This window comes from Neorhizobium sp. T6_25, from assembly GCF_002968555.1.
GTDB lineage: Bacteria > Pseudomonadota > Alphaproteobacteria > Rhizobiales > Rhizobiaceae > Neorhizobium.
Genome location: NZ_PVBL01000030.1, coordinates 1 through 54,593, shown reverse-complemented (window position 1 = coordinate 54,593; position 54,593 = coordinate 1). Strand labels below are relative to the sequence as shown.

Annotated in this window: 60 protein-coding genes and 5 pseudogenes (1 of these 65 running past the window's edge); 29 read left to right on the top strand and 36 right to left on the bottom strand. The window is 58.2% G+C overall.

The window, feature by feature from the left end; all coding sequences use genetic code 11:
- On the top strand, positions 1-64 hold the end of the coding sequence (locus C5L10_RS35055) for a hypothetical protein (RefSeq protein WP_371411993.1). The gene continues 137 nt to the left of window position 1, outside the view; the window shows 64 of its 201 coding nt (coding positions 138-201); the start codon falls outside the window, past its left edge; its stop codon occupies positions 62-64.
- A gap of 155 nt (positions 65-219) precedes the next feature.
- On the opposite strand, the gene C5L10_RS28530 is transcribed toward C5L10_RS35055, so the two are convergent.
- From C5L10_RS28530 to C5L10_RS28500, 7 genes are all read right to left on the bottom strand, one after another.
- On the bottom strand, positions 220-513 hold the full coding sequence (locus C5L10_RS28530; RefSeq protein ID WP_105432420.1) for a hypothetical protein: 294 nt from the start codon (positions 511-513) through the stop codon (positions 220-222).
- 9 nt (positions 514-522) lie between these two features.
- On the bottom strand, positions 523-987 hold the full coding sequence (locus C5L10_RS28525; protein WP_105432419.1) for a hypothetical protein: 465 nt from the start codon (positions 985-987) through the stop codon (positions 523-525).
- 140 nt (positions 988-1,127) lie between these two features.
- Complete coding sequence (locus C5L10_RS28520; RefSeq protein WP_245448236.1) at positions 1,128-1,352, bottom strand: SemiSWEET family sugar transporter; 225 nt, start codon at positions 1,350-1,352, stop codon at positions 1,128-1,130.
- Between the two features lie 216 nt (positions 1,353-1,568).
- Positions 1,569-1,817: a 30S ribosomal protein S21 gene (gene rpsU, locus C5L10_RS28515; protein ID WP_172717231.1), complete on the bottom strand. Its 249-nt coding sequence runs from the start codon at positions 1,815-1,817 to the stop codon at positions 1,569-1,571.
- Positions 1,818-2,118: 301 nt separating this feature from the next.
- Positions 2,119-2,373, bottom strand: a complete 255-nt coding sequence (locus C5L10_RS28510) for a hypothetical protein (protein WP_105432418.1) — start codon at positions 2,371-2,373, stop codon at positions 2,119-2,121.
- A 249-nt stretch (positions 2,374-2,622) separates the two neighbouring features.
- Positions 2,623-3,318 carry an anti-sigma factor domain-containing protein gene (locus C5L10_RS28505; protein ID WP_105432417.1) on the bottom strand — a complete coding sequence of 232 codons (696 nt, stop codon included), beginning with the start codon at positions 3,316-3,318 and terminating at the stop codon, positions 2,623-2,625.
- Positions 3,315-3,860, bottom strand: a complete 546-nt coding sequence (locus C5L10_RS28500) for a sigma-70 family RNA polymerase sigma factor (RefSeq protein ID WP_105432447.1) — start codon at positions 3,858-3,860, stop codon at positions 3,315-3,317. Before C5L10_RS28500 ends, C5L10_RS28505 begins: the two co-directional genes overlap by 4 nt.
- A gap of 197 nt (positions 3,861-4,057) precedes the next feature.
- Between C5L10_RS28500 and C5L10_RS28495 the strand changes: the two genes are divergently transcribed.
- The gene (locus C5L10_RS28495; protein ID WP_105432416.1) at positions 4,058-4,846 is read left to right on the top strand and encodes a DUF4394 domain-containing protein; all 789 of its coding nucleotides are present in this window, start codon (positions 4,058-4,060) and stop codon (positions 4,844-4,846) included.
- Positions 4,847-5,060: 214 nt separating this feature from the next.
- Here the strand turns inward: C5L10_RS28495 and C5L10_RS28490 are convergent, their stop codons facing one another.
- From C5L10_RS28490 to C5L10_RS33925, 14 genes are all read right to left on the bottom strand, one after another.
- Complete coding sequence (locus C5L10_RS28490; protein WP_371411992.1) at positions 5,061-5,858, bottom strand: EAL domain-containing protein; 798 nt, start codon at positions 5,856-5,858, stop codon at positions 5,061-5,063.
- A 530-nt stretch (positions 5,859-6,388) separates the two neighbouring features.
- A complete protein-coding gene (locus C5L10_RS28485) occupies positions 6,389-6,667 on the bottom strand; it encodes a hypothetical protein (RefSeq protein WP_105432414.1) in 279 nt (92 codons plus the stop codon).
- Positions 6,628-6,915: an RES family NAD+ phosphorylase gene (locus C5L10_RS35050; protein ID WP_371411991.1), complete on the bottom strand. Its 288-nt coding sequence runs from the start codon at positions 6,913-6,915 to the stop codon at positions 6,628-6,630. Before C5L10_RS35050 ends, C5L10_RS28485 begins: the two co-directional genes overlap by 40 nt.
- A complete protein-coding gene (locus C5L10_RS35045; RefSeq protein ID WP_371411997.1) occupies positions 6,912-7,205 on the bottom strand; it encodes an RES family NAD+ phosphorylase in 294 nt (97 codons plus the stop codon). The genes C5L10_RS35050 and C5L10_RS35045 overlap by 4 nt, the downstream gene beginning before the upstream one ends.
- A gap of 106 nt (positions 7,206-7,311) precedes the next feature.
- A complete protein-coding gene (locus C5L10_RS34555; protein ID WP_245448234.1) occupies positions 7,312-7,749 on the bottom strand; it encodes an MbcA/ParS/Xre antitoxin family protein in 438 nt (145 codons plus the stop codon).
- An 863-nt stretch (positions 7,750-8,612) separates the two neighbouring features.
- Positions 8,613-8,843, bottom strand: coding sequence for a hypothetical protein (locus C5L10_RS28465; protein WP_105432412.1), 231 nt, complete (start codon positions 8,841-8,843; stop codon positions 8,613-8,615).
- Entirely contained in the window at positions 8,843-9,880 is a 1,038-nt protein-coding gene (locus tag C5L10_RS28460; RefSeq protein WP_105432411.1) for a 4-hydroxythreonine-4-phosphate dehydrogenase PdxA, read from the bottom strand. Before C5L10_RS28460 ends, C5L10_RS28465 begins: the two co-directional genes overlap by 1 nt.
- Positions 9,877-10,995, bottom strand: coding sequence for an ABC transporter ATP-binding protein (locus tag C5L10_RS28455; protein WP_105432410.1), 1,119 nt, complete (start codon positions 10,993-10,995; stop codon positions 9,877-9,879). The genes C5L10_RS28460 and C5L10_RS28455 overlap by 4 nt, the downstream gene beginning before the upstream one ends.
- Positions 10,992-12,935: a glycoside hydrolase family 127 protein gene (locus tag C5L10_RS28450; RefSeq protein WP_245448232.1), complete on the bottom strand. Its 1,944-nt coding sequence runs from the start codon at positions 12,933-12,935 to the stop codon at positions 10,992-10,994. The genes C5L10_RS28455 and C5L10_RS28450 overlap by 4 nt, the downstream gene beginning before the upstream one ends.
- Positions 12,936-12,970: 35 nt before the next feature.
- The gene (locus C5L10_RS28445; RefSeq protein ID WP_105432408.1) at positions 12,971-13,831 is read right to left on the bottom strand and encodes a carbohydrate ABC transporter permease; all 861 of its coding nucleotides are present in this window, start codon (positions 13,829-13,831) and stop codon (positions 12,971-12,973) included.
- A complete protein-coding gene (locus tag C5L10_RS28440) occupies positions 13,831-14,757 on the bottom strand; it encodes a carbohydrate ABC transporter permease (protein ID WP_105432407.1) in 927 nt (308 codons plus the stop codon). The genes C5L10_RS28445 and C5L10_RS28440 overlap by 1 nt, the downstream gene beginning before the upstream one ends.
- A gap of 93 nt (positions 14,758-14,850) precedes the next feature.
- Positions 14,851-16,092, bottom strand: coding sequence for a sugar ABC transporter substrate-binding protein (locus C5L10_RS28435; RefSeq protein WP_105432406.1), 1,242 nt, complete (start codon positions 16,090-16,092; stop codon positions 14,851-14,853).
- A gap of 65 nt (positions 16,093-16,157) precedes the next feature.
- Positions 16,158-17,171 carry a LacI family DNA-binding transcriptional regulator gene (locus C5L10_RS28430; protein ID WP_105432405.1) on the bottom strand — a complete coding sequence of 338 codons (1,014 nt, stop codon included), beginning with the start codon at positions 17,169-17,171 and terminating at the stop codon, positions 16,158-16,160.
- A 103-nt stretch (positions 17,172-17,274) separates the two neighbouring features.
- On the bottom strand, positions 17,275-17,439 hold the full coding sequence (locus C5L10_RS33925) for a hypothetical protein (protein ID WP_172717230.1): 165 nt from the start codon (positions 17,437-17,439) through the stop codon (positions 17,275-17,277).
- A gap of 355 nt (positions 17,440-17,794) precedes the next feature.
- Here C5L10_RS33925 and C5L10_RS28425 point away from each other — a divergent pair, with 355 nt between their 5' ends.
- The 4 genes and pseudogenes from C5L10_RS28425 to C5L10_RS28410 form a co-directional block, all read left to right on the top strand.
- Positions 17,795-19,585, top strand: coding sequence for a PAS domain S-box protein (locus tag C5L10_RS28425; RefSeq protein ID WP_371411996.1), 1,791 nt, complete (start codon positions 17,795-17,797; stop codon positions 19,583-19,585).
- Positions 19,586-19,651: 66 nt separating this feature from the next.
- Complete coding sequence (locus C5L10_RS28420) at positions 19,652-20,779, top strand: PAS domain-containing protein (RefSeq protein ID WP_105432403.1); 1,128 nt, start codon at positions 19,652-19,654, stop codon at positions 20,777-20,779.
- Positions 20,776-21,222 (top strand): response regulator, encoded by a 447-nt coding sequence (locus C5L10_RS28415; RefSeq protein ID WP_105432402.1) that lies wholly within the window; start codon positions 20,776-20,778, stop codon positions 21,220-21,222. The genes C5L10_RS28420 and C5L10_RS28415 overlap by 4 nt, the downstream gene beginning before the upstream one ends.
- A gap of 66 nt (positions 21,223-21,288) precedes the next feature.
- Positions 21,289-21,537, top strand: a pseudogene (locus C5L10_RS28410) (transposase); the annotation flags it as partial.
- Positions 21,538-21,820: 283 nt separating this feature from the next.
- On the opposite strand, the pseudogene C5L10_RS28405 reads toward C5L10_RS28410, so the two are convergent.
- The 4 genes and pseudogenes from C5L10_RS28405 to C5L10_RS28390 form a co-directional block, all read right to left on the bottom strand.
- Positions 21,821-22,045: pseudogene (locus C5L10_RS28405) on the bottom strand (IS110 family transposase); the annotation flags it as partial.
- A 130-nt stretch (positions 22,046-22,175) separates the two neighbouring features.
- Positions 22,176-22,727, bottom strand: a complete 552-nt coding sequence (locus tag C5L10_RS28400; RefSeq protein WP_105432400.1) for a hypothetical protein — start codon at positions 22,725-22,727, stop codon at positions 22,176-22,178.
- Positions 22,727-23,770, bottom strand: coding sequence for a cyclopropane-fatty-acyl-phospholipid synthase family protein (locus tag C5L10_RS28395; protein ID WP_105432399.1), 1,044 nt, complete (start codon positions 23,768-23,770; stop codon positions 22,727-22,729). Before C5L10_RS28395 ends, C5L10_RS28400 begins: the two co-directional genes overlap by 1 nt.
- Entirely contained in the window at positions 23,767-24,558 is a 792-nt protein-coding gene (locus C5L10_RS28390) for a DUF1295 domain-containing protein (RefSeq protein WP_105432398.1), read from the bottom strand. The genes C5L10_RS28395 and C5L10_RS28390 overlap by 4 nt, the downstream gene beginning before the upstream one ends.
- 186 nt (positions 24,559-24,744) lie before the next feature.
- On the opposite strand from C5L10_RS28390, the gene C5L10_RS28385 reads away from it, so the two are divergent.
- The 5 genes from C5L10_RS28385 to C5L10_RS28365 are packed head-to-tail and all read left to right on the top strand — an operon-like array spanning position 24,745 to position 29,027.
- Complete coding sequence (locus tag C5L10_RS28385) at positions 24,745-26,118, top strand: NAD(P)/FAD-dependent oxidoreductase (protein WP_105432397.1); 1,374 nt, start codon at positions 24,745-24,747, stop codon at positions 26,116-26,118.
- Entirely contained in the window at positions 26,115-26,945 is an 831-nt protein-coding gene (locus C5L10_RS28380; protein WP_105432396.1) for a DUF1365 domain-containing protein, read from the top strand. Before C5L10_RS28385 ends, C5L10_RS28380 begins: the two co-directional genes overlap by 4 nt.
- Positions 26,932-28,164, top strand: coding sequence for a cyclopropane-fatty-acyl-phospholipid synthase family protein (locus C5L10_RS28375; protein ID WP_105432395.1), 1,233 nt, complete (start codon positions 26,932-26,934; stop codon positions 28,162-28,164). The genes C5L10_RS28380 and C5L10_RS28375 overlap by 14 nt, the downstream gene beginning before the upstream one ends.
- Positions 28,165-28,188: 24 nt before the next feature.
- Positions 28,189-28,560 carry a DUF2147 domain-containing protein gene (locus C5L10_RS28370; protein ID WP_205837104.1) on the top strand — a complete coding sequence of 124 codons (372 nt, stop codon included), beginning with the start codon at positions 28,189-28,191 and terminating at the stop codon, positions 28,558-28,560.
- Between the two features lie 32 nt (positions 28,561-28,592).
- Entirely contained in the window at positions 28,593-29,027 is a 435-nt protein-coding gene (locus tag C5L10_RS28365) for a DUF2177 family protein (protein ID WP_105432444.1), read from the top strand.
- A gap of 20 nt (positions 29,028-29,047) precedes the next feature.
- On the opposite strand, the gene C5L10_RS33920 is transcribed toward C5L10_RS28365, so the two are convergent.
- Positions 29,048-29,347 carry a hypothetical protein gene (locus tag C5L10_RS33920; RefSeq protein ID WP_172717229.1) on the bottom strand — a complete coding sequence of 100 codons (300 nt, stop codon included), beginning with the start codon at positions 29,345-29,347 and terminating at the stop codon, positions 29,048-29,050.
- Positions 29,348-29,480: 133 nt separating this feature from the next.
- On the opposite strand from C5L10_RS33920, the pseudogene C5L10_RS28355 reads away from it, so the two are divergent.
- A pseudogene (locus C5L10_RS28355) lies at positions 29,481-29,999 on the top strand (IS66 family transposase); the annotation flags it as partial.
- 66 nt (positions 30,000-30,065) lie between these two features.
- Here the strand turns inward: C5L10_RS28355 and C5L10_RS28350 are convergent.
- From C5L10_RS28350 to C5L10_RS35040, 3 genes are read right to left on the bottom strand one after another with little or no spacing between them, the layout of a single operon-like run.
- Positions 30,066-32,234, bottom strand: coding sequence for a peptidase domain-containing ABC transporter (locus C5L10_RS28350; protein ID WP_105432394.1), 2,169 nt, complete (start codon positions 32,232-32,234; stop codon positions 30,066-30,068).
- A 3-nt stretch (positions 32,235-32,237) separates the two neighbouring features.
- Positions 32,238-33,557: an HlyD family efflux transporter periplasmic adaptor subunit gene (locus C5L10_RS28345; protein ID WP_245448230.1), complete on the bottom strand. Its 1,320-nt coding sequence runs from the start codon at positions 33,555-33,557 to the stop codon at positions 32,238-32,240.
- On the bottom strand, positions 33,523-33,768 hold the full coding sequence (locus tag C5L10_RS35040) for a hypothetical protein (protein ID WP_105432393.1): 246 nt from the start codon (positions 33,766-33,768) through the stop codon (positions 33,523-33,525). Before C5L10_RS35040 ends, C5L10_RS28345 begins: the two co-directional genes overlap by 35 nt.
- Positions 33,769-34,283: 515 nt before the next feature.
- On the opposite strand from C5L10_RS35040, the gene C5L10_RS28335 reads away from it, so the two are divergent.
- The 3 genes and pseudogenes from C5L10_RS28335 to C5L10_RS34550 form a co-directional block, all read left to right on the top strand.
- On the top strand, positions 34,284-35,072 hold the full coding sequence (locus C5L10_RS28335) for an alpha/beta fold hydrolase (protein ID WP_105432392.1): 789 nt from the start codon (positions 34,284-34,286) through the stop codon (positions 35,070-35,072).
- A 7-nt stretch (positions 35,073-35,079) separates the two neighbouring features.
- Positions 35,080-36,210, top strand: coding sequence for a PAS domain-containing sensor histidine kinase (locus C5L10_RS28330; protein ID WP_105432391.1), 1,131 nt, complete (start codon positions 35,080-35,082; stop codon positions 36,208-36,210).
- Between the two features lie 82 nt (positions 36,211-36,292).
- Positions 36,293-36,607 (top strand): annotated as a pseudogene (locus tag C5L10_RS34550) (TetR/AcrR family transcriptional regulator); the annotation flags it as partial.
- A 312-nt stretch (positions 36,608-36,919) separates the two neighbouring features.
- Here the strand turns inward: C5L10_RS34550 and C5L10_RS28320 are convergent.
- The 3 genes from C5L10_RS28320 to C5L10_RS28310 all read right to left on the bottom strand — a co-directional run bounded on the left by C5L10_RS28320 (position 36,920) and on the right by C5L10_RS28310 (position 41,122).
- On the bottom strand, positions 36,920-37,672 hold the full coding sequence (locus C5L10_RS28320; protein WP_105432390.1) for an SDR family oxidoreductase: 753 nt from the start codon (positions 37,670-37,672) through the stop codon (positions 36,920-36,922).
- A 143-nt stretch (positions 37,673-37,815) separates the two neighbouring features.
- Positions 37,816-38,736: an AraC family transcriptional regulator gene (locus tag C5L10_RS28315; protein WP_105432389.1), complete on the bottom strand. Its 921-nt coding sequence runs from the start codon at positions 38,734-38,736 to the stop codon at positions 37,816-37,818.
- A gap of 181 nt (positions 38,737-38,917) precedes the next feature.
- Positions 38,918-41,122 (bottom strand): methyl-accepting chemotaxis protein, encoded by a 2,205-nt coding sequence (locus tag C5L10_RS28310; RefSeq protein ID WP_245448228.1) that lies wholly within the window; start codon positions 41,120-41,122, stop codon positions 38,918-38,920.
- A gap of 188 nt (positions 41,123-41,310) precedes the next feature.
- Between C5L10_RS28310 and C5L10_RS33915 the strand changes: the two genes are divergently transcribed.
- From C5L10_RS33915 to C5L10_RS28290, 5 genes and pseudogenes are all read left to right on the top strand, one after another.
- Entirely contained in the window at positions 41,311-41,631 is a 321-nt protein-coding gene (locus tag C5L10_RS33915) for a hypothetical protein (protein ID WP_172717228.1), read from the top strand.
- Between the two features lie 309 nt (positions 41,632-41,940).
- Positions 41,941-42,735, top strand: coding sequence for a DUF3667 domain-containing protein (locus C5L10_RS28305; protein WP_105432387.1), 795 nt, complete (start codon positions 41,941-41,943; stop codon positions 42,733-42,735).
- Positions 42,736-42,763: 28 nt separating this feature from the next.
- A complete protein-coding gene (locus tag C5L10_RS28300; RefSeq protein WP_172717227.1) occupies positions 42,764-44,644 on the top strand; it encodes a TPM domain-containing protein in 1,881 nt (626 codons plus the stop codon).
- A 38-nt stretch (positions 44,645-44,682) separates the two neighbouring features.
- Positions 44,683-44,784: pseudogene (locus C5L10_RS35035) on the top strand (type II toxin-antitoxin system antitoxin, RelB/DinJ family); the annotation flags it as partial.
- On the top strand, positions 44,771-44,986 hold the full coding sequence (locus C5L10_RS28290; protein ID WP_245448227.1) for a type II toxin-antitoxin system RelE/ParE family toxin: 216 nt from the start codon (positions 44,771-44,773) through the stop codon (positions 44,984-44,986). The pseudogene C5L10_RS35035 and the gene C5L10_RS28290, both read left to right, overlap by 14 nt.
- Positions 44,987-45,229: 243 nt before the next feature.
- On the opposite strand, the gene C5L10_RS28285 is transcribed toward C5L10_RS28290, so the two are convergent.
- Positions 45,230-45,967, bottom strand: a complete 738-nt coding sequence (locus C5L10_RS28285; RefSeq protein WP_105432385.1) for a PspA/IM30 family protein — start codon at positions 45,965-45,967, stop codon at positions 45,230-45,232.
- A complete protein-coding gene (locus C5L10_RS28280; RefSeq protein WP_105432384.1) occupies positions 45,964-46,410 on the bottom strand; it encodes a YjfI family protein in 447 nt (148 codons plus the stop codon). Before C5L10_RS28280 ends, C5L10_RS28285 begins: the two co-directional genes overlap by 4 nt.
- Before the next feature lie 102 nt (positions 46,411-46,512).
- On the opposite strand from C5L10_RS28280, the gene C5L10_RS28275 reads away from it, so the two are divergent.
- From C5L10_RS28275 to C5L10_RS28255, 5 genes are read left to right on the top strand one after another with little or no spacing between them, the layout of a single operon-like run.
- Complete coding sequence (locus C5L10_RS28275) at positions 46,513-47,565, top strand: potassium channel family protein (RefSeq protein WP_105432383.1); 1,053 nt, start codon at positions 46,513-46,515, stop codon at positions 47,563-47,565.
- Positions 47,562-48,221, top strand: a complete 660-nt coding sequence (locus tag C5L10_RS28270) for a DUF2491 family protein (protein ID WP_105432382.1) — start codon at positions 47,562-47,564, stop codon at positions 48,219-48,221. The genes C5L10_RS28275 and C5L10_RS28270 overlap by 4 nt, the downstream gene beginning before the upstream one ends.
- Before the next feature lie 31 nt (positions 48,222-48,252).
- A complete protein-coding gene (locus tag C5L10_RS28265) occupies positions 48,253-48,654 on the top strand; it encodes a DUF350 domain-containing protein (protein ID WP_105432381.1) in 402 nt (133 codons plus the stop codon).
- An 11-nt stretch (positions 48,655-48,665) separates the two neighbouring features.
- Positions 48,666-49,268 carry a DUF1190 domain-containing protein gene (locus C5L10_RS28260; RefSeq protein ID WP_105432380.1) on the top strand — a complete coding sequence of 201 codons (603 nt, stop codon included), beginning with the start codon at positions 48,666-48,668 and terminating at the stop codon, positions 49,266-49,268.
- Position 49,269: 1 nt separating this feature from the next.
- Positions 49,270-50,427 (top strand): glutathionylspermidine synthase family protein, encoded by a 1,158-nt coding sequence (locus C5L10_RS28255; protein WP_105432379.1) that lies wholly within the window; start codon positions 49,270-49,272, stop codon positions 50,425-50,427.
- A 937-nt stretch (positions 50,428-51,364) separates the two neighbouring features.
- Here the strand turns inward: C5L10_RS28255 and C5L10_RS28245 are convergent.
- Positions 51,365-51,619: a hypothetical protein gene (locus tag C5L10_RS28245; protein WP_105432377.1), complete on the bottom strand. Its 255-nt coding sequence runs from the start codon at positions 51,617-51,619 to the stop codon at positions 51,365-51,367.
- A 403-nt stretch (positions 51,620-52,022) separates the two neighbouring features.
- On the opposite strand from C5L10_RS28245, the gene C5L10_RS28240 reads away from it, so the two are divergent.
- From C5L10_RS28240 to C5L10_RS28230, 3 genes are all read left to right on the top strand, one after another.
- Positions 52,023-52,442: a response regulator gene (locus C5L10_RS28240; protein WP_105432376.1), complete on the top strand. Its 420-nt coding sequence runs from the start codon at positions 52,023-52,025 to the stop codon at positions 52,440-52,442.
- On the top strand, positions 52,423-52,797 hold the full coding sequence (locus C5L10_RS28235) for a response regulator transcription factor (protein ID WP_105432375.1): 375 nt from the start codon (positions 52,423-52,425) through the stop codon (positions 52,795-52,797). The genes C5L10_RS28240 and C5L10_RS28235 overlap by 20 nt, the downstream gene beginning before the upstream one ends.
- Positions 52,798-53,353: 556 nt before the next feature.
- On the top strand, positions 53,354-53,794 hold the full coding sequence (locus tag C5L10_RS28230; RefSeq protein ID WP_105432374.1) for a hypothetical protein: 441 nt from the start codon (positions 53,354-53,356) through the stop codon (positions 53,792-53,794).
- A gap of 45 nt (positions 53,795-53,839) precedes the next feature.
- Here the strand turns inward: C5L10_RS28230 and C5L10_RS35030 are convergent, their stop codons facing one another.
- Complete coding sequence (locus C5L10_RS35030) at positions 53,840-54,073, bottom strand: EAL domain-containing protein (protein ID WP_371411995.1); 234 nt, start codon at positions 54,071-54,073, stop codon at positions 53,840-53,842.
- 211 nt (positions 54,074-54,284) lie between these two features.
- Between C5L10_RS35030 and C5L10_RS33910 the strand changes: the two genes are divergently transcribed.
- Positions 54,285-54,509 (top strand): hypothetical protein, encoded by a 225-nt coding sequence (locus C5L10_RS33910; protein WP_172717226.1) that lies wholly within the window; start codon positions 54,285-54,287, stop codon positions 54,507-54,509.
- The last annotated feature ends 84 nt before the right edge of the window (positions 54,510-54,593 follow it).

Here is a 54,593-nt window from a genome sequence, read left to right as displayed (position 1 = left end):
CGTCGAGGACGATCCCGATGTGCGGGCATATTCTGTAGAGTCTCTGCGAGAGCTGGGTTCATGATCCGCCTCCGGCCCGCCGACGTCGGAGATGTGAGTAACTTTTGTTGCAGCGGCGGCCTACCGTGAGATCGGCAGCCAACCACGGTCATGGATATCGATGCTCTACCGAAGGAAACCCCAGCGCCTGGATCAGAAGCTGCGGGCGTATTGCCAGTTCTAAAGCCGCTCGATTGGCGTTGCTCGGATGACGATCTCTTCCTGCTCGAATGCGGCTTCCAACTCTTGCCGATAACGACGCCACCATTCACGATCGATTTCATCGACCATGACTTCGACAACGATTATCTTGTCTGTCTCGGTCTCCTCGCCATCTTTCCAGAGACCTTCGGCGGGCGCGTTCGCGTGAAACGTGACGCCCCCGAACTTCTCCGTAAGCTGCTTGCGGATGTTCCGATAAGCTGATTCCCGGTTCCCGATAACCGGAAGCAGGATTTCGACGAGGGCAGCCACGGAAGCCCCTCAGCGAACGGCGCCGAACAAGAACCCAGCCAGCATGGCCAAGGCAACTGCTCTTACCGGCTGGGCCTTGATGCGGTCACGAGCATCTTCGAGCATATCTTCGCTCCTGGCACGCAAAATGCGAACCGACGCCGATCCGATTTCGGCGACGCTTTCGCTCAGCCTATTAACCTCGGCGCGGAGAGCCGCTAGTTCTTCGTCCGGTGTCACACTCGCCGCGATATCCGTACGCTCTCGAACGCTCGCCAGCGCGATGTCGACCAAAGGAGCCTCAGTTGCTGCCTCCTGATCGGGCGATGGTGGTAATGCAGCCCCTGTCGGAATCGATGTTACCGTGGAGGAGACCGGATCAGACGCTGGAAAGGTCGCTTCCAAGCCCGCTTCCAATGCGTCAGAATTTTGTGCCTGTTGGCCAGCTCGCTCTTGCTTGAGCGCAATGACGGCTCGGGATTTCGTCGTTTTCATTTGATTCTCCTGGCTCCGTGTCGTGGCAACCGTTTCGCGGTGATCGCCGGAGAACACGCTGCAGGCGCCATAGTTCCGGAAAGATACCGGCAGCTTGCCGCCTCCAGCGAATTTGTCTGCGCTCTAACTTCTGAGCTTCTTCACAAGGATAAACGCAGACAGCAGAAAGCAGGCGGCGTTCCTGAGAATGATGGCCACTCGGACCGCATGATGCCGAAAGCGGTCCAGAGAGCGAAGCCTGTTACGGTGAGACAATACATCCTTGCGGAAATCGCTTCGGTGTCTCCGGTGCGAACGACCTTCCAAACCTGCGGAACGAAGCTGCAGACGGAGGCAAGATATCCAATGATGAGCGCTGCATCCATGCGCCACGCCGGACGCTTCTTGGGGTTGCTTCTGCACCTGGCGAATGTTCAGCACCATGATTTTGAACCGACGCTCGCTATCCACCTGGACATGCGTGCTGAGAATACAGAGCCAACTGCAGCCACTCCACCGGGATCACCGGAGCCCAGTTTGAACCGGTCTTCGAGTTCGTTCCGGGAGCGAATGTGCGGCGCGGCAAACCGCCTGAAGCAGGCCTAGCTAGACATCTCGCCGGAAATCAGCCGGCTGGTTTCGGACGGATGGCCGGCTTCGCCTTCTTCGGGGCAGTTATTCCAAGTGCGCGTCCGGCGGATGCCATCCGTCTTTTCGCAGGCCCGCGTCACGGAAGGCTTTTCATAATTTTCCCGGAGGCGCATCTCCCGAAACACGCCCTCCTGCTGCAACTTCTTCTTCAGAAAGCGCAAAGCCTGATCAAGATTGTTATCCCGCACCAGAACTTGCAAGCCCAGCTACTATGTAATCGTCTGGATCATTCATACGCGGACGGTCGGTCTCTGGCAATATTGCGGCATGCGACGCAGGGATGACCATGCTAGTAGAGGCTGCTAGCAAATGGGTCACCGCGCGGGCCAGCTGTCGGGTTGTTCGCAGCTTGATAGATTGTCCGCCGCTCGGTTGTTGAGGTCATCATAACTCGTCTGAGCCTGTGGATTAGTCTGAAAAGCTGACTTGTCCATTGCGGGGAATGTGCATTTTATGCTCGATGGCTGGGGGAGAACTAGCCGGGGAAGAGCATTGCGTAAATCAGGGAGTGACCGCGTCGAACTTGAGCAGCAGGTTCGAATGTTCAGCGACGTCATCAACGATATGAAAGCCAGGCAGAGTGGGCGAGGGCACTGTCAGCCGATCGCCGACTACGAGCAGATAGTTGCCGAACTGAAAGACGCTCTTGCAATGGTGGCGCCGTCCCGCCTGCACTAGGCCGCCGGATCTTTGGATGCGAATTCTGTTCATTTCCAGGAGCAGATCAAGATGCACCGTAGGTTGCGCTGCCGGCATGAATTTTCCGTAAGGTGACGCCGTCGCTCGATCCGCGGGCCGATCGTTCAAGCGATACATGTCCTCTGTTTTTTAGACCGCCTCTTCGCGTGCAAGGCCTACCGCGGCAATGTCCATCTTGAGCCGCAACCGACCGTCAGGGCTTCTTCGCCGTACGGTCCTTCTATGACCTGATGAAACTATCGTCTGAAAACGGGTTGAGTTGCCCATGCGGCAACCATGCGCCGGTTCAACCCCAGAAACCCAGGATTAATGCGCGGGTCTTGCAAATCCCTTCGCGATGATCGGACCAGTGGGACGCCCGGTCGGCGACCCACCCTGCTGCTCAAGGGTGATCTCGTATAGCTGATCGTTGCGTGGTGCAGGTAGTGACGGGCCCTGCAGCCGCACCGAGCGGGCCCTGTCGATCAGGCCGAGCGAGACGGGTCCCATCTCTTGCGAAGGCAGGGTCCAGACCTGAAACGTCTTGCCCTCCGGCACGTCAAAGTCGCGAAGCAGCCGCACGGTCGCCTTCTCGCTCCCGAAATCCTCCACCACAGCTTGCGCCTCACCAGCCTCGTTGATCAGCACGGCAATGACCACCGGCTCCACCACGCGCGTCAGGCTCCACCCGAGCCCGACGGCCATCAGCAGCGCCGCGGCCAGCGCCGAAAGGGCGGTTGCTCGCCAGCCGTTTCGTCGATTGTCGTTGGCCGGCGGCGTGGAGACCACGGCTTGGCGAGCCGGCAACGCGGCTTCGATCTTCCGCCAAAACTTCTCCTCCACAGTGGCCGGCTCCACACCCATGTCGAGTGGCAGGAAGCGTTCCCGGCTTGTTGCGACGGCAGCTTTCAGTTCGGCATCGCCCTCTATCTGCGCCTCGATTTCCGCTGTTTCCGCAGGCTCCAGCAGGCCCAGCACATATTCGTCGGCGATGCCGGCAAGATTGTTGCGGTCATAGGTCATGCCATGCACTCCCTGAGTGCCAGAAGGCCGCGGCGAATCCAGGATTTCGCCGTGCCAAGCGGGATACCCAGTCGCCCGGCTATCTCGCCATGAGTGTAGCCGCCAACATAAGCCATCAAGATGCCACGGCGCTTGATGTCGTCGAGCGCGCCAAGGCAGTCGCGCAACCGGCTTTCCCGGTCCAGGCGATGCCATGCTGCCATGATTTCATCAACCTGATCGACCTCCCGCAGCGTTTCCACCTCCTCGACCGTCTGTTCGCGGCGGCCGTCGCGCAAGAGGTTGAGTGCCCGATTGCGGACGATTGCATAGATCCAGCCCCGCGCCGAACCCCGCTCGGGGGCGTATTGGTGTGCATGGGTCCAGATGCGGATGAAAGCTTCCTGGACGACCTCTTCGGCAAGATCGCGCCGGCGAACGATCCGCTCGGCGACTGCAATCAATCGCGCCGCCTCCAGGTCGAAGATCTGCCGAAGCGCTGCCCGGTCTCCATTGGCGCAACGGGCAAGCGCCTTGTCGAGTTCGTCTGGCCAGGATCCCATCAACATGTTTCTTCTTCTCCCGGACCAGCGTGTCCTTGCACCCCTATACGCGCAGGAGCCCGCCAAGGATGCATAATCCATAAATATTTCTTTCACCTGCATCCAGAGGCACCCACAGCCGTGTCTTGATTATGGAGGCCATTGAAGGTCGGTTATTCGACCAGCTTCCGAACCGACCAACGCCCGGGAGAATTCATATGACAAACATTCGCTTCGCTTTGATCGCCTCCGCCGCCCTCGGCCTGTCGGCCGCCGCTGTCTCCGCAGCACCCGTTTTGGGACTGACCGGCGACAAGACGCTCATAATCTTCGATACGGCAAAGCCAGCCGTTTCCAAGAAGATGGACGTGACCGGCGTCGACAAACTCATCGGGATCGACTTCCGACCTGGCAACAAGACGGTAATCGGCGTCACGCCGGATCACCGCATCGTTTCGATCAACCTGGAAACCGGTGCCTCCGCCGATGTCTCCAGAATGGACAAGATGGTGACTGTGACGCAGGCGCCAGTAGTGGTGGACTTCAACCCGATGGCCGACCGGCTTCGTTTCATGACGGGCACCACCAACCACCGCGTCCACCCGGATACCGGTGCGGTCACGGTGGATGGGACGCTCGCCTTTGAGGATGGCGATATGCACAAGGGCGAGACACCGAACGTGGTGTCGGCCGCCTACACCAACTCGTTCGGGAAGCCGGAAAAGACCGCGATGTATAATATCGACGCGACGATCGGCGCGCTGATCCAGCAAACCAAGCCGAACGACGGCACGCTGAAGGCAATCGGAAAGCTTGGTCTCAAAGACAAGCCCACGACCTATGCCTTTGATATCCAGGGCATGGCGGACGGAAAGAACATGGCATATCTCGCCGCGGGCAAGACTCTCTACACGGTCAATCTGGAAACGGGTGGTGCGACCGAAGTCGGCACGATCACAGGCGTCGATGACGACGTGCGCGATATCGCGATACTGCCAGCGATGTAAACGGTATCCGGTCCCCAACAAAAAACCAAGGCTGGTCCCGGCCAGCCTTTCGGTCACTTGGCGGCTTCGGCCTTTGGTCAACGAGACCTTAGTCCGAAGCTACATCCTGCCCATGTCCCAGCCGAAGCTCGTTCCCCACGCGTAAGCGTCTTTCCCGTTTTCCCGCCTCGCTCATCCTGCCGCTGTATGGGGCGGGACTGTCTGTCCGGATATGTCAGTGTGACTGGAAGAGAGCTTCAGGGCGCGGCTGTGCCAGAGCCTCAAAAGTCGGCCGGGCAATCCAATATCCCTGCATCAGGTTGACGCCCATGTCTTGAAGCGTCTGAAGCTCTCCCAAGGTCTCGATGCCCTCACATAAGGGGGTCACACCGAGATCGTGAAGCATAGCAATTGTGTGTTTCACAAGCTTCTGTCGGGCATCGTCTGTGTCAATGCCGCGGATCAATGCCATGTCGAGTTTGGCGATATCGGGCTGGAACTCCGCCAAGAGCGCCAGCCCTGCGTATCCGGCACCGAAGTCGTCGATCGCGGTTTTGAAACCGAGATCGCGGTAGGTCCGCAAGATGTTAAACAGATGAGCTGTGTCCAGCTGCTCGTTTTCTGTAAATTCAAAGATGATGTTCTTGGTCGGAAACCTGGCGCGAGTGGCAGCAGCCAACGTCAATCTAATGCAGGCGCGCGGTTCATAAACGGCGTTGGGCATGAAGTTGATCGACAGCGCGACGTCGCCGTTCTCATTGTAGAGGGAGGCGGCGAGCTCGATGGCCTTAACACGGCACTGCTGATCGAACGCATACCGGTTAGACGAATCGATCGCAGATAGGACTGACCCTGCTGCCTCGCCAGCGGGCCCGCGCACCAATGCCTCATGAGCGAACACCTGATGAGTGCGCACATCGACGATAGGCTGGAATGCCATTGAAAAGGGCAGATTGAGGAGTTCGCCACTACGGCATTCGACACAAGACTTTGGCATGACCGTTTCCCCGTTCCACCCTTGAATAACAGCCAACGGTGAACGTTTTCTTGAGATGAATACCCGCTGTCGTGGACTTCGCTCCTTCCTGGGTAGCGTCATTATCATTACCGCTACGTTTCTGGGCGCTGTCGCCGCCTCGAAAACCACTCAGGCCATCGTGTGTGAGCCATCATCTGACGCTTTCCAGCAGGATGCCAGGCGCGTGCGGCTTGGGAATGAACCGTCGGCGAACGGATGTTCGTCCTCTCGGTGGCTCCAGTTGCCGGAGGTCAAGATGATCTGGCTCGGTCGCAGCGATCTTGTACCGGCGCGCGGCTCAAGATGCATATCGGTTAGTTCCATAATGGCGTGTTTCGCGTCAATCTAGTCCTTTCAAGGGGTTAGGTCATCGATTGGGTGCCGCCGGTCCCAATCCCATAAAGGCGACGGAAGCGGCCACGCGGAAAGTGGTCTCTGCAATCCGGCACCAGCTGACGCGCGAAGGCCGTAGGGACCGCCGTGCCGTCGATGGCAAAAAGCCGCGCCCGAATTCGGACGCGGCTCCTGTTGGATCAATGGCGCAGTCAGCACCCGCTCCATATTTCCAGTTTCGACCAACGGAACAGCGACAGGATGTTCTGCGAGTCGGAGTTGGCAATCGAGAGCGACTGGATTGCCAGCTGCTGCTGGGTCTGCAGTGAAGGCGAGGAATTTTCACTAGCTTGTGGGCGGCGCCCAGAAGGCGTGATGCGTTCAACGCGGCTGCCAAAATCCAAGCTAGAAACGGGGATCGCGATACTGAATAGTCGCGTCTCACGATTTTCTACAGCTTGGAGATGTCCGGTTTGGCAGAGCCCTGCCATTCAAGTCTCCACGTTCCACCCGGGCGGAGATTCTGAACCAACGAAGGGTGGAACGCCACAAGGCAGATGCCCCCCGATGATCTCACGGAGGGATAAATCAGGCCCGGACTGTCCTTCTCTTTGCGTAACCATCTGGCCAGTGCTTGTCCCGCCGGGTAAGCGATCGCCGGGTCGTGGTTCAAACTATCGTCATTCGAGAAAGCATCGCCGCGAATGTCGTGGAAGTGCCCTACAAAATCAGAGATCAATTCCGCATAGTCCGTAACGTTCTCGAAACGGTTGATAGCCTCATTTCTCTGGTCAGATGAAAACTGACCTCGGCTAAGGCCGTTTCCGCCAAGAACGCGCAGTAGCAGGCACCGCGCTCGTCATCGTTGAACCGATTTCCGCCGGGACGTGTGTATGTAAACGCCGCATTGATGAAGGTGTGGCCGGGACGGCCGAGGACGAGTTCCCTGGGATTGAGATCTAAGAGGCCACCTTCCTGGGCTTGAAGGCGGCCGCTGGTAGCCCCCTCCAACTCGGCCAAATCCTCCATGGCTCCATGATGTGGCGCGAGCGCCAGCAACACCGGTTCCTTCAGCCTAGCGGTCGATATAAGTCGGACTGCATCTCGCTGGAAAAATCCGTGCGAGACGGCTCGATCACAGCCCACCTCGCAACGCGTCAACATGACGTCGCACGAGAAGCAGTTTCGGGATACCGCCCTCGATCATTACGTCAATTGGCCGCCGCCCTTCGAAAACTGGCCCCTTGTTTGGAAGTTTCACCCATTCGTCGGCCAGTGGTTCAGAGAAAATCAGTCGGAGGGCTTTGAAGATGCCTATCAAGGCACTGACCCTGGTCAACGTGTCTTGCGACAGGCTTCCGCTCCATTCGCCCTTTTTCATTCTGAACCAAGTGCGCTCTGACACGTCACCCATCAGAGCGCAGACCTCGACGCTGGTTAAGCGCCATATTTCTGCCAGTCGAACAACACCTGACACTGCTGCCGGCGTCAACCGTTCGCGAGCTCCTTCATCGCCCAGATTGACCGGCGACTGGGGCACACTACTCTCTCGAACTGCTTGCGCTACGACCATGACGACCTCCATTCTGGCAGTAAACATACTGCCAATTTGGCAGGATTTTCAAGTTTATATCTCGTAATGGCGCCTGCTGCCTCCCTGCCGCACCCGCAGGGAGATCGTGAACTCGCAAAGTCCGGCCCTCGGCTGCGCACTCTCGTCGGTATCCTGCACTACTGCGACAGTGACGATGCGACGGCCGTCTGGATCGGCTATTGAAGGATAAAAAAACTGCATGTCTCACGCGCTTTAGGCGGGCCACGAATCGGAACAACCTAGCGTCGGTTCATTCCACACGGATTCGATGAATACTGGTCTCATGCAACGCCTCCCTTGGTTGGATCTGAAGCGGTAGGTTTTTTTATAGCTCAGCTGTTTGCCATTGCCGACCGGGTGTGGGACACCGCAGGGTAAGTGATGCTGAAACGACACAGCCTGGTTGCGTGGCCCTGTTCATTGCACTCACGATAAGTGGGGCTGCAGGCCGGGCATCTGAATTCTAGGTTGGCAGGCCAGCTTGCGCCGGCTGCAACCCCTGATCTTGAAACCCGTGGAGGCAGTTCATATCTCGGCGGAAACCAGAATGTACAGAGGGCAGCGGATGCGGCGGTTCTTCGACATCACCTTCGGTCCGGCCGAACTAGATATGCTCGAAGCGGCGCTGGCGCGATGGTGTAAAGTCCATTCGCTCTCGAGACAGTCGACAGAGGCTGCATTGGCGGCCGAAGTGTTCATCAATCTCTTTCGAGAAGGCAACAGCACGCTTCCTCAGCTGGAGCAGGCCGCATCGCGCCACAAGTGGCTCTCAGAGAGAACGGCGATTTACCCACCGTCCTCGGACAGTGCGGTTGAGAGCTCGCCTCCAAGACAGTCTCGAGTTACGGCTCATTGAAGTTGATGTCAAAGTCATTCAAACCGGCAATCTGCGAGACGGCCGAGCGCAACGCTGCCGGAGTGGCGTTTTGCCAAGACGCGCCTTGTTGCAATCTTGGGTGCCAAAATTTGTTTTTTGTCAGCTGGCAAGGCGAGGGGGAACTGACGATCTTTAGGAAGAGCGTGTTCATTGCCTCTTTGATCCCCTGAGACGGGCCCACCTCGAAGTACGTCATTAGACACTCTCAACTACCCCGTTATAATCGACCGCGGCCATCCGGACAGCAAGCAGTACCGCTTCCTCGCTTGCCAACGGATTGGCGATGCCCTTGCCAGCAATATCATAGGCAGTGCCATGTGCCGGCGTGCAGACGGGGAAGGCGAGCCCTCCCAGCATGGTAACGCCTCGCTCAAAGCCCAGCAGCTTCATCGCAATCTGCCCCTGATCATGGTACATGGTCAGAACGGCGTGAAATCCGCCCTTCAAAGCGCTCACGAAGACCGTGTCGGCCGGGTATGGACCGGAGACGTCGAATCCATCCTGAGCAGCCGCTGCGACTGCCGGACCGATGATGTCGATCTCTTCCGTCCCAAAGCTGCCGCCGTCGCCGGCATGCGGGTTGAGCCCGGCGACAAGAACACGTGGAGCATCAATCCCGGAACGTTTCAGGCATAGCACCGTGAGCGCAATCTCGTCGCGTATTCCTTGAATGGATAGGTTGGCCGCGACGTCCTTCAACGGGATATGCGAGGTCACCCGTGCGTTCCAGACCGTGTCCAGTACGTTAAACTCCCGAACTCGCTGGGTAAGGTTTAGGTGCTCTGCGATGAAACGGCTTTCATCGTCATAACCTGGATGAGCCAGACGCATCGCCTTCTTGTTGAAGGGCGTATAGCAGACGCCGTCCACCTGACCTCGCTCAGCCAGTGTCAGCGCAGCCTTGAAGCTCTCTACCGCGAACCGACCTCCGACGAGCGTCGCTTCAGCGAATGATATATCTTGCGGAGCGAGATTTTCGAGATCAACGAGAACCGGCAGATCGGCATGCCCGATATCGTTGCCACTCACCGTGTCGATGTGCAATGTGACACCGGCGCTTCGGGCGCCCTGCTCCAGGATGCGGCGGTCTCCAACAACCACCAATCGCGCCGCTGAAGCGATCCTGCTGGACGTGACGATCCTTGCGGCGATCTCTGAACTGATGCCGGCGGGATCGCCCATCGCCAATGCGATCAGAGGGCGGTGGGAAATGGTATCGGGTGTCGAGATCATGCGGTTGTGGCCCTGGTCGCGCTGGCGGTACGCAAACGCTCGCCATTGGTGGAAAAAAGCCTGAGCCTTTCAGGCGCGCAGTGAAGCCAGACCTCTTCGCCGGAAGCCAAATCCCGGCCGTCACGTTGTTCCACGGTGACCGTCTCGCCGCTTGGAAGATAACAATAGAGATACCGCGTGCTGCCGAGATACTCGGCGAAGTCGACCTTTGCCCGGAATGCGGCGCTGGAAGCATCGCGAACCTGCAGATGTTCGGGACGAATACCCAGCTTGATCGTTTCGCCCGTAGCTAGCCCCGCCAGGGGGTGATCCAGCGCAATCACCGTATCAGCGAGTTTGACGCGGCCTTCGCCCCCATACTGTGCATCGACAATGTTCATGCGCGGCGACCCGATGAACCCGGCAACGAACAGGTTGTTGGGATCCTCGTAAACGTCGCGCGGCGTGCCGACCTGCTCGATGCGTCCATCTCGCAGCACCACGATCCGGTCCGCCAACGTCATCGCCTCGGTCTGGTCGTGCGTGACGTAGATCATGGTATTGCCAAGTTCGCGATGCAGGCGGGCGATTTCGATGCGCATGCTGACGCGCAATTCAGCATCAAGATTGCTTAAAGGCTCGTCGAACAGAAAGGCGAGCGGCTTTCTCACGATAGCCCGGCCGATCGCCACGCGTTGTCGCTGCCCGCCGGAAAGCTGTCCCGGGCGCCGTTCCAGAAGCGGGCCGATCTTGAGAATCTGTGCAGCCGCTTGAACCTGGCGCTCGATTTCGGCGGCCGGAGTCCTGGCCATCTCGAGACCAAAAGCGAGGTTTTGGCGCACGCTCATGTGGGGGTAGAGCGCGTAGGACTGGAAGACCATGGCGATCCCGCGCCTGGACGGATCGAGATCGGTAACGTCGCGTCCTGCGATCATGATATCGCCGGAGGTAACGTCCTCCAGCCCCGCGATCATCCGCAGCAACGTGGATTTTCCGCATCCTGAAGGACCAACGAAGACAATGAATTCGCCGCCTTCTATGGAGAGATCGAGGCCATGAATGATGTTCACCGCGCCGAAGCTCTTACGGACGTCGCGCAGCTCGATCTTCGCCTTCTCTTGTAAGATTGCCGTCATCGCTGCACCCTGACCCAGACAAGCATTTCCCCAGGCGCCCGGTTGTCCCAAAGGTGATAGGGAACGAATCGGACATTCGTCTCCTCGATCGTCGGCTTTTCCGTATCGTACAGTTTGCCTGTCCAGTCACTCCACCGTTCGCGGCGCGCCTTCAGGTCGAGGGCAACTGCGCCATCAAGTCCCTCTGCCCGGCCAGCGTTGGCATCCTTGGCATCGTCCTCCACGATCAGGCTGTTAAGACCGGATGCATTATCGACCTCCTCGGCACAATAGATCATCGGCCCACGCGCCAGAGCCGCCCGACCGAGATCGGCTTTGACCGCGGGATTTGCGTGAATGAAGCGGGCCTCCATCGGCAAGTCGAGCACGATGGTTTCTCCACCTTGCCAATGGCGTTCAATTCGCAGGTAACCCTTGTTCTCGATTGGCGTGACGTCCAGCCAGTCACCCTGCACCGACGCCGACGGGGTCCTGCACCAGCCGGGAATGCGCAACGCCAGCTTGAAGGAAGCGGGTGCGTCTAGCCCGACCTCGATTGAAATGCGGCCATCCCAGGGGTAGTTCGTGTTTTGCGTCAGCGTCACCGGCGTGGTGCCGATCATCAACCGCGCGGTGCTTTCTCCATAAAGATGGATGGCCGCCTCGTCAGCCGAAACGCCGTACATGTAGCTGCCGATGGCCGCGACCGTCCGGGCAATGTTTGGCGGGCAGCAAGGGCAACGGTGCCACGTCCAGCGATGATGCTTGCCCCGGCTTTCCAGAGGATTGTCGTAGAAGAACGTCGCGCCGTCGGTGGCCAGGCCCGAAAGGGCGCCGTTGTAGAGTGCCTGCTCCATGATGTCGGCATAAACCCGGTCAGGTCCACGGCCGAGCATCCGGCTCGCCAACATGACCAGGCCAACAGAAGCGCAGGTTTCGGCATAGGCGCTTTCGTTGGGGAGGTCGTAATAGTCGGTAAAGCCTTCATTGCTCGCCGCCGGGCCGATACCACCGGTCACGTACATCTGTTTCGTGGTGAGATCGTCCCAAAGGATCTTCAGCGCGTCCGTCAGGGTATCGTCGCCGAATTCGGTGGCGACGTCTGCCATGCCGGAATAAAGGTACATGGCCCGCACGGCGTGGCCAATAACCTTATTCTGTTGCCGCACCGGCAGGTGCGACTGATTGTATTCGTAGGTGCGATGCCGGAACTGCTTCGGATCGGCGCCGCGTTCGGCCGCTTCCACGTCGAAGTAATGCGGCTGCTGGCCGCGCTGCTCGACAAAATAGCGGGCGAGGTTGAAATATCGTCGTTCGCCTGTCGTCCGGCCAAGGCGGATCAGCGCCAGTTCGATTTCCTCGTGACCGCAATAGCCCGGCTTCTGCCCGGGGCTAGGCCCAAAGGTCCGGTCGATGTGGTTCGCGTAACGGGACATGATGTCCAGTAGCGCGCGCTTTTTCGTTGCATGGAAATAGGCGACCGCAGCCTCCATGAGATGGCCGGCGCAATAGAGTTCATGGCAGTCGCGCAGGTTGGTCCAGCGTTTGCCCGGTTGCATGCGAATGAACCACGAATTCATATATCCGTCCGGCAGCTGCAATCTGCCGAACATCTCGATGATCGCGTCCATCTTTTCTTCGAGATCCGGATTGGGCTTCCGGTAGAGTGCATAGGCAGCCGCCTCGATCACCTTGGCGACATCGGAATCCCAGAACATCTGGACATTCACGGTATCGGGCGACCCGTCCGAGCGCAGATGAAACGGCATGCGCACCTCCGGCACGGGCCTGTCCGGATCGATCTGGTCGAACATGCCGGCCGCGACGCAGCGCTCGTAGAGGATCATGACGGTCTTGTCGGCAACCGCGTCGATCCGATCGCCCCAGAAACCATGCACGTCGATGTCGGGGACTGCGGGTGGGCGAAAGCCGTTAGCAATGGGTTTTTCCAGGGATGCCATGAGCAATCTCATCCGTTTTGGTTTGGTTGTTGATGTCACTTGACGGCACCCGCGGTGAGGCCGCGGATGTAATAGCGCTGGAGCAGCAGGAAGAGCACGAGGCACGGCGCCATCATCAGCGTTACGCCGGATTGAACCGCGCCCCAGTCAATCGTGCCGAACTGGCCCGATCGGACGGCTGCCATCAGCACGGGCAGGGTGTATTTCTTCTGGTCGGTCAGCAGGATCAGTGCCGCGAGGAATTCATTCCACGACGCCAGGAAAGCGAAGATCGCCACGGTCACGACCCCCGGCAGGACGAGCGGCAGCATGATCCGATAAAGCATCCGGAACACCGATGCCCCGTCGACGCGCGCCGCATCCTCTATCTCTTTTGGAACCGCGTCGAACGCGTTGCGCATCATGAAGATCGAAAAGGGGAGGTGCAGCGTCACGTAGACGAAGACGATCCCGGTCAAGGTGTTCTGCAGGCCGAGCTTCGTCAGGATCAGGAAGAGTGGCGTCAGGATAGATTGGAACGGGATCATCACCGTGGAGATGATCAGCACGAACAGCGTGTTCTTGAACGGGAACTGGAAGCGCGAGAAACCATAGCCCGCGAACAGGCTGACGGTGACCGAGGCAACGACGGTTGCGAGGGAGACGGTCAGGCTATTGCCGGTATAGGTCCAGATGCCTGAGCCATATTTTGCCAGGTTGTCGTAATTTTGGGTGCTGAAGCCGCCCACCGGCCAAGGCGGAAGCGGCGGCTGTCGGGCTTCGACCGACGGCTTGAAGCTGACCAGCACGCTCCAGACAAGCGGTGCAAGGAAAAGGAGGCCGACAAAGATCCCGATACCATGATATCGCATGGTTTTGATCAGCCCGCGGATGGAAGTATTTCGGCCATGGGCCATCACACACCCTCCGGATTGCGGAGCAGCCGGAGCTGCACGACGCTGATGACGACGAGGATGACGAGCAGCACCATGGAGAGGGCTGCGCCATAGCCCAGGCGGAACGATCCGAATGACTGGCTGAATATCCAGTAGACCGCCGTGACCGTGCCGTTTTGCGGGCCGCCATCGGCGATGATGTAGAATTGGTCGAAGGCCAGCATGGAGCCTGCCACCGAGAGGATCAGCGCGAGAGCGATCGTTCGGCGCATCAAGGGAAGCGTGATTCTTCTGAAGCGCTGCCAGGAGGACGCGCCGTCCATGCGGGCGGCCTCCTGGACCTCGGTCGAAATTCCCTGCAGGCCGGTCATCAGAATGATCATGTTGAAACCGGCCGTCTTCCAGACAACCATGCCGACGATCGACCAGAATGTCGTATCGAAATCAGCGAGCAGGTTGATGCGTTTTGCTGTCAGGCCGAGATTTGCCAGGAGTGGCGAGAACAGGCCGGAATCGACGTCGAGCAGCCAGGCCCAAAGCAGGCTCGCTGAGCCAAACCCGACGACAACGGGCAGGAAAAATGCGGTCCGGTACACCTTGACGAGTGGCCGAGACTTTTCGGCGAACAGTGCCAAGGGAAACGCCACCGAGAAGATCGCGATCGTGACGATCACGGTATAGTAGACGGTGAACCGCAGCGACTTCCAGAATTGTGCATCCTCCAAAAGCCTGGTGTAGTTGCCAAGCCCGATGAACCGTGGTTTGCCGAGCAATGGCCAGTTGTGCAGCGACATCCAGAAGGCCATTCCAAGCGGAATGAGGAAGAAAATCAGTACCAGCACCAGGGCAGGGGCCACGAAAAGAAGGCCGGCAAGCTGGTTGCGCCGGTGTCGGCTGCTTCGACCACGAACCGGTGCGACACCCGGATGTTGTTTTTGTGGGATCATGACCAATTGTCCATAGCGTCGGGTCACCAATCCGGACGGATCAGGCGTCCGTCCGGATTGGCAGCGAATGACAGGTATTGATGGGTTCGCGTTTCAGTTTGCCGCGTCGATAATCGATTGCATGCTGGCCTGTGCCTTGGCGACCGACCCCTTGACATCGTTGCCGAAGAAGACCTCGTTCAACATCTGCTTCCACGGACCGGTGCTGCTGTTGATAATGTCGTTATAGACGGGCGACGATGGGGTACGGCCGATCTTCATCGCTTCCGTGGCGATCTGATAACGTTCGTCCAGCGACTTGATCGCCTCCGATGCCACATCGGCGCGGGTCGGAAGACTGCCACCCTTGGCAAGCAATGTCTGGCCTTCCGGCGAGTAGACAAACTCCAGGAACTCCTTGGCCTCCTTCAAGTTATCGCGTCCCGCCGTGACGACGAAATTGTCACCACCGCCGAAGGAAGCCTTGCCGCCATTCTTGCCTGGAATGAAGGTCACGCCGAATTCGACGGTCGGGTAGTTCTTGACGAGATTGCCGATGGCAAAGGCGCCGATCGGCGACAGGCCGATCTTGTCGGTGGCAAAGCCACCGAAGAAATTCTTGCCGGAGTCGGTCTTGGCACTTTCCGGGACATATCCCTTTGCGACCATGTCGCGGTAGAAATTGATTGCGTCATGCATCTGCGGCGAGTCGATCGTGGCCTTCTTGCCGTTGTCCACCAGGATATCCCCGCCCGAAGCCCAGATCAGCGGCATGAAGGTAAAGGCATTGCAGCCACCGCAGGCTCCGGCGAAGTAGAAGCCGTGGATATCCCCTCCGAGCGCGTTGACCTTGCCGGCGGCCGCCTCGATTTCTGACCAGCTTGTCGGGGCCTTGTTCGGGTCGAGTCCGGCCTGCTTGAAGAGCTTCTTGTTCCACAAGAGGACCGAAGCGTCGGCAGACATCGGCAATGCATAGATCTGTCCCTCGTACGTCCCTGCGCCGACATGCGCCTTCGACAGTTGATCGAAATACGGAAAGCTTTTCGCCATGTCGGTCAGGTCTTCCAAGGCGCCCGACTTTGCAAAGGCAGGCGCATAGACGAGGTCGAGCGACACGAAATCTGGCGCCGACCCGCCGGCTGCAGCGGTGGCGTATTTCTGCACCATTTCAGTGTTCGGTACGATCTGCAGCTCGATCTGCGTCTTGTGCTTCTCGTTGAACGCCTTGATCAGCGTCGGCATGAAAGCTTCGCTGCTCGAGCGGGACCACATGGTGAGTTTTTGTTGCGCGAGCGCCGATGACGAAAGCGCGCCGATGATAGTAGCGGCGAGAGCCGCGATCTTGAGCAGTTTCATATGAGGTCTCCTCCCTCTTGAACCGGTTTATCGAACTGTGTCTGACATGCTCTTACCTTGCAAAATCATGATGACCCGCGCACGACCAGCGTGCATGGCAACCTCCAAAGCCCTGTTTCGACGGTCTCGCCGTTCACGAGCCGCACAAGCGCTTGTCCCGCCTGCCGGCCGAGTTCTTTCAGGTTCATGTCTATCGTGGTAAGCGGAGGCCGGGTCTGTTCTGCGACAATCTCCCAATTGTCGAAACCGACGACAGATACGTCTTGAGGAACGTCGACCCTCCTTTCACGAAGGGCGTCGATCACCCCTCGCGCAATCTGGTCGTTACCGCAGAAGATCCCGTCCGGTCTATCAGAGCTCGACCAAAGCGCTTCGACTGCTTCATGTCCCCAGCGCTCCGACCAGGAACCCGGCATGACGGCGGATGTCTGTACAGGTAGGCCGGCGGCTTGCATTGCTTCAGTGAAGGCCGTGGCGCGCTCCTCGACGACTCGAAAACTTGTAGGTCCAGTGATATGCACGATCCGGCTTCGGCCCTGTCCCACCAGGTGGCCGACTGCATCGCGTGTGCCTTGCATGTCGTCCGGCACAAGTGTCACCGCATCGGCCGGCCCTGCCGTCAGCGCATAGACAACTGGGACCGGCAGGTGGGTTAGATCGACAGGCAGCGTCCTGTCGACGCGCTTCCCGGTGGCGATGATGCCATCGATCTGCTTGTCCAACATCGCATCGACATGCGTCCCCGCAAGCTCGGGATTGTCTTCGATCGCGCAAAGGAAGACAGAAACGCCGTGGTCGATCAGTCCCTCGGAAATCCCGGCCATCACTGGCAAGGTGAAGCGGCCGTATGTGTCGTCCGTCAGCAGACCGACCGTGAAGCTGCGCTTGCGGGTAAGACTGCGGGCAAGTGAATTCGGGCGAAACCCCAGATCCGAAGCGGCCTTCCTGATTCGTGCGCGTGTTTCTTTCGAGACGCGGCCGGTTTCGTTCAATGCCTTTGACGCAGTCGCAGTGCTGACGCCGGCAGCGGCAGCCACATCGTAGATCGTTACTCGAGTTCTCGGACCCGTGACAATCACCTGTTACTCTCCACGTGAGAAAGCGGTTTCCCGCGTGGTATACTCCATGAAACTGGATGGGAAAAGGGTTTCCCAAGCTTTTTTTTATCGCAAAAGACATTCTTCATGCGATGAAGGTTGAGGCAATGCGCGTGACCCGGCGACGTGCATCAGCGTTCAGAGTGGCCGCGAACGAACGCGGGCATTCTTCGATGAGCGTCTGCAGGCAGCCGTCGACGATCGCCTCGACCTTCGGCAGCTTCCATGCAGGCTCGCTTGGCCAAAGCAAAGGAGTCCCCTTCCTTTTGTGGCCAGCAACTCACGTACCAGCCATCCGTGTACAGTAAGCGCTGTCCCGAACCTACCTCTCTGATCATGCTGGATCTTTGATGTTCAACCTCGAAAGAGCGCTTGGAGATCTGCCCATTTCAGCAAGACCAGGTCGATCAATGACCTTGACCGCCTTGCTGAGCCGCTGCAAATGCCTAACCCACTGCTTTTGCGAGATTCGTCACGAAAGGCTTTAGACCTCTTGCAGGATCCGGGGGGAGATATAAATCATCTCGCGATGAAAGCATGAGCGACATCGGCAACGTCGTCGTGGAACAGCAGAGCAGGTGCCGATGTCGAATACTACGGTGAAGATGCGGTGGGGAACGGACGAAATCTCTCGGAGGATGCAGAGCGGCGAGTGGGATGCCTCTCTTCTCGGACAGCCGTTGCGGTGGCCAGACTGCCTCAGGAAGGTCGTCGACTTGATGCTGCCGTCGAGGGCCCAGATCGTCCTCTTCTGGGGGCCTGACTTCATTGCGCTCTACAACGAAGCTTATGCCCCGACCATCGGGCTGCGACACCCGAAGGCTCTGGGTCGCCCGGCACGGGAGAACTGGAGTGAGCTCTGGGACGACCTGGAGCCGCTTTTGCGTCGGGTCCTTGAGACTGGCGAGACGGTAGCCGCCAAGGATCGTCCTTTTTACATCGAGCGCCATGGGCATCCCGAAACCGTCTTTTTCGACATTTCCTACTCGCCCATCCGTGACGACGACGGCCAAGTGCGAGGTGTCTTCTGCATCGTCAGCGAGACAACCGATCGCGTTCACTTCGAGCAGGCGCTGCGGGAGAGCGAGGAGCGGTTGCGATCCTTTGTATCCCAATCAGCGGCGGGGATCGGGCAGGGCAGCATCGAGGGTGAGATCCTGCACGTCAACAACCGGTTTTGCGAGATCGTTGGCTATGACGAGCACGAGCTCGTCGGTGCAAATATAATGAAAATCACGTATCCAGAAGACCTTGCCGAACAAAGTAGACTTTACAACCAACTGGCCGAAACCGGCAAAAGCTTCGATATCGAGAAGCGCTATGTTCGAAAGGATGGATCGCTCGTTTGGGTCAACAACACGGTGTCCCCTCTCCGAGACGGTACCGGCAACATCCGACAGGTCGCGGTGATCGCGGTCGATATCAGCGAGCGCAAAAAGGGTCAGGAAGCTGAACGCCAGCTGGCTTCGATCATCGCGTCTTCCAATGATGCCATTCTCGGCATTGATCTGGCGATGACCATCACATCGTGGAATGCTTCAGCAGAAGCTTTGTATGGCTACAAGGCCGACGAGGTCGTCGGAAAGTCAGTCCTGATCCTCGTTCCGGAAGACCGGCTTGATGAAGAGCCGGCACTTTTGGCTCGAGTCAGGGCTGGTCTTCGGGTCGAACCCTACGAAACAATGCGTCGGCACAAGAAGGGCCATCTGGTCGACGTGCTTCTGAGCGTTTCACCGATTTTTGACAGTGCCGGCCAGATTATCGGAGCCTCAAAGATCGCACATGATATTTCCGCCAAGAAGGAAGCAGAGCGCCTTCAGTCGGTGCTGATCAGTGAATTGCATCATCGCGTCAAGAATGTGTTTGCAACAGTCATCGCCATCGCACGACAGACCTTCGGCAAGGACAGTGGTGACCGGGACGCTGTCAGCGCATTCGAGGCACGCCTATCGGCCATGGCCCATGCGCACGATCTTCTCGCCCAAGGCGACTGGCAGCGCGCTGAACTTACCGCAGTGGTAGAGCAAGCTATCTCCCCTTATTCGTCGGAGAGCTTCGAAATCACCGGCGTGCCGGTGTTCTTGCCGCAGAGGGCCGTTGCATCGTTTTCCTTAGCCCTCCATGAGCTCAGCACGAATGCAGCCAAATATGGCGCGCTCTCAGTTCCCTCAGGCACAGTTTCGATCAGTTGGACGTACAATGACGAAACCGCAGCTCTGAGCCTCCGCTGGCAGGAGAGAGGCGGCCCGCCGGTCGTGCCACCGGCGCGAAAAGGATTTGGATCGCGGCTTATCGAACGACTGCTGGCGGCTGAGATGAACGGGCATTCAACGATCATCTATAACCCCGAAGGCGTCATCTGCGAGATCGAGGCACATATCACTCATCCAGTTTGATTGCGCTGCGAGGAACTATTATCACCGCTGCGACTTTTGTCGCGGGACAACATCGCCGGAACCTCTATGCAGGAAAAGGATCAGCACCGAACCAACGCCCGGAACGCGGGTAATCGTCTCGTCGCAGGGCATGCGAGCGAGGACCCATTCGCGGCTGCATTCAAGGCAACCCGCATGCCGATGATCGTTACCGATCCTCATCAGCCCGACAATCCGATCATCTTCTGCAACGAAGCTTTTCGAAAGCTGACCGGCTATAGCGATGATCAAATTATCGGCCGTAACTGCCGTTTTCTGCAGGGACCAGACACGGATCCAGATACCGTTTCGAAGGTCCGGGAGGCGGTCGCTACAGGTCGGGACGTTGCTGTCGATATACTCAACTATCGGAAAGACGGCAGCACATTCTGGAATGCGGTATTCATAAGCCCAGTGCGGGATGAGGCGGGCTCAATTGTCTACTTCTTTGCCTCACAGCTGGACTTCACCAATGTCAAAAGCCGCGAGGCCGATCTGGCGGCCGCGCGGCATGAGGCAGAAGCCGAGGTTGCCAAACACACAGCCAATCTTCGCTCAGCCCTTGAGGCCAGAATGTTACTTGTTCACGAAGTCGACCACCGGGTGAAAAACAACCTGCTGACGATGGCGTCAATCGTGAAGATGCACATCCGCGTGACCAGGGATGATGGCCGAAGGCAGACGCTGCTGTCCGTCCTCAATCGCATTGAGGCTCTCAGCACCGTCCAAAGAAAACTGTTCACGCTCGAGGACGTCTCGAAGTTCGACATGTCCGAATTTACGCGCGAGCTGGTGACAGACCTCGTCGATGCGACCGGTCGGAAAGATATACGGCTGTCGCTCGATCTTGCGCCGCTGCTGGTGCCGGCGGTCAAGGCGACGCCGCTTTCACTGATAGTGAACGAGCTCGTGGGCGACGCGGTTCGCCGAGGCCTGAGTGATGGAGGAGGCGACATCAACGTCGTCGTCCGGCGTCTGAACGGGCATTTACTGATGAGGATTGAGGACACGTCCGAGCCGGTAGACTTCGACGTCGAGAATGCCGAGCTTGGCCGGATGCTGCTGGAGGCGTCGGCCCACCAGCTCGGAGCCGAGATTGAGCGGAAACAGGAAGGGCGAAGAACGATCGTCGACGTGGTTTTGCTCGTTGGCGATCTTGAGGAGGATGCCCGTTGAAAGTTATGATTGTTGAAGATGAAATGCTGCTCGCCATGGAGCTGGAGAGCGAAGTTGAGATGGCGGGGCACCAGGTGACAGGGGTTGCGATGAGCAGCGCTCAGGCCCGTGAGCAGATGAGCACGTCGAAACCGGACTTTGCATTTGTTGACATCCATCTCATGGACGGGCCCACGGGCATAGAAGTTGGCCGTGAACTGGCTGCTGCCGGCATCCCCTATATTTTCGTCAGTGGAAACATCAAGAAGATTCCGAAGGATTTCGCCGGCGCGCTCGGTGCAATCGAAAAGCCGTACACGATGAACGGGATGAAGAACGCTCTCGCCTATGTGTCCGCAATCGTCAAAGGCGATGACAGCAACTCCCCGCCAGCTAGCTTGGTATTGGCGGAAGATGCGAATGCTGGAGCCGTGCCGGGTCTTCAGACTCGGCATAGTCTCTGATCGTCAGATGAAGGCCTGAAAAATTGGTAGAAGAATAGCAACAAGGAGCCGGTACGTGCTTGCTGCCGCAAGAGTGACGCCGACTGGTTTCGAGACGCCTTGGCTGCACGCAGGATTACGGCCTGCATTCCATCTCGGGCAAGCCGAAAGGTTGTCATACTGAACGATCGGGCGCTCTACAAAGAGCGCCACAAGATCGAAAACATGTTCGGCAGGCTCAAGGACTGGCGCAGAATTCACACCCGATACGATCGCTGCGCTCACACCTTCTTTTCAACCATATGCATCACAGCAGCCGTCATCTTCTGGCTTTGATTTAACGAGTCCTTCTCTATTCTGCGTGTCGAGGTCAAGCGCTTTCGAGCTTTCCGAGATTGCCGGTGGAAAAGTCTTTCGCAGGTCTCGCTTCTCTTCGGGATGAGCACATTGCTCTCCCAGGATGGGACCAGAAGGATAAGGCGGAACAATCCGAGCCACGTCCTGATCCTGTTATGCGATCGGTACTGGACTCATTGCGAACTCGTCTTATCCATCGTCCCGCGAAGGACATTTCACCGCCAGCAGGCGGAACTTGGTTACCCCTTTAAAGGAGAAGACTTTAGGTTGCCGTCGGATCCTTCGTCCAGCGGAACTCCGAGCCATCGCTCCACATCCGATGCATGATCACTGACAGTCTTCGCGCCAAGGCGACGACGGCTCTCTGCAAGCCTCGGCGTCGGGCGATATTCATCGCCCAGGCTTTCAGCCATGACCATTTCTGCACCCGTGTCAGCAGCGATTGTGCGGCTTCATAGAGCAGCGTTCTCATCATAGCGTCGCCGCAGACGACGTTTATCATCAGCACGAATCGCAGCACCTCCTACCCAAAGTCCTCGAAGATGGGCTCAAGCCGAATACCCCATCTGAGCCTGGGCCGTCATGACATGATGGTCTCCTCCAGATGTACAGATTTCCTATAAGCAATCTCGAGCATCGGGTTCTGTGATGCGCAGGATGCCGGAATAGCGAATTGCGATGAAGGCCATGAGGCTGGCGACCGCGAACGCGTTAAGGTTCAGCAGGGTCGAAAGGTCGACATCTTTCCATACATGCAGGCTCGGGCCGATGGCGTATCTTGAGAAAACGAAGGCCAGGAACACGAATGCCGCCAAGCCGCGTTGCCACCATGCCTCCTCAGCGCGGAAGGAGAGGGCGACCAGCATTATGCAAGGCGCCAGGAAAAACTCCGTGCCGGAACCGGTGCCGAACAGCTTGGTCGCGAACAGCGTGTCGAGCGTTCCGACCAGCGGCAGGGCGATGCGGGCGGCCGTCGGGGCGCGGCGGGCAATCAGGGGGACGGCGAGGAAAAGTGGCGCGGCAAGCAGGGTGCCGAGCGACGCCGTGACGCCATCGCCAACCAGATACCAGACATAGAGCGGATAGAGGGGTTTGTTGCCGCAGATCACCCAGGCGATCGTAACGCTCGCCTGAGTCAGCGGTTCGAGCGGGGGCCGTGTGAGGGTCATCACGTGCGCTGGTGAGTCGGAGTTGGGCTGAGGAGATAGTGGCCGACGCCCCAGACGTCGCCGTTGTCATGACCGAACAGGCCTGCGGTTGCGAGGAAGAATAGCCGCCAGCGGCGCTGCCACAACGAGGTATCCTTGCCATAGACCTGCCGGAAGATCGGCTGGATGCGATCGATATTACGATCGAAGGCGGCGAGCCAGTCGAGCGCCGTGCGGCGATAATGCGTGCCCGGCCAGCGCCATTCCTGCTCGACCCCAAAGAGATCGCCGAACCGGTGCGGCAGATCATGGGCCGGCATGATGCCGCCGGTGAAGAAATGGTGGGCGATCCAGTCCGTCGGATCGTCATGGTCGAAGCGGTAGGAGCGGTTCTTGTGGGTGAAGATGTGCAGGAAGAACTTGCCGTCCGGTTTTACCCAGCCGCGCACGCGCTCCAGTAATGTGCGCCAGTTCGACATATGCTCGAACATCTCCACCGAGACGACGCGGTCGAAACGCTCATCGGTCGAAAAATCATTCATGTCGGCGGTGATGACGATGAGATTGGTCAATCCACGCTTGTCCGCGAGATCAAGGATATAGGTGCGCTGTGATGCGGAATTCGACACCGAAGTGATGCGGGACCTGGGAAATTGCTGCGCGAGGTGAAGCGACAGCGAACCCCAGCCGCAGCCGAGGTCGAGAATGCTCATGCCATCCTCGATCGCCGCGTGCTTCACCGTCTCAGTGAGCGCATAGGTTTCGGCTTCCTCGATCCTCGTGTCGGGTGTGGGATAGAGACAGCAGGAATATTTCCGCTGCGGGCCGAGTGCCAGCGCGAAAAACTCTGCCGGTACCTCATAGTGCTGGCGATTGGCTTCGTGCGTATGGGTGGCAACCGGGAAATGCGCCATCGTTTCCGCAAAAGCCTGCTCTTCGGCAATTGAAACCGCTGCAAGCTTTCGCTTGGTGCGGCCGCAGAGAAAATCGATGCCCGCGAGCGTCATGCCGTCGGTCAAAGGCGTGCGCTCAGCGGTATTGATGGCCAAAGCCAGCATGTTCATGGCAGTTCTCCGTTTCGACGGGGTCCGGGAAGGAAGGCATTGACGCGTTTCTGGAGGGCGCGAAATTTGTCGCCGCGCGAGTGCAGCATGTGTTCTTCAAGCGGCGGGATGCCGGAGACATGCACCAGCAGCCAGTACATCAGCGCCGGGGCCAGCAATGATGCCCATGTCCATGCGGATGCCGAAAGCGCGAAGATCGGCCACGCGCACCAGAAAAGCCATTCGAAGAAATAGTTGGGGTGGCGGGAATATCGCCAGAGGCCAATCTCGCACACTTCAGTCTTTGCCTCGGACGTGCGGCGGAAGCGGGCAAGCTGCCGGTCGGAGATTGCTTCTCCGGTCAGTGCGAGGATTGCGACGAGGATGGCGAACCCATCCAGCACGCGCGGGAAGGGTGTGTCATTGGTGGCTGCCAGATGAACGGCCAGCACCAGGATGAAGGCAGCCAGCGCCTGGATTTGCAGAAAGAGGAACAGCCGCGACGCGGCACTATCGCCCCATTCCTCGATCAGCTTGAGATAACGCGGATCTTCACCGCCGCCATGGGTGCGGAAGCCGATGTGGCTGGCAAGCCTTGCCGCCCAGATGGCGATCAGGATCAGGACCGTCATCCGCCTTTCGAACTCACCATCGGCGAAGAGCGCCGCCACGATGCCGCCAAGTCCGACAGCGAGCGACCAGATCGTGTCGATCCAGCCGCTCAGGCCGGTGACGCGCTGCACGCCCCAGGCGCCAGCCATCGCCAGCGACAGCCAGATTGCGATGAAGATCAAAACCTCCATGTCCATCCTTCCACGATCAGTAAAATGCACTCTCCCTCATCAACTACGGGGCCGGCGCCCGATCAGTTTCGTCCGAAAGAAAAAAATCTGAAAAATTTGTGTCGCTCGCGAAACTAAGCAGAACGACGTCTCGTAAGTGCTGGGTGCAGCGAAACAAGACGACAGAGAACACTGCGTGAACGAGAGGAATTGATGACATTCAATCAGAGGGTTTCGGGCGAAAAGCGCCTGAATGTTGCAGTCGTGGGCAGCGGAATTTCAGGGCTGTCAGCCGCCTGGCTGTTATCGCAGTGCCACGCCGTCACGGTGTTCGAGGCCGCTGATTGGATCGGCGGACATAGTAACACGGTGGAATTCGAAAGTGCAGCCGGCCCGGTCGCGGTCGATACCGGTTTCATTGTCTATAACGAGGCGACCTATCCTAACCTAACGGCGCTGTTCAGGGCGCTGGAGGTGCCGACAGCCGCTTCCAACATGTCGTTTGCAGTCTCGATGAACGACGGGGCCTTCGAATATTCCGGGGGCACGGGGCTCGGCCTTCTGGCGCAACCGACCAATGCGTTCAGCCCGCGCTTCTGGTCGATGATACGCGATTTGCTACGATTCTATCGCAATGCGCCGCGCGATCTGGCGATGATGGGCGGCATTTCGCTCGATGACTACCTGACGCACAACGGCTATGGCCGCGCCTTCCGCCACGATCATCTTTATCCGATGGCGGCGGCAATCTGGTCGACTCCGACCATGGAGGTTGGCGCCTATCCGGCTGCCAATTTCGTGAAATTCTGCTGCAATCATGGACTCCTTGAACTTTGGGATCGGCCGATCTGGCGCACGGTCAAGGGCGGTAGCCGCGAATATGTGGCGCGACTGACCCGCCGATTTTCCGACAGGATCAGGCTGTCGACGTCGATTACGGCGATCCGCCGCAACGCCGGGCAGGTGGACATCCGCGATGCGCACGGCAACAGCCATGTTTTCGACGACGTGGTGATCGCTACCCATGCGGATCAGGCGCTGCGCATGCTGTTGGATGCCAGCGAGGATGAACGGCGCATTCTCGGCGCCTTTCGGTATTCCAGCAACGAGGCGGTACTGCATGGCGACGCGAGCCTGATGCCGAAGCGGCGGGCCGCATGGTCGAGCTGGAATTATGTCGCCGATACCGGAGACGGACCGACGCAACCGTCGATCACCTACTGGATGAACCGGTTGCAGCCGCTCGGCCATGCGCCGCCGACATTCGTCACGCTCAACCCCCGTCGCGAACCGCGCGAGGAGACGGTCATTCGCCGGGAGGTCTGCGAACATCCCGTGTTCGATCTCGGGACCGATCGGGCGCAGCATGAGGTCTGGTCGCTGCAGGGCGTGCGCAACACTTGGTTTTGCGGCGCGCATTTCGGCTCCGGCTTCCATGAGGACGGGATTCAGGCCGGGCTTGCGGTGGCCGAAGATTTGGGCGGCGTTAGGCGCCCCTGGCAGGTGGCGCAGGAAAGTGGGCGCATCGTTCGCAAGCCTCCGATCCGGCCGAGTGATCTGCCGATAGACCTGGAGGCGCTGACATGACTCTATCGCTCCATTCGGCCCTGTTTCTCGGACATGTGACACATGCGCGGCTGAAGCCGAAGGAACACCGGCTGTCTTACAGGATCTATTCGCTGCTGCTCGATCTCGACGAGTTGGATGCGCTTGACAAACGGTTGCGGCTGTTTTCGGTGGATGGCTTCAACCTGTTTTCGTTTCGCCGAAGGGATCGCGGCGACCGTTCGGGCTCTGACCTGAAGGGCCAGGTAGAGCGTTCGATGCAATCGGCCGGTATCGAACCGGATGGCGGGCCGATCCGGCTACTGACAATGCCGAGGCTGCTTGGCTGGGTCTTCAATCCGCTGAGCGTGTTCTTCTGCCACGGTCGCGACGGCGCGTTGCGGGCAATCCTCTGGGAAGTGGACAACACCTTTGGCGAGCGCCACGGCTATATGATCCCGGTCGTAGGCCAGGGCGAGGAGATCTTCCAGTGCTGCGACAAGGCGTTTTACGTCTCCCCTTTCATGGACATGGATCTCCGCTATAAATTTCGGGTCGAGGCGCCGGGCAAATACCTTTCCATCCGTATCGACACCTTTGACGCCGACGGGCTGGTGCTGACGGCCCGGCATCTGGCAAAGCGCCGCGAACTGACGGATATGGCCCTGCTCAAGGCATTTCTCGCTATCCCGCTCCTGACGCTAAGGGTGGTCGGTGGCATTCATTGGGAGGCGTTGAAGATCTGGACGAAGGGCGTGCGTCTGCGGGCGCGCCCGCACCTGCCCGAAGAAGCGGTTTCCTTCATTCGCCCGCCCTTAGGCGAAAGCGTGCATTCCGTCCGGAGGATTGAGACCAATGAGCCAGTTTGACGATTCCTCGCGCTTCCCTTTGTGCATGGATATCGAGGCCGGCAGGCTGGGCTTTGGTGGCCGACTGATGAAGCGCCTTATAGCGGGTCTCCGCCATGGCCGCCTGCGGGTCGTATTGCCATCCGGCGCAGCTGTGGAAGCGGTCGGGTCGGAGCCAGGCATGGATGCGGCTATCGTGATGCGCCGCTGGCGCATGCTGCATCGCCTCCTCACCGCCGGCGATATCGGTTTTGCTCAGGGCTTTTTGGAGGAAGACTGGACAACGCCGGATTTGACCGCGGTCATCCGGCTAGCCGCCCAAAATGCCGACGTGCTGGCGCCGGCAATCGATGGCAACGTCCTCATGCGTTCGATGAACCGGGTAGGCCATCTGCTGAACGCAAACTCAAAACGCGGTAGCCGCCGCAACATCGAAGCGCATTACGATCTCGGTAATGACTTCTATAAGGAATGGCTTGATCCATCGATGCTCTATTCGTCGGCGATTTTCGATGAGACGACGCCGAGCCTCGAAGCGGCCCAACAGAAGCGGCTCCGCCTTATTCGCGAAAAACTGGTGCTTCAAGGCGGCGAAAGGATTTTGGAAATCGGTTGCGGCTGGGGTGCGTTGGCGATCGATCTCGCGACAAAGGCCGATGTTCAGGTGACCGGCATTACGCTGTCACCTGCGCAACTGGTCTGGGCGCGCCATGCGACGGCAGAGGCAGGCAAGGCGAGTAAAGTCAATCTGCATCTCCAAGACTATCGCAATGTCACCGGTCGTTTCGATCGCATTGTGTCGGTCGAGATGTTCGAGGCTGTAGGCGAGGCATACTGGCCAAACTACTTCGACACGCTGAAGCGCTGCCTGAAACCCGACGGCCGTGCGGTCCTGCAGATCATTTCTGTCGAGGAAAATCGCTATGAGGCGTATCGCGGCAGCATCGACTTCATTCAGAAGTATGTTTTTCCCGGCGGCTTCCTCCCATCTGACCGCGCGCTTGAGGCCGCGGTTGCCACCGCCGGTTTGAAGCTGGTGGAAGTCGAGCATTTCGGAAAGTCCTACGCCAGAACGCTGCGGGAGTGGCGGACGCGGTTTCATGCGCATTGGCCGTCGATTGCCGCGCTTGGCTTCGACGAGCGCTTCAAACGCCTCTGGCACTATTACCTCTGCTACTGCGAAGCCGGCTTCGAAGAAGGAAGCATCGATGTCGGCCTTTACACGATCGAACATGCGTAACCACCTGCGAACGGGAATCCGAGCATGATGAAGACGATGGTAGCCGCTGCCCTGTCGACGCTCTCCGCTTTCACCTTTGCCGATGCCGCCGATATCGGCGGCCAGTGGGCGCGCGGAGATGGCAACGCCAGGGTGAAGATCGCGCCATGCGGATCGGATATCTGCGTGGTCAACACGTGGATCAAGCCGGGCACACCTAGGGAAAAGAAGGGCGACAAGCTCGTCATGAGCATAAAGCCGAGCGCTGGCGGCGTCTATTCCGGTACGGCCTTCGATCCGCAGCGTGACATGACCTATGAGCTTACAGTGACGGTGCAGGGAGACAAGATGATCACCAAAGGGTGCATCGTGGCCGGCCTTTTGTGCAAAGGGATCGATTGGATAAGGCTCAAGTGAGCGAGGAGAATTGCGAAATGAAGAACGTCGGCATGAAGTGTGTTCTTGCGGGCTATATCGCGACGCTGGTCGTCTTCGTGGCAATCGACTTCGTCTGGTTGAGCGTGATGGCAAGCAAACTTTATCAGCCGATCATGGGCGATATGCTGATCGCCGATTTCAGGCTTGTGCCTGCCGTTGCCTTCTATCTGATCTACATAGGGGGCCTGACGTTCCTGGCCGTAAGGCCGGGGTTGGAAAAGGGCTCGCCCTGGCAGGCTGCACTCTCTGGAGCAGTCGTCGGCTTTACGGCCTATGGGACCTACGACCTGACCAATCAGGCCACCCTAAAAAACTGGTCCACACAACTCACCCTTGCCGATCTTGCCTGGGGAACGATCCTGTCCGGGACGGCTGCCACATTCGGCTGCTGGATTGCATTGCGCGCCTTTGGGTCGAAACATCCCGACTCGGCAATATCCAGATGACGTCAAGCAGTGGAATGGCGTCATTCAGGGTCATCGCGAAACAGGCCGGTGCCCACAAGCCATTCAGCCAGATCTTCCATCATGCCTCGAAAAGCCACGGCATCAGCATGGAGGATCCGGTGCAAATCTGCGCCAGCCCGCATCTTGATCTTGCCGCAGCGCGTGAGCTTGGCTCTCGTACTGTCTGGATCGATCGTGGCACGGGCCGCAAACCACTGGCTGACTACCACACGAATGAAATCGTCCCGGCGCTCAACAAGAAACCTGCCATCCTTGCCGCAGTAGGCTGGATGGAGCGATAAGGAGACCAAATCTCGCATGACTGATCGTTTCGAAGACAAGATTCTGCATTTCGGCACAATCTCGCAGTCCATTCAGACGCTCATCGCGGACTAAGCAGCCAGTAGGATGACCTTCGCCCGTGTCGGCGGCGAGGAATTCACGATCTTGTTCAGGGCGGCGGAGCGTATCTTCGCTGACGAGACGACATTGCCAACGCTCGCACCGGGATCCGGATCGGCAAAGACGGCTTGGCTATGGGCCTATGCCAGGGATGACAGACCTTTCGGCGGCAGTGGCGCGCCCATGGTCGCCTATCGCTTCGAAGATAGTCGCGCTGGCGATCGTGTCGCCCGGCATCTGAGCGGCTATCGTGGTATTCTTCAAGTTGACGGGTATGGTGCCTACAACAAGCTTGCCCGATCTGACGGCGGCAATGACGGCATGATACTCGCCGGCTGCTGGTCGCACACCAGACGCAAGTTCTACGAGCTCCACACTTCGGACCGCTCCAAGATCGCCACCGAGACGGTGGAGTTGATGGCAAAGCTCTGGCAGGTCGAAGAAACGGCCCGCGGCCAAAGCCCTGACGCGCGTGTCGTAGCCCGTCAGCAGACATCGGCTGCCATCGTCAATGAGCTCTTTGACTTTTGGCAGAAGACTCTGCCGCGGATCTCCGGCAAGTCGAAGCTCAGAAGCTTTGGTTCGGAACACTCTGCATTGTCATAGGCAACATCGGGCATGGGCAAAGTGGTCTCGTTACTCAACCGGACGGGGATATTTCACCGCCTGGCTTGCAGTGGGATCTTCGCCGGTGACAAACGGATGGTGTGGTGTTAGGCCGCTACCATCAAGATGCAGAACTTTGTCAGCGGCGGCGATTGTCTCAACCCGATGAGCCACTATGACCCGAGTGATACCGAGCGCGCGAATTGATTTGTTCACACGCTCCTCGTTCACGACGTCCATATGTGAGGTTCCCTCATCCAGGAACAACATGCGCGGCCTTCGGTACAGCGCCCGAGCCAGTAATACGCGCTGTTTCTGGCCGCCCGACAGGCTCGACCCCATGTCTCCCACCAGTGTTTCGTAACGCATAGGCATTTGCAGGACTTCTTCATGTATGGCGGCCGACTTAGCAGCTTCGACGACGGCCGCGGGGTCCGGATGTTCATCAAACATCGCAATATTGTCCGCTATCGAACCCGTGAACAGATTATCGTCTTGCAAGACAGCCGCGATCTGATCATGGAAGCTTTTATGCCCGAACTGGCGTAGTGGAATGCCGTCCACCAAGACTTCGCCCGTGTGGGGCTCAAGTAGCCCGACGAGGATTTTCAGGAGGGTCGACTTCCCGGCCCCGGAGGGGCCTGTGATTGCAACGTGCTCTCCCGGCCGCACAATCAGATCCACGTTGTTCAAGACGAGAGGGTCTGTGGGCGAATAGCGATAGGAAACATTCTGGATTTCGATCTGACCCTTGAGTCCTGTATTGAAATTGGCACTGGAGCCGAAGCTCCTGTCGTCATCCTCGAGCGCGATGTCAGACAATCGCTCGAGATGCAGCCGCAGCATCAGGAATGCCATCCCCTGGTCGACCAGATTGCCGGTTTTTTCGAGAAACTGGGCCTTGTACGCAAGATAGGCAAATACCATTCCGACACTGAAACCACCGTTCATCACCAAACTAATCGCCAACCAGATTGTGACAATATTCTCGAGCCCGAAGATCAATGCGTTGGATGCACCCTGCCAGATACCGATGCGCGAAAACCGGATATTTGCGTTCACCGCATCCGTCAGAAGGGACTGCCACATGCTGTGCCGTATGGTCTCGCGATTGTAGAGACGAAATGTCTGGATGCCTCTAATAGTCTCAATCAGAGCGGTTTGCTCCTTGCCCTGAGCGATAATGCTTCCCTCCTGTGCACGGCGTTCCAGCGAGAAGGTCACGAAGCGGACGAAAAAGTAGAGAAAGAAGGCCGTGAGAGCAACAAAAGCGAGCTTCCCGCTGTAGAAGAACATGATCGCCAGTGTCGTCACCGCAAGAGCTCCATCGACGAGCGTGGCGGCGATCCCCTCGGTCAAAAGGCGTTGTATGGGCGAGACCGATTGGAACCGAGACAAAATGTCTCCGACTTCGCGCTTCTGGAACCACTCGAGGGGTAACCGGAAGAGCTTTCTGGCCACATTGGACGCGATACCGAAACCAAGAGCCGAGCCAGCGGCCAGGATTACGAATGAACGGAGGAAAGAGGCACAAGCATTAAAAATGGTGAAGAGACCGAAACCCAGCGCCAAAACCACAAGAAGATCATTGTCGAGCGCGGGTAGAGCGCTGTCGATGCCGATCTGGAGATAATAAGGTAGTGCCAGAACATAGACTTGCAGAGCGACGCTGAGCACAACGATCTGCGCAAACGAGCTCCCAAGTCCGTGTATCTGGCTCCAAAGCTGCGACCAACGCAGGACCGTCCGCTCCCTTTTGCGCTCGAAAGTCTGGTTGGGCCGAAGTTCAAGCGCAACGCCGGTGAAATGATCAGAGAGTGCCGGCAGGCTCACCCACTCGCTTCGGCCTGCTGGATCATGGATCAGGGCCTTGCCGTTTGCTACCCGCTCTACGACGACGTAGTGGTTAAAGTCCCAATGAAGGATAGCGGGAAGAGCGAGGCCAGCTAATTGTTCCAACGGCAGTTTGACTGCGCGGGCAGTAAGCCCGATTTGATCTGAAACCTTCATCAGTCCGCTGAGAGGCGCACCCCGGATCGACGGGGTAAACCTTCTGCGCATCGTGGCAAGATCAACATCAAGGCCGTGAAATCCTGCGATCATTGTTAGGCAGGCCAGACCACATTCGCTGAGCTCGTTTTGCCGCACCAAACGTATGCGGGAGGGCGAAAAAATGCCCGTATTGAGAGATGTCGCCATCAGCTATCTCCGCCGCAGGGCGAACAAGGGCTCGAAAAGCCATTCGAGAAGCGATTGGCGCGCAGTGGCTATGCGGGCCGAAAGCGTCATTCCAGGGAAAAAAGGCTGGTTCTTCCCAAATGCATCTATTTGCTGACGTTCAAGGTCCACGATCACGAGGTAGTTGAGCCGCTCACCGTTGCCTTCGATCCTCCTGACTGGGCTTTTGGAGAGGCTTCTCACCCTGCCGGAAATGGTGCCGAAGCTTTCGTAGGGAAAGGCATCAATGGCGAGGCGAACTTTCTGTCCCACCTCGATAAAACCCACCGCACTATTTGGCACGTCGAGCTGTGCATGGAGTGTCGCATCTTCAGGTACGATGCTCATGAGGACCTTCTGAGTGTTAAGCGGCTCGCCGACCCTGGCTGTCAAAGCTGATACCGTTCCGGAAACCGGGGACCTGATGATGTAGGCACGCGATTGCTCGTTCGTCGCAATATTGCGGTTGATATCCTCTCGTTGCGACTGAAGTGCAGCCTTTCTTTCACTGGCCTTGGCCTTCACCTGCTCCAGCATCTGATGCGCGTCCGACAAGTCAGAGCGGCGCTGTGTCAGAGTACTCTCCAGCCCGGCCAGTTGCTGCTGCCGCTCCGTCAGAGCGTCTTCGCGAAGAATCACTTCGCGGCGCGGGATGACCCCTTTCTCCGCAAGGGACCTGATGCGACCTAGGTCGTCTTCACCTGACCTAATCAGCTCCGCTTGCAGTCCGATCTGATTCAGCAATTTTCCTATCTGAATCCCGAGCCCTTCGATCTGAGCCGCGAATTGAGCCGTTTGGGCAGTCTCATCATTCTCTACCTGAGTGATCTGCTCATTGAGGCTTGACCTTTGTCGTTCCAGCATCTCGGCGATTTTCTCCGACGCTGATTCACCGCTTACGAGGAAGTCCTCGGATCTAACCGCAACCAACTCCTGCCCGGCCTTGACTGCTTCACCGTCGCTGACCATGAGTTCCATGATTACACCCGCGCGCGGGGGCACGATCGCAGCCACGCCGTTGTCTGGCGATATCACACCGGTGGCGGTGACGATTCGGGAATAGCTTGCAAGGGAAACAAACATCAACGCAAGGAAAAGAGCGCCGGCCATGAGATAGCCGGCCAAGTGCCAGCCGATGGGTACAGCCATGGAGACCGAACCAGTCAGTCGCTGGGAATGGCGTTCAGTTGCCTCTGGTCGGAACAGGCTCATCGGCGCAGATTTTTGAGAGAAGGCTCTTCGCCGGCCGGCGAAGAGCCTTAACTGGCTGCTAGGCGAAGGCTCGGGAAAGCCGATATAGGCCATAGCCTCCTGCGGCCACGGCCCCAACCGCAAGAGCACCGACGCCGAATGCCGAGAGGCCGACACCCGCGCCGATGGCCGCAGCATATCCCAATGCTCCGCCGCCCGCTAAGGCAGCAGCGCCGTCTATAACATTGCGAGCCGACCCGGTGACGGATCGACCGCCAGATACCTGTTGGATTTCTGTCGTTGAAAGTTCTTTGATACCCTGCACTTAACTCACCATTTGCTGTTTCGGGAAGGTAGTCAGAGCACTAGCGTGCGGGAATAAACTAGGTCAGACTCAGGGTTGCGTCAACCACTAGCTCCGGATACTCATCGACGGGTGCTGGCAGCGGCAAGTCACGAACGGGCGGCACTGGCGAGAAGCTTGCGCGAATTGTTAGGGCATGCTCAAGCGCAATGAAGACTGCCGCAAGCATCCAAAAGTCGCCCCCTCCATGGACGAGAATAAGGTCTCATCGCTCAATAGAGCCGATGAGGCTCGCGATTAGGCTTGACGGCTTCGATCTAGCTCGCAACGTGGCCGAATGTTGGCCACATATCTGCGTCATAGTCGCGTCAGGTGCGGCCAAGCCGAGGCCTGGGGACATCCATGAGAACGCCACATTAGAGAACGATGCGTATCGACAACGCCGTGGCGGCAGACAGCCGGTGCTTGCGATGTCGCAGATCCTAGGTGCATTCTTGCGCGGACATGCTACTGTGCCGCGATGCTCAGGGGGTGGAATGTCGGTCATTCGGCGAAACAACGTTGTGGTCTCTGGACGTGGAGAAAAGGCAATCGTCTTTTCACACGGTTTCGGGTGCGACCAGAATATGTGGCGGTTCGTTGCTCCGGAGTTCGAAAACCGTTTTGAGACCGTACTGTTTGACCACGTCGGTGCTGGTAAATCCGATCTTGGCGCATATGATCCTGAAAAGTACGGCGACCTTCACGGCTATGCCGAAGACCTCGTGGAAATCGGCCGGGCGCTTGGTCTGAAACAGTCCGTATTCGTGGGCCACTCGGTGAGCGCAATGATCGGCGCTCTGGCATCCCTTAAAGCTCCTGACATGTTCGAGGCGCTTGTGATGGTCGGCCCGTCGCCCCGCTATATCGACGACATTGGCTATCAAGGGGGCTTCAGTCCGGCAGACATTGAGGAGTTGCTCGCTTCGCTCGCGGACAATCACATGGGTTGGTCGATGGCGATGGCTCCAGCGATCATGGGCAACTCCGACCGTCCGGAACTCGGGCAGGAACTTGCCGACAGCTTCTGCAGGACCGATCCCGCGATCGCGAAGGCATTCGCACGGGTGACCTTCACGTCCGACAATCGCGTTGACCTGCCGCGGGTGACGGCGAGAACGCTCATACTCCAGTGCAAGGATGATATCATCGCATCGGAAGCAATCGGCGAGTATGTGCGCGACCATATCCCGGGAAGCAGGCTGGTCGTCCTTGACGCGACTGGTCACTGCCCAAATCTCTCGGCTCCTCGCGAGGTCGTCGCTGCCATCCAGGATTTCGTCTAGGCAACCGATGGACCACGATATCGATTTCCGCGATCTGTTCGACAACGCACCGTGTGGATACCTAGTTCTGAATGACAAGGGCCGCATCGTGCTCGTAAACGAGACGCTCCGAATATGGCTCGATCTGGTGGACGACGAGCTTTCAGGCAAACGCCTGCTCGATCTCTTGCCCGTGGCGGGCCGTGTATTCTACGAAACTCATTTCGCACCCCTCTTGCGCATGCAGGGTTTTTTCCATGAGGTTGCGCTAGATGTCGTCCGGAGAGACGGTACGAGGCTGCCTGTCCTTGCCAATGCGACCCAGCGCGTCAATGCGGATGGCGAAGTCAAGGAAACCAGGATCGCTCTCTTCCAGGCGACGAGCCGCCGCAAATATGAGCGGGAACTGTTCGAAGCGAACGAGGCCGGTGACCAGGCACGGAAGGAAATTGAGACCCTCAATAAGGCCCTAACCGAAACAGGCCGCCTGCGCGACGAATTCATCGCCATCCTCGGTCATGATCTTCGGAACCCGGTCGCTGCAATCGGAGGCGGCATGCGCATCCTGTCAAAAGAAGACCTCAGTTCAAGAGGTCAGCAGGTCGTTCGACTGATCGATGGCAGCGTTGCCCGCATGGCCAGACTGATCGATGACGTGCTCGACCTGACCCGTGGTCGAATGGGCGGCGGTCTTACGATCTCCGGCAAGGTCGAAGAGGACCTTTCCCTTCACCTCAAGCAAGTCGTGGCGGAGCTTTCTACTGGGAGCGGCAGACGCATCGACGTCGAAATTGACCTGCCTGAACCAGTACTCGTGGATGCCGGACGCATTGGCCAACTCGTCTCCAACCTTCTCGGAAACGCACTGTCCCATGGCGCGGAAGACAAACCCGTCGGACTGTCGGCACGAGTGGTTGAAAACAACCTGGTCATTTCTGTTTCCAACGGCGGCGACCCAATCCCGCCCGAGACGATAGCCCGTCTGTTTCAACCTTTTTTTCGGGGAGGTGACGCTGCGGGACGTCATGAGCAAGGCCTCGGGCTCGGCCTTCATATCGCCTCCGAGATCGCAAAGGCACATGGCGGAACGCTCTCGGTGTCGTCGTCCATCGAGAAAACAACATTCGAGTTTCGAATGCCGGCCGATACGGAAATCTGAAGGTGCGCGGTGACCAGGGTAACCGACTTCATTCCGAACTCGTCGAGGCCGCTAACACCCTCCCGTCGCTGGCTGCACGGTCATGACCGTCGGAAAGGCGACGGTGCAGTCGCCTGGCTACAATGCGCTCAGATTCGCGAGCTCGCGAAACAGATCGGCATCAAAAGCGCCAGCTTGCACTAATATTTCTCGACCAAGGGCGACCTCGGCGCCGCTCAGCCCGTCGTTAGACCGAGAGGGGGCAGCCAATCTGGCGGAACTCCTGGCGACGTCGGAAGATGCGACCTGGTGCTTGGACGAATATACGAAGATCTTCCGCTCGGCTCTGGCCAACGACAATCGCATGTGCCTGTGCGGCATCATGAGTGCTGAACTTGACGACCTTCTTGCGGAGGTAAACTGGTGAACCGGGACTGCGGGACCTTGGCAGGGGCGGCGTCCGGATTTTTAGCGTTGATATGAATGTTGGGCGCGTAAACGTTTTGCGGCCGTGTCTCGAAGTAGGATCGTCTAAGAAGACTGCATTGCCGGTTGGTTAGGATCTGCCAAAAGTTGAATATAACGTGTCGCGGGTTCAGTTCCCACCCTGTCTGCGACAGTTTCATCGCTGCGCATATCAGGAGCCCTGCGCGCAACCGCATCGACACTCCGGCGAGAGCCAGTCGAGCAGAGTGGGGTGCCCTCGGTCGCCTGGCCCTTTGGCGCACTTTTAGATAATTCCGCCAGCGCGTGCCAATTCTACTGCATCCGGCCCAGCCGGGAAACGGAGCTGGCCAGAACTGTCGTTGACCGCGGCCCAGATCGCTTCGGCAACGTCTGTTTCCTTCGTTGTCAGAGCCGGCTTCGCGAATGCCGAAAAGATCGGAGCGGCAAAGTCGGCATAGGCTGGAGGGATCAGGTCCTCGATGCGCACGGAGGAATTCTCGGCGAAACGTGTCGTTGGCGCGTATCCTGGCTCGACGAGCTTCGTCCGGATTTCAAAATACCCGAGTTCGTGGGCCAGCGAACCGGTGAAGCCCTCGATAGCCTGTTTGCTAGCCTTGTAAGCCGCTGCCAGAGGCATGTCCGCCAGCGTGACGCTGGATGTCACGTTTATAATCGCCCCGGACCGACGTTCGCGCATTTGCGGAATGACAGCCTGCGTCATGGCCATCAGGCCGAAGGTGTTGGTGTCGAAGATCCTTCGGACATGCGACATGGTTGTTGCTTCGAACGCGCCGACGACGCCGATGCCGGCATTGTTGACGAGAACGTCAATAGGTCCGGCGGCGGCAATGGCAGCTGCGATGCTTTCTCCGCTTGTGACATCCAGCTGCAGGATGCGAAGCTTTGACGAGCGCGGCAGGATGTTTTCGCGCGGTGTGCGCATCGTGGCAATGACATTCCAGCCATTTGCGAGGAAGTGGCGGGCCGTTTCCAGGCCGTAGCCAGACGAGCAGCCGGTGATCAAGATGGTTTGCATGAGAACCTCCATTGTTTCGGATGGCTCCTTCTATGCAGTTGTCGTTAGACGATCCATAATCCATCGTCCAGATTACGTTCTTAATCGTCTAAACTGAAGCGTGTTTGGATCTGGATGACAACAACCACACATACGGCCACGCCCTATGCCAGCCTCGCCATCTTTGCGAATTCGCTTGGCGGGCAACCGACTCTTTGGCTGAAGGCTGTACTGAAGGCGCTGGCAGATCGGTAACCGACCTTTTCGGCGATCTCCTCGAGCGAGCCTCGGCTATGGCGCAATGTGTCCTTCGCGATCGCCATTCGCCATCGAAGGAGGTATTCGACAGGGGCAAGGCCGACAGCTGCTGAAAACTTTTTCGCAAAGGCGGAGCGCGACATTCCGGCGCGCTGTGCAAGCTCGGCAACCGTCCAGCCACGGCGCACATCCGAGTGAATGTCGCTGATTGCCCGAGCAAGTTGGGGATCGGAAAGCCCGCGTAGCATTCCGGGGTTTGGAAGCCTCGGTGCTTCTCGTCGCAATGTCTCGATCAGAAGGACTTCCAGCAGTCGTGATAAAATGAGGTCGCTCCCGGCCCGCGAGCTGGTTGCTTCATCGCGAATATAGGAGATCAAGTTGCCGAGTTTCGCTCCAATACCCTCATCCGCACTGACCCGGACAAGTGTGGGCAGAAGCTCAGACAAGAGTTCACCATTTGTCGGATCGCATAGGATGCAGCCGCCAATGATGCGCGTGGGATTTCCTGACTCGACGCGGCCGACCAGAATTTCTCCATTGACTGAGTTGCGCGCTTTGAATTCCTCATCTGACAGAACGATCTCTTGGCCAGTGTGGCTGAAAAATGTGTCGGCAACCGGATTTCCGGATAGAATAAAGTCACCGGTTTGCAGCTGCGTCGTCTCGCTTTTGTCGGCACGAAACAGCGTGGAACCTTCGATGACGAAATACAGCATCGGACCAGGCTGAGACGGAACTTGCACTCCCCAATCTCCATAGGCGGCCATGCTCCCCATGAGGATTGTCTTCGGCCTAAGGAGTTGAACGACGTCGGTCAAGGCATCCACGCTGCACGATCCATAAAATTGCCTGCCGATTTCATTATTAAACCACCTTATCGCATCATCTAGCGTGGCTGGAGCATCGTCGCAACAAGGGCGAGAACAAGATCAGGTCGAAATCGGACGCGGCCTTTATCAAGCAAAGAGCATACGTTGTGACATAACGTCTTTCGGGTAGGGGATCTGCTTAGAATTCCTGCCAGTCGTCTTTTACAGGATTTGACCCGAACGAGTTCGCAACCCGTTTCATCATCGTCCGCACCGTCGATTGCTGAGGCTTTGTTTCATGCGGATATGCCGGACGCGCGGTGGAGCTAGACGTTTCGGATTTAAAGCGTGACACGAGATCCCTCAGATTGCCTGCCTCGTTCGCTAGCGTAGCACTGGCGGCATTCGCTTCCTCGACCATAGCCGCATTTTGCTGGGTGACCTGGTCCATCTGGTTAACAGCGGTGTTTACCTCCGAGAGACCGACGGACTGCTCCCGCGCAGACGTCGCTATCGAATCCATATGCTGGTTGATCGTGACGATGTATGCTTCGATAGCCTTGAGCGCCTCACCAGTCTGACTGACCAGTGTTACGCCGTTTTCCACCTCTGCGCTGGAATTACGAATGAGTTCCTTGATTTCCTTTGCAGCTTTTGCTGAGCGCTGCGCCAGTTCGCGGACTTCCTGCGCCACGACGGCAAAGCCCTTTCCGGCTTCTCCGGCGCGCGCCGCTTCGACACCTGCGTTGAGCGCCAGCAGGTTCGTCTGAAAGGCGATGTCATCGATCACGGCGATGATATTGGAGATCTGGCCCGACGACTGTTCGATCTTGCCCATGGCATCTACGGCAGACGCAACAACCACGCCCGATTGGCGGGCACTCTCGTTCGCTTGAATGGCGACGCTTCGTGCTTCGTCGGCGCGCTTGGTGGAGTTCGCGACATTGGTGGTGATCTGATCGAGAGCAGCGGCGGTTTCCTCCAGCGACGCGGCCTGCTGCTCGGTGCGTCTTGAAAGGTCGTCGGCGCTCGCGCTAATTTCTCGCGAGCCACTGTCGATCGCGGTGGTCGATCTCGCCACCGCGCTGAGTGTTTCGCGAAGCTGGTCCACAGCCTGGTTGAAGTCGGATCGAAGGGCTTCAAAATCGGCTGGAAGAGGATTTGCGATCTGATACGTCAGGTCCCCAAGCGAGAGCTGCCGAAGACCGTCAGCGAGTGACCTTGTCGCTTGAGCCATGTCTGCGGCTCGCTTGCGATCAACTTCGGCCGTTTTCTCGCGCTCCTCCTGCGTTTGTCGACGAATTGCGGTTGCCTCGCCTTCAAGGTTGCGGGCTCTTTCAGCGTTTTCCTTGAACACCTGCACGGCAGACGCCATTGCCCCGATCTCGTCTGGCCGGTCCTTCCCCTCGATGGTCACATCGAGATCATTTTCTGCAAGGCGGGACATCGTACCGGTCAAATTGCCAATGACCTTGGAGAAAGAGCGAGCGAACAGGAGGAAGCCGACCAGTGACAGAAGCGACACCACAACGCTCCCCGCCACTGTCGCCCAGAGGGAACTGGAGCTCGCAGCGAGGATTTCTGTCGCGTCAGCGCCGATTTCGAACACACCTAGCGGTTCGCCTGAGAAATTGGTGAACGGCACGGCCTGGACGAGGATCTCCCGACCGCCGACGGAAATTTCCGCATATACTGGCTTGCCTGCGAAGGCAGACTGAACCTGTTCGCCGGTCAGCATCGACTTGCCATCAAGGGTCGAGGCCTGAAGCTGAAGCTTGCCATCTGCGACGACGTTGACCGCGATTTCACCGCTGATGCGATCGGCAATCGGGCCGAAATACGGATTTGACAGCTCCGTGCCGACGTCGACGACGCCGACGACCTTGCCGTCCTTGATGACTGGGGCGGAGGCATACATACCAATGCTTGCTCGGCCCGGTTCGATGCCCGCGGCGACGTTTCCGGTCGACAGAGCCTTAACGACCATCTTTCGGCGCCCCGTCATGTCATCACCGAATTTATCGGGAGCGTGGAGGCGCGCGACAGCTGAGCCTTTCGCGTCAGCGAAGGTCACGAACTGCAATCCGCCTTCCTTCGAAATACCCGCAAGGCCGGAGCCGTATTTGGCAAGGATCGCTTCCCTCTCCTTGCCAAGAATAAGCTTCGCCGTATCAGGATCGCTCGCCAAAGCCAGGGCGAGCGCTGCGGCGGCTCTTTGCGTGGCGCCCATGTCGGTTTGGATGAGCGACAGGTCGCTACGGGCTCTGCTGTGGAGCGCCTCGTCGTTGGCGATGGATTGCCGATACCAGGCCTGCCCGCCGATGGCGGCGCTCGCAAACAAGACGGCTCCGAAGCCATAGCCCGTCATTTTAACCCAAATAGGTCTGCGGACCTTAACGCTCATCTGCTTCTCGCAAAAGTTATTGGACACGGGATAAATAAATCTAAAGCTTTCAATTTTACTTAATATCGGCGCCGCCATCGAGAGTGAGCGGTATCAGATCCTCAGAAGTTCTCGGAAGCGGACCGTTCCTCAGCGGCAAGTTTCTGTTGCTAGCGACTGACCATTAACCCTGTCAGACGACCACTTGAATGCGATACAAACTGCTCGATCTCTCCATGGAAGCCGCCCACGGCGCGCGAATCTGTCTGCGCTGTCTGTGTCTGCTCTTTCGTGCAATCAAATCGTGCTTGAACGATGGGAAAATGAAGGTGGTGCCGCTCGACAGCTTTGATGATCAGCATCAGTACGCCATGCCGGTTCACCCAGACGGTCCGAGCGCCTTGTTACCAGCCAAGCGCTACGCAAAAGTGAAAGCAGCGGGGCGAGAAGATCCTTTGATCACGCGTATCTTCCGCACGACAATCGCGGCAGGTCTTCCGTGCTGCCGCTGGTCACCAAATTTGCCGTAGTCATAGCGGGAGTTACCACTCGCAAATTTGCTGTCGACACCGAAGAGGCGCAACGCATCGTTGCTTACCGGGCATCACTCGCCTTACTGTTAAAGTTGCTCGATTGCGCGGATTAGGGTTGGCGAATGATGCGGGTTGCGCCACAGGCGCGAGCCGGTGATGCTGGCGATTATGTCTCCTACTCCAGTCAGCGCATTTTCACGGCTGGGGCGGGAAAGACATGCCGTAAAATGCTCTGTAGTTCAGGACTTGGCTTTTTGCGGGAGGCGCCCATATCTCGCACTGAATGAATAGCTTCGGGTTCCAGCGTTGATCGACAAGGCTTCGGCAATCGACACTTCCGGCATGACTGACGGCTTTTTCCAACCGGCGATCTGCCGAAATTGCGGCACCCCGGTTGATGGAAAATTCTGCGCTGCCTGCGGGCAGAAGAAATCAACCCGACTGTGCGCTTCCCACCTGCGCAAGGAAGCCTGGGAAAAAATCCGTTGGTTCGAGGCCGACATGGCTCACTCGGCCCTTCGTGTGGTGACGAGGCCGGGCATTGTGGCGCGGGAATATGTATTCGGGCAGCGCAAGAGCCACACGCATCCCATGAAGCTGCTGCTAGCCTCGATTATCGCATTGCTGCTGGTTATCGCACAGGTAGATTACCTTGGCACCGACGATGCAAGACTAGGCAGAGCCATCGCTCTGGTTCAGGCCTATTCCAAGTGGTCGTTTTCTCTGGGTATCCTGGCCGTGCTGATCGCTTCGAAGGTGGTGTTCTGGTCGCGGCAAGGGTTCAATTTTGTCGAACATCTCGTGCTTGCGGCCTACACTCATTTCGTGATCATTGTCGCCAACATCGTTAACCTGTCGCCTCTGTTGCTGGATTCCAATGTCCAGCTGGTCAAGACGCATCAGTTCTACACAGCCTATTACATGCCTTGGGTGGAGGCGGGGGTAGTATTCGTCGCCTTCGGCCAGTTTTTCGCCATCGATTGGCGACAACAATGGTGGTGGGCGGCGATGGGGGCGGCCTTATTCTACCTCGCCAAGGAGACTCTCTTCCATCTATATGCCCGCGCCGTCATCCGCATTGTCGTGGCCCAGCTTGCCTGACCCAATCAATACATGAAAGGAACGAACCGTGAGAATTTCTCTTCTTTGCGCCGGCTTGGCAGCGGGATCGCTACTCGCGCATCAAGCGGCGGGCGCCGGTTCAACGAGCGGGTGGTCGACTAGCGAAGACAAAGCGATCTGCAATCCGATCTTTTCAAAACTCGACCAGGTTGAGAAAAGCATCCTGATGGCGCAGGCGGTGCTTCCAGGGCAGGCGGCCGGCAAGGAGGCAAAACAGGACCAGCCGAAAGATGCCGATGAAGACCACTTGACGAACCAGCTTTCCGCCATGCTGCAGGCCTGCTCTTACGACGGCAAAGCAATGAAGGTGGATGCCAAGGCGATGAAGACCTCTACGGAGGCCGAAGGCGCCGCCGCCGTCGGCCGCATCATGCGCTATACCGGCCTGCCACAAAATTTCCAGATCATGGAAGGCGACGTACCAAACGCCGCGGCGATCATCGTTATGGGCCAGGATGGGATACCGAAACGCGTCATTGCCTATAACCGGGATTTCATGGGAGCCGTTGCGCGTGCCACCGGAGACAGCGATTGGGCGGGCGCCTCGATACTGGCGCATGAGATTGGCCATCACCTCTCCGGGCATACGTTGATGCCTGGTGGAAGCCAGCCGCCGCTCGAATTGGAGGCGGACAAGTTTTCCGGTTTCGTGCTGTTCAAGATGGGCGCCAGCCTACCGCAGGCGGAAAAGGCGATCGCGACCTTGATCCCAGACGCTGATGGCGCCACCCATCCCGGCCGCAAGAAGCGGCTTGCCGCAGTTGAGGCCGGCTGGCAGCAATCCTGCGAGCAGCAGCGGGAAAAATGCGGGAATGGCATGGTGGTTGCTGCCGCTGGACCGCGAGATCCGGCCGTCCCGAAACAGGTGGAGCCGCAGTCGGTTGTTCAGATCCCTGCCCCAGTGGGGGCCCCGTCGGGAAATACAGCGATGTCTCCAAATGGCGGCGGCGCAATGCCGATGCCGGATATTCCCGGACCGGCAGACATCGATGTTCCGAGCACCAGTAGTAGCGCATCAATCGATTCAGCGTCGATGGTCGACCATGTCCCCAAGCTCGCTGCCGACGCCACTCCATCGAAATTCGATCGATTCGTTTATGACGAGGTTGGCGTGTTTGATCCGCAAGTGAGGGAAAAACTGCAGCGGACTGCCTTCCAGTTTGCGGCCGCGGCCAATGTCGAGATTGTCACCATTGTCGCGAAGGGCTTGCAAGGTCGCGAGCCGGACGAATATGCGCTTGATGTCATGCGGCAGTTGCGGGTCGGCAAACTTGACGTGGGCAACGGTGCCGTTCTGGTTGTCTCTCCGGGCTCAAAACAGGTCGGTGTGGCGCTCGGGGCTGGCCTGCTGGTGCAATACGAAAGTCCCGACGTGTTGAAGGGTAACCTGCAGAGCTTCTTAAAAGTCATTGAAGGGGGCGGAAGGTCGCAATCTGCCAGCTCCCTGATTGCCAACGCCAGTTATCGAATTATGCGCGACACGAAATCCCTGGAGTGGTTCTTGCGCTATGAGGGCCTAGACCAGTTGAATGCGGCAGGTATCAAACAACGGGAGGAGCGTCAGAAGACCGACGCGCCATTCGAGCCCGCTACGGATCCCACGTTCCGGAAGCTGTTGCGGGTGGCCGCGACGGTCATTTCCAAGAATCCCGGCATGGCCGATCGCAAACTGATGGTCAACGAGCCACGCTCGCGCAATGTCGGCGCAGCGGTTCATGTCCGCACAGCGGATGGCAAGGACGTCGTTCTCTACGTAAACCCCAGCGTACCCGCGCTGATGCCCGTGCCGCTTGAGGAGGGCAGACGTTATGCGTTCATCGCGCGCACCACGCCCCTTAAAACTGGTGCCTCGCAACTCGATCTGATCAGCTACGATCGCCTTGATTGATTGCAGGTGGGAGCGCTGGAGGATCTGCCGGCTTGCTGTTGCGCGAGGCTCTGGCCGATACTCGACTAGGCGTGCCGCATCAGCAAGTCATGGACGAGGCACAAGCGTTGATCGCCAGGAAGCGCCGTGCCCGAGCTTGAATGGTCGGAAACGGCTCGAGCCGATCTGCTGGTGATTGTCGACTATTTTTCTGACGACAATCCTGACGCCGCGCAAAGATTAAAAGACGATATCGAGGCTAAAGCCGAGAAGCTCCCAGAGCACCCCCGGCTTTACCGCTCCGGCCGCGTCGAAGGTGCGCGCCGCCTGCACGATGATGCGACTTTTGCCCCCAGGTGCTGAAGCGTCATCAAGCATCACGCCACCCGGCGTGGAATTTCGGTGTCCTCGATGAAGCTACAAATTGGGTCCGACGGGAAATTCGCTCGTCCGCTCCCTCCATATTGACCAGGCGGATGCTCTCGATCAGGCTGGCCCATTCGGCTCTCGGCGGCAGCACGTCCGCATCATCGCTCAGTACGGCTGGAGCCGATCGCCAACAACGCGGCGATCGGTAGAAGGAATGCGTTCAGGCCGCTGCCTTGACTACTGCCTCGTCTTGTCGCTCGGCGCCGGCAGCAGGACGTGTTCGCGCGAGCCGCTTGGAGCCATCAGTTGGGCGAGTACGTCGTCGGCCGAGTGGCTTGAATTTCCAATGCCGGCCTCGCGGAGTTGGCGGTCTAGGTCGCTGCCGTTTTCCAGCGCGGCCAGCTCTGCACCGGCCTCGAGGCGGCCAGCAACAATTTCCTGGCGCTTCTTGATGCGCTCAAGGCTTTCGACGGCGCTGCCGAGGCGCGTATTGATACCGGACTGGCTGTGCGCGATCGCTGACTGAGCGCGAAGCAGCGACTCGTTGGCTTTGACGTTCTCCACTTCACGCTTCATCTGAGTGATGCGCGCTTCAGTATCCTGGATTGTGCGTAGCATTTGTTGCTGACGCGGAAGCAAGCGATCAAGCTCTTCCTGGTCGCGCTGTACCTCGGTGCGGGTATTGGCGATCCGTTGAGCGAGACCCTGTGCAAGATCCGTGCGCCCAGCATTGATCGCCGCGCGAGCGCTGTCGGTATCCTTGACCTCTTTGGCGCGATTTTCTTCAAGCCGGCGCACGACGTTCTTGTTGGATGCCATGATCCCGGCCAAATCGGATCGGGCCTGTCGTAGCGACTGTTCAGCGTCGCGGATCTCCTGATCCAGAATGCGCATTGACTGGCTGTCGGCCGCGGCCTCCGCCACTTCGTTCACACCGCCGCGAATTGCCGTGAAAATCTTTCCCCAGGTGCTCACGCTGCAATCTCCCCGTTCTTCCATTCCTCGATCATGCCAGCGGCATCCACAGCATTGGCCGCCAGGATAGCAACTTCCTCAACGACAGTCTCCGCGGGAGACAGGGCCGATAAGGAGCCGAACAACTCGTACCATTCCTCCCCATCGATGGTGGTGATGCCAAAGCTGGAAAGGGGCACGAACTTGTGGGTCTTCAGCACCATTCGTTCGAAGGCCTCCCGTTTGGGCACGTCCTTGCACGGCACCAGAACAACGCTGGCGAGGATATCGCGTTCGCCGCTGACCGCGACGAAGACGTCGAGATCACCCTTTTCCTTGAGTGTCACGCAGATGACGTCACTCTCTTGGGGCACGGTTACGTCGACATCGCCAAGCGCCGGTGGATCGGCGGCAAACAGGCGCGACAACGCTGTAAGGGTCCAGGTCTCCAAAAATTCCTCCATCAGTTGTAATTTCATACGATATCTGGGCATTCGGGACTGCACTTAAAGATCTGACGCACTAAATAATCCTATCAGGGGTGCATTACATGGGGGACGGCCTGCTTGATGTTTTTCGCTTCATTGATGCGGCGTTTCTATCTCTTGCTCAGCGAGCTAGGCTGGTGGGCCCTTTTGGCGATTTTGGCCGGCCATCTTTTGGCGTCCTACCTGCTCTTCGCAATGGGTGGAGAAAGTGATCTCATCAGGGATCCCATCGGCTTTTTCTACTACTACATGGTGACAGCGACGACGGTTGGGTATGGCGATCTTTCTCCCAAGACCGGGCCGGGGCGCATCATCGCCGCCCTTTTCGTCCTTCCGGGCGGCATCGCCATCTTTACCGCTGTTCTTGGCAAGCTATTGACAGGCATCGGCACGATATGGAGGAACCGCATGCGCGGAATGGGTGATTTTAGCGATCGGTCCGGCCACATCATCGTCGTGGGTTGGCAGGAGGGAACGTATCAGACTCTCAGGTTGCTCAATGCGGAGCGGCAGGTCCGCGAACCGATGAGCGTGCTCATCGCCAAGGACTTGCCGGACAATCCTGCCAGCGACTGTGCCGATTATATCCGTACCGAGCGGCTCGCGGACTCCGACGCCTTGACCAGGGCCGGCGCTGCCAGAGCGCGGGCGATCATCGTGCGCGGTGCTAATGACGACGAGACCCTGGCCGCCGTAGTCATCGCCGAGGACCACGCGCCGAACGCTCATATAGTTGCCTATTTCACGGATGATCGCACGGCCCAAATGGTGAAACAGCGCCGGCCGCGCGTTGAGGCCGTGGGTTCTCTGGCCGAAGAGCTGCTGTCACGGTCCGCCCGCGATCCGGGCTCCTCTGACATCGCCGCGCGGCTGTTATCGGCCGCCTCCACCGACACCGCGTTCTCCCTGCCGGTGCCGACCTTGAAGGCTACGTTGCGTTACGGAGACGTATTCACGAACCTTAGGCGCCGATACAATGTCACTCTGGTCGGCATGCTGAGCCAGGGAAGGATCGACCTCAATTGTGGCGATGCAGCTGTGCTTCGCGGCGGTGAGACACTTTACTACATCAGCGGAATGCGGCTAAATCCCGCTGCCATCGCTTGGGATCGGTTGGGAGACGCGTCATGATCGGCTGGTTCGGCGGGAGCAAGGATGATAAGCGCCTGCCTGAGGAACTCGGTCCCCTCGGCGCCGGCATTGGCGGAGCGCTGGTAATCGACTTCCTTTCGCTTGAAGCCGATACTTTGGGGGGGAGACCGGCCATGCCGCTGCCGCGGAGCGGACCCTTTATCATCGCCGGCTATGGCGAAGCGCGGCTTGAGGCATCGACAGTCCTGTCGCGCTATTATGACGATGAACACCGGATGATTCAGGTGCTGTCCGCTTCGGGCAGGCCGGGGGATGCGGCCGAAGACATCAGCTTCTATCAGCCCTGGGACAGCGTCGTACCCGCCGGTGCGGGCGAATGGAGCCGCTGGACTGGGCCCCAGGGCCTAATCGGCATGCCATCCTACGATGCTGACGGCATCGTCTATCAGCGCTTCTGGGGCGACGGCCCGGACCGCGCTGAACTGGTGCAGTTCGTTGAAGAGGTCGATGACGGAGAGGCACAACGTTCCATCCACCAAACCTGCATGCTGTATTACCGCCCCGTCGGCGCGGCGCGCGAAATGCTGTTGATCAATGTGGAGCGCGATCTCGAACAGGCCCAAAACTCAACAGGTAGCTCGGTGGAATTCCTGATCGGCTACGGCATCGGCCCGGCCGATGTCCGCCGCGTTTGACGGCAAAATCGATACTAAGGAGGAATTTTCAATGCTTGATTATGTGGCGGGTCTGCCCGCCTTCCTGGGATACTTTGTCATTGGCCTCGCCGCCTACGCTGTCTTTGCGGTGATTTACACGCGTCTGACGCCGCAAAAGGAGGTCGAATTGATCCGCGCCGGCAATCTGGCTGCCGTGACCGCTTTCCTCGGCGCCCTGATCGGCTTCAGCTTGCCGCTGGCTTCGGCCGTGGCACATTCCGTCAGCGTCGTGGACTATATCATCTGGGTCGTGATTGGCATTCTGGCGCAGATTCTGGCCTTTTACATTGCAAACTTCACCATGAAGGATTTGCATGAAAAGATATCCTCCGGCGATATCGCTGCCGGCCTTTGGGGGGGCGGCATCGCGCTCGTCATCGGTATTCTCAACGCAGCCTGCATGACCTATTGACGGAGGGCAAGATGCGCAGACGACTGACAGGGCGCAAGACGCCCATTCTTGCCCTCGGCACCATCGCCGCCTCGACGATCGTCCTGTCTGGTTGCGGCGAAGATCCTCCATCGGATGTGATGTTCACGTCCGTCGATCAGTGCGTATCGTCGGGCATGGACCGTCAGGTTTGCCAGGCAAGCTACCAGGACGCGATGCGGGCTCACCTCGCCAACGCTCCGCGTTTTAATGGCAGAACTGCATGCGAGACCGAATTCGGCGCAGGCCAATGCGTCGAACAGCCCGCGAACAGCGTTCCCAGTTCGACTGGCGGAAGTGGCAGCCTTTTCGTGCCGTTCCTGACTGGCTATGTCCTATCGTCGGCAATCAACAATATTGGTGACTATTACAACTATCGGCGACGACAGGAAGAAAGCGGTTACTATTCCGGCTCAACGCCGATTTACCGCAATCGTTCGGGCCAGACCGTGACTACGACGGTCGGTACGGGTGGCAGTCGCAATGATACCGCGATCGCACCGCCACGTCAGAGCACGAAGCCGATCAATGTCAACACTCGCACAGTCGCCCGGCAAGGTTTTGGGGGGCGCTCCTCTTTCGGTTTCGGCGGTTGAGATGAAGCGCATCACCGTTCCGCCGCGCCCCAATTGGGTCGAAAAGGCGCAAGCCGTCGGCTTCGGCTTTCACGAAATGTATGGCGAGCCCTATTGGCTGGACGACGCCGCCTATTCGTTCACGCTTGAAGAAATCGAGACGCGGGTCGAGGAGCCGAGCCAGGAGCTGCACGATATGTGCATCGACCTGGTCGATAATATCGTGAGGAGCGAGGAAGCTCTCGACAGGTTGGTCATTCCGGAAGACTTGCGCGATGCGGTGCAGCGATCCTGGCAGCGCCGTGATCGGCACCTTTATGGCCGGTTCGACCTTGCATACGACGGCAAAGGACCGGCGAAGCTTCTCGAATATAATGCCGACACGCCCACCGGGATATTCGAAGCGGCCTTTTTCCAGTTCAACTGGCTGACGGATCAAATGGCGCTCGGCGTGCTACCTGTCGATGCCGACCAGTTCAACTCTCTTCAGGAAAGCCTCGTCGAGGCTCTCGGGCAATTTCCAAAAGGCCCGATTTTCCACTTTGCTGCCATAACCGACAACGAGGAGGACAGGGGCACGACGGTCTATCTCATGGACTGCGCAGTGCAGGCCGGCCATCTTGTCGAGCTTCTGGATGTCCGTGAGATCGGCATCGATGCGCAGGGCCGCTATACCGATCTTCAGGATCGGGTGATCGACCGTTGCTTCAAGCTTTATCCATGGGAGTTCATGCTTCGGGAACCCTTCGGTCGCGAGCTCCTGCGCTCGGGAGACATCTTTATTGAGCCGGCGTGGAAAGCCGTTCTCTCCAACAAGGGTCTGCTACCCTTGCTCTGGCAGCGCTATCCCAATCATCCCAATCTGCTTCCAAGCTTTTTCGTTGATGATCCTGCAGCTTCGACCTTGAGTGACTATGTGCGCAAGCCATTATTGTCGCGTGAAGGGGAGAATGTGACCATCTTCCGGGATGGAGAGGAGCCGATTACCGCGCCAGGCAATTACGGCGAAGAGGGTTTCATAATTCAGGCATACGCCCCGCTTTTCGAGAGCGAGGGTGGCTTTGCTGTGCTCGGGAGCTGGGTGGTTGGTGACCGCGCCTGTGGCCTTGGCATCCGCGAGGACCGCTCGCGGATCACTGCCAACCTCTCGCGCTTCGTACCGCATGTCATCATTGGTTAGGCCGAGGTGGGATCTCGTTCATTGGCTCCTCGATATCCTTCACCCGACGCCGCAGGCCACGCCTGTGATCGAGGCTCGTCTGACAGGGAAAACTCCTTCTGCTGGTTTGCAAGTCGGCGCCGCGCAGAAGGTTCCGTGAGTGGATGAGATCTGAGGTGCCAGCGATGTTGCCGGCAGAGGAACGAAACGTTCCGCTATGAGTTGAGCGCCGAAATATCTTTAGCGCCGAGCCGTCTTATCTGTGCGTGGCCAATCCAGCGACGGAGGCTCTTAACCATGACCTTCTTTACGATTGTGCCGAGTTTCGGCGCATTCATTCTGAGGGGGTTCGCTATCTTGTTCGGCGGAATCGTCATCGGGATACTAGCAGCGATGGCGGGTGCACCACCGCTTGTCATGCCTGCGATTATGGTTGTAACTCTTGCAGCCTGCCTCTGGACCCTCGTGAGTTGGTTGCGCGGTCGCGCCTGATGCCCGCCGCAGTCTTAGGGGTCAACTTGGTTGGTTTGCAAATTCAGCTTGCGGCCGCAACAACCAAGCGGTTGTGGAAGCGCCAAACATGTGGGAGCGCGTGCGCAAGGCCGGGCGTGAGTTTCATTATATCTGCGACGCCGCACCGAATGCCCAAGTGTCTGGAGATGCATTAAGTCTGGCGAGGCTGGTTGTTCGATTCCCATCAAGGCGACCCCGTCGCGAGGAACATGCACCACCCCGCCCGGGAGGTGCCTGATCATGCAATTCTCGGACGTCCGGTCTTCGGGACCAGCTGTCGGGTTGTTCGCAGCTAGATAGTTTGCCCGCCGCTCGGTTGTTGAGGTCATCATAGCTCGTTTGAGCCTGTGGATTAATCCGAAAAGCTGACTTGTCCATTGCGGGGAATGTGCATTTTATGCTCGATGGCTGGGGGAGAACTAGCCGGGGAAGAGCATTGCGTAGATCAGGGAGTGACCGCGTCGAACTTGAGCAGCAGGTTCGAATGTTCAGCGACGTCATCAACGATATGAAAGCCAGGCAGAGTGGGCGAGGGCACTGTCAGCTGATCGCCGACTACGAGCAGATTGTTGCCGAACTGAAAGAAGCTCTTGCAATGGTGGCGCCGTCCCGCCTGCACTAGGCCGCCGGATCTTTGGATGCGAATTCTGTTCATTTCCAGGAGCAGATCAAGATGCACCGTAAACTGCGCTGCCGGCATGAATTCCTGATTATTCTGCCAGACCGTAGCTCTCGGCTGCCTCATCGCGGATGGATTTGGCTGGCCATGAACCGAGACCCCATGGCGGCGCGACAACCCTTGGCCTGGCCCGCCGCCGCACGTAGGATCTAGCGATATTGGCACCTCAGAAGGGTTTCCTGCACGAGACCATCGGCTTCTTCGGGACGGCTTTCGAATCCGGCAAACGAACGCAGCTGGAATGAGTTTCATGAGATTCGCCGGTTTCCGCCGCTCGCTGTCTTTGACATCGACACTCGCTCCGTGCGGTCTGCCGTCACCTGAGTGCAAAGTCCTCAGCAGGTTGATAAAAAAGCTATGAGCTAGGAACCAATCCTCTTGCGAAAACTTTCTGGTTGGCCTCAACGGCCGAAGAGGGGATGTAATGGTGCCTGATCACTTGAGCGCGACAGAAGTTGAAGCGTGCAGCGCTCCTCGCGTTTTAATCGCTGAAGACGAGATTTTGGTTCGGCTCGATCTTGCCGAGAGCATTCGTGACTTGGGTTGGGAAGTTGTGGAAGTATCTTCGGCTGACGAAGCCATTGAGCTGCTGCGCCATCCTCTGCATTTCGATCTCCTGGTGACCGACATCGAGATGCCGGGCCAGAAGGACGGGCTGGATCTCGCCCGGCATGTGTGCGAGCAATTTCCCGACATGAAGATCGCGATCGTCTCTGGCGCAGCATATCTGGTTGAGCAATCTCAGGATCTCTGCCACCTTGTCATGAGCAAGCCGGCTTCGGATGCCGTTCAACAGCTGTTAGAGTTGATGAAGGTTACCGGTGATGGACCACAGCATCGCTGAAACAATCTTACTGGTCGATAGCAATACGCCCCAGCGAACCACGGTCGCGCAATATCTGCGCGAGTGTGGTTACCGCGTTCTCGAGGCAACAAGTGCCGATGAGGCCCGACAAGCGATCGCACATCATAAAGTGGATATCGTTGTGACGGACGTTAGCCTCAAGGACGACAGCGGCTTTGCGGTGTCATCCTTCGTTCGAAAGCAACAGGCGGAGGTGAAGATCATCTTGACGCACACCGTAGAGAAGACCGCGGCTGTTGCCGGTGATCTATGCGAAGACGGGCCGCTTGACCATCCCTATCATCCTCAACTCTTGGTGGAACGGATTAAGCGACTGAGCCGAAAAGGCGACTAGCCACTCTGGGTCTTCCACGATCTGTCCGCCAGAGGTCGGCTAGCAAGCTGCGACTTTGGGGTCCGTCGCCGCTTTGATCGCAGGCACCTTCGGCCTCCTTGAAGCAAATAGACCCGGAATTGACCTGCTCGATCCGACGCCCTACGAGCCGCCGAGGATCATGCGGGACTTCGGCTTGGGAAAGCCAACACGCTGTCTTATTACCTTCGTCTTAAGGGCGATCGAGAATACCATCGCCCATCAGAGCCAATCAGGAATATGCCGGTGGCCGGCCCTCAAGTGGCGGACGGATCGGGATCACGCCGACATGTTGCACGAGGGCCAATTGCCGAAATCATCCCGTCGACGGCCGAGGCACGAGTTTCGAGATCGGCAGGTAGTCTCGGCAGGCGGATCAAGCATGCATTTCTCTCGAATGTCCGATCACCGATTCGGAATGCAAACGCTTGGACGACGCGAATGATAATCCGACAAACGTGGCTTTGTTGATCGTTGACCCCATGGAACTTCGTCCTCGCCGAAGAGTTTGCGCACCACGAAACCGGGAGGAGCAGTCATGGTCTTGCAATCACTCATCGCCGAAATCACTGGACAGGTGCCGCCGCAGACGAAAAAACTCCTGGGGCAAGTCGCGGCCGGCCGGCTTCTCGTGGTGATTTTTGAGGACACGGCCGGCGCGCTGCGAGTTTGGCAGAATGAACTGCTGAAGATCAACGGCGACGTGCTTCGCGGAATGAATATGTGGGTTGCCTGTGTTCCAGCAGATGGGCAACAGGCCTTGTTGAATGGTCGCCCAACCGACCTTCCGATTGCAGAACTACGTCAAGCGCTTTGCGAGGGAATGTCGGGGGCGTTTCAGGTCGTCCTGTTGAATTCCGACGGCGAGGTTATCCTGAGAGCCAATGGCCCCGTGACCATTGAACAGCTTGCAGATGCGGTGGAGCGAACAGGCTCCTCATCCGGCACCCCCGCTAGCGATATCGGTAGGTTCCCCTAACCCGAAACGACAATGCCGGCGAGCCCACAGTTTTCTCGTGAACCTCTACACTGCCCTTAACCAGCGCAGTCTTGCGGTCAGTGCGAATAGATCACCAGTCGAAAGTGGTTTGCCAAAGAAATATCCTTGCCCGTCCTCGCAACCCAGCGAAGCCAACATCTGCCATTCAGTCCGACTTTCGACGCCTTCAGCCACGAGAGAAAGCCCGAGGCCCGTCGCGAGAGATACGATCGTTTGTAGGACCGCCCAGCTCTGCTGATCGCTCGCCATCTTCTTGATGAAGGTCTGTCAATCTTCAGGGTCGAGTGGAAACCCTGCCAGATAGCTCGAATGAAGAATAACCTGTAGCGAAATCGTCCAGGGCGACCCTTACGCCCATTGCAAAAGACCGCAAGAACGAGCTCCGCACAGTCCTTCTGAAGGAACTCCTGACTTTGAGGGACGGCAACAGCGCATACATCCCCTCCCAGGCGGCCGGCCGAAGCGATAGATGGGTGAGCTAAAAGGCGCTCGGCGACCGCTTGCAGCAGCTTATCGCCCGTATCCCGCCCCTTCCCAAATTCAAGACGCTGAACCTATGAAGGCCGACGGCGGCGACATGTACATCAAACGTCCCGAGGTTCTTGCAAGTTCGTATCTCTTCGAGGCGTCTAACTTAGTTGCCGCCTTTGAGGTTTCGGCTGCCAGGATCAGTCGGTATTTCACTGATTTTTAATTAAAGCCCCCCTAAATTAAGGGGTCCGTATGAAGATGGACTCGCCTGTTCCCTGTTGCAATGAATCTGCATGAAGCGGGAGCC

What these genes read in the sequence shown, in the direction of transcription:
- C5L10_RS28525 (WP_105432419.1), bottom strand. Translation starts at nt 987, where the DNA reads ATGAAAACGACGAAATCCCGAGCCGTCATTGCGCTCAAGCAAGAGCGA.
- C5L10_RS28520 (WP_245448236.1), bottom strand. Translation starts at nt 1,352, where the DNA reads ATGGATGCAGCGCTCATCATTGGATATCTTGCCTCCGTCTGCAGCTTC.
- C5L10_RS28510 (WP_105432418.1), bottom strand. Translation starts at nt 2,373, where the DNA reads ATGCCGGCAGCGCAACCTACGGTGCATCTTGATCTGCTCCTGGAAATG.
- C5L10_RS28505 (WP_105432417.1), bottom strand. Translation starts at nt 3,318, where the DNA reads ATGACCTATGACCGCAACAATCTTGCCGGCATCGCCGACGAATATGTG.
- C5L10_RS28500 (WP_105432447.1), bottom strand. Translation starts at nt 3,860, where the DNA reads ATGGGATCCTGGCCAGACGAACTCGACAAGGCGCTTGCCCGTTGCGCC.
- C5L10_RS28495 (WP_105432416.1), top strand. Translation starts at nt 4,058, where the DNA reads ATGACAAACATTCGCTTCGCTTTGATCGCCTCCGCCGCCCTCGGCCTG.
- C5L10_RS28485 (WP_105432414.1), bottom strand. Translation starts at nt 6,667, where the DNA reads ATGGCAGGGCTCTGCCAAACCGGACATCTCCAAGCTGTAGAAAATCGT.
- C5L10_RS35045 (WP_371411997.1), bottom strand. Translation starts at nt 7,205, where the DNA reads ATGGAGGATTTGGCCGAGTTGGAGGGGGCTACCAGCGGCCGCCTTCAA.
- C5L10_RS34555 (WP_245448234.1), bottom strand. Translation starts at nt 7,749, where the DNA reads ATGGTCGTAGCGCAAGCAGTTCGAGAGAGTAGTGTGCCCCAGTCGCCG.
- C5L10_RS28465 (WP_105432412.1), bottom strand. Translation starts at nt 8,843, where the DNA reads ATGACGTACTTCGAGGTGGGCCCGTCTCAGGGGATCAAAGAGGCAATG.
- C5L10_RS28460 (WP_105432411.1), bottom strand. Translation starts at nt 9,880, where the DNA reads ATGATCTCGACACCCGATACCATTTCCCACCGCCCTCTGATCGCATTG.
- C5L10_RS28455 (WP_105432410.1), bottom strand. Translation starts at nt 10,995, where the DNA reads ATGACGGCAATCTTACAAGAGAAGGCGAAGATCGAGCTGCGCGACGTC.
- C5L10_RS28450 (WP_245448232.1), bottom strand. Translation starts at nt 12,935, where the DNA reads ATGGCATCCCTGGAAAAACCCATTGCTAACGGCTTTCGCCCACCCGCA.
- C5L10_RS28445 (WP_105432408.1), bottom strand. Translation starts at nt 13,831, where the DNA reads ATGGCCCATGGCCGAAATACTTCCATCCGCGGGCTGATCAAAACCATG.
- C5L10_RS28440 (WP_105432407.1), bottom strand. Translation starts at nt 14,757, where the DNA reads ATGATCCCACAAAAACAACATCCGGGTGTCGCACCGGTTCGTGGTCGA.
- C5L10_RS28435 (WP_105432406.1), bottom strand. Translation starts at nt 16,092, where the DNA reads ATGAAACTGCTCAAGATCGCGGCTCTCGCCGCTACTATCATCGGCGCG.
- C5L10_RS28425 (WP_371411996.1), top strand. Translation starts at nt 17,795, where the DNA reads ATGCGGTGGGGAACGGACGAAATCTCTCGGAGGATGCAGAGCGGCGAG.
- C5L10_RS28420 (WP_105432403.1), top strand. Translation starts at nt 19,652, where the DNA reads ATGCAGGAAAAGGATCAGCACCGAACCAACGCCCGGAACGCGGGTAAT.
- C5L10_RS28400 (WP_105432400.1), bottom strand. Translation starts at nt 22,727, where the DNA reads ATGACCCTCACACGGCCCCCGCTCGAACCGCTGACTCAGGCGAGCGTT.
- C5L10_RS28395 (WP_105432399.1), bottom strand. Translation starts at nt 23,770, where the DNA reads ATGAACATGCTGGCTTTGGCCATCAATACCGCTGAGCGCACGCCTTTG.
- C5L10_RS28390 (WP_105432398.1), bottom strand. Translation starts at nt 24,558, where the DNA reads ATGGACATGGAGGTTTTGATCTTCATCGCAATCTGGCTGTCGCTGGCG.
- C5L10_RS28385 (WP_105432397.1), top strand. Translation starts at nt 24,745, where the DNA reads ATGACATTCAATCAGAGGGTTTCGGGCGAAAAGCGCCTGAATGTTGCA.
- C5L10_RS28380 (WP_105432396.1), top strand. Translation starts at nt 26,115, where the DNA reads ATGACTCTATCGCTCCATTCGGCCCTGTTTCTCGGACATGTGACACAT.
- C5L10_RS28375 (WP_105432395.1), top strand. Translation starts at nt 26,932, where the DNA reads ATGAGCCAGTTTGACGATTCCTCGCGCTTCCCTTTGTGCATGGATATC.
- C5L10_RS28370 (WP_205837104.1), top strand. Translation starts at nt 28,189, where the DNA reads ATGATGAAGACGATGGTAGCCGCTGCCCTGTCGACGCTCTCCGCTTTC.
- C5L10_RS28365 (WP_105432444.1), top strand. Translation starts at nt 28,593, where the DNA reads ATGAAGTGTGTTCTTGCGGGCTATATCGCGACGCTGGTCGTCTTCGTG.
- C5L10_RS33920 (WP_172717229.1), bottom strand. Translation starts at nt 29,347, where the DNA reads ATGCGAGATTTGGTCTCCTTATCGCTCCATCCAGCCTACTGCGGCAAG.
- C5L10_RS28350 (WP_105432394.1), bottom strand. Translation starts at nt 32,234, where the DNA reads ATGGCGACATCTCTCAATACGGGCATTTTTTCGCCCTCCCGCATACGT.
- C5L10_RS28345 (WP_245448230.1), bottom strand. Translation starts at nt 33,557, where the DNA reads ATGGCCTATATCGGCTTTCCCGAGCCTTCGCCTAGCAGCCAGTTAAGG.
- C5L10_RS28335 (WP_105432392.1), top strand. Translation starts at nt 34,284, where the DNA reads ATGTCGGTCATTCGGCGAAACAACGTTGTGGTCTCTGGACGTGGAGAA.
- C5L10_RS28330 (WP_105432391.1), top strand. Translation starts at nt 35,080, where the DNA reads ATGGACCACGATATCGATTTCCGCGATCTGTTCGACAACGCACCGTGT.
- C5L10_RS28320 (WP_105432390.1), bottom strand. Translation starts at nt 37,672, where the DNA reads ATGCAAACCATCTTGATCACCGGCTGCTCGTCTGGCTACGGCCTGGAA.
- C5L10_RS28310 (WP_245448228.1), bottom strand. Translation starts at nt 41,122, where the DNA reads ATGAGCGTTAAGGTCCGCAGACCTATTTGGGTTAAAATGACGGGCTAT.
- C5L10_RS33915 (WP_172717228.1), top strand. Translation starts at nt 41,311, where the DNA reads ATGCGATACAAACTGCTCGATCTCTCCATGGAAGCCGCCCACGGCGCG.
- C5L10_RS28280 (WP_105432384.1), bottom strand. Translation starts at nt 46,410, where the DNA reads ATGGAGGAATTTTTGGAGACCTGGACCCTTACAGCGTTGTCGCGCCTG.
- C5L10_RS28270 (WP_105432382.1), top strand. Translation starts at nt 47,562, where the DNA reads ATGATCGGCTGGTTCGGCGGGAGCAAGGATGATAAGCGCCTGCCTGAG.
- C5L10_RS28265 (WP_105432381.1), top strand. Translation starts at nt 48,253, where the DNA reads ATGCTTGATTATGTGGCGGGTCTGCCCGCCTTCCTGGGATACTTTGTC.
- C5L10_RS28260 (WP_105432380.1), top strand. Translation starts at nt 48,666, where the DNA reads ATGCGCAGACGACTGACAGGGCGCAAGACGCCCATTCTTGCCCTCGGC.
- C5L10_RS28255 (WP_105432379.1), top strand. Translation starts at nt 49,270, where the DNA reads ATGAAGCGCATCACCGTTCCGCCGCGCCCCAATTGGGTCGAAAAGGCG.
- C5L10_RS28245 (WP_105432377.1), bottom strand. Translation starts at nt 51,619, where the DNA reads ATGCCGGCAGCGCAGTTTACGGTGCATCTTGATCTGCTCCTGGAAATG.
- C5L10_RS28240 (WP_105432376.1), top strand. Translation starts at nt 52,023, where the DNA reads ATGGTGCCTGATCACTTGAGCGCGACAGAAGTTGAAGCGTGCAGCGCT.
- C5L10_RS28235 (WP_105432375.1), top strand. Translation starts at nt 52,423, where the DNA reads ATGGACCACAGCATCGCTGAAACAATCTTACTGGTCGATAGCAATACG.
- C5L10_RS28230 (WP_105432374.1), top strand. Translation starts at nt 53,354, where the DNA reads ATGGTCTTGCAATCACTCATCGCCGAAATCACTGGACAGGTGCCGCCG.
- C5L10_RS33910 (WP_172717226.1), top strand. Translation starts at nt 54,285, where the DNA reads ATGGGTGAGCTAAAAGGCGCTCGGCGACCGCTTGCAGCAGCTTATCGC.